Source organism: Ulvibacterium marinum, from assembly GCF_003626755.1.
Lineage (GTDB): Bacteria > Bacteroidota > Bacteroidia > Flavobacteriales > Flavobacteriaceae > Ulvibacterium > Ulvibacterium marinum.
Genome location: NZ_RBCJ01000003.1, coordinates 1153432 through 1211102, shown reverse-complemented (window position 1 = coordinate 1211102; position 57671 = coordinate 1153432). Strand labels below are relative to the sequence as shown.

Genomic DNA, 57671 nt, shown 5'->3' with positions numbered 1-57671 from the left:
AGTGCCTTTCGATACTTTATTTTCTTATTTGGAACGTCCCAAATCTCCATGACCGGGTTATCTACAGCATGACCCTTTTGCTCCGCGTATGCATTGAGGGCCGGATAAACCCTTCGGATCCCGATGATTACCGAAGGCATCCCCTTAAATGGAAATTCTACCACAATGTATTTGTCCTTGGGATATTCCATTATTTCAAAATCCTTTTTTAAGCCTTCCATCTTATCAAAATCAGATTCCAAAATACATCCTATATCCGCTCTCAACTTATCTTTTTCAGTAACCTTTGGATTGTCATAGTAGATACCAAATCCCTTTGTAGTACCTATTTGATAATCTTCCAATAACTTTTGATAAACCCTATCGGAAGTAGCAGAGCTTTGACTGTAATCCCCAGTTATTTTTTCATAGACCAAGGTTTCGCCACCAACTTCCTTAATCTCAGGGGAGATAGTGACAAAACCACCGTAGTACGTATATGCCGAAGCTATTACCACAACCAGCACCACGATAATCCATAATACGATTTGGACAGCTTTCATATGCTCGACCCTTTTTGTTTTTGCTTTTGGGAATTGACCTAGATTTTTATGCAATAAGCATACCCCCATCCACTACATAGGTGCAGCCCGTACAATACTTGCTCTCGTCCGAAGCTAAAAACAGGGCCGTGTCCGCTATTTCCCGGGGTTCGGCATATCGCCCAAAGAGAACGGAAGATTCAAAGCTCTCTAAGGCCTCACTAGGATTTTCAGGTGATATATCCTTTTCAATACGCCGCATCATATCCGTGTTCACGGGACCTGGGTGAATTGTATTCACTCGGATTTTTTTATCCGCAAATTCGAGGGCGGCCACCCTCATAATTCCGATGACCCCATGTTTGCTGGCCACATAGGCCCCGAGGCCGGAAAAACCCTTTAACCCTGCCACGGAGGAAGTAATCATAACGCTACCACCTTCAGACATTTTAGGAATAACATATTGGCAACCCAGCCATACGCCTTTGAGGTTTACCGCAATGACTTTATCGAAAACCGTTTCAGGATACTCCGAAATGGGTCTTGAAATTCCTTCAATGCCTGCATTATTGAAAAACACATCGATCTTGCCATGTACATCCAATGTACGTTTCACATAGTTTTGAGTATCCTCTGTTTTCGAAACATCGGCAACGCAGTAGGAAAGGTTAGGATGGTCCAGCTGGTCAATGACTTTTTCCAATGCTTCCTTGTTCATATCCACAATGACCACCTTGGCCCCCTCTGCCAAAAACAATTCTGCCGTTGCTTGTCCAATACCCCCGGCACCTCCCGTAATAAGGGCAACCTTATTTTCTAATCGGTTCATAATTTTCAAATTATAGATTCATCCTACGTATTTCCCAACGGTTATTGTCGCCTTTTACGGCAAGAAGATCTTTGGAAACCAAGCTTGCGCGCAGTTCGGGTATTTCGTAACGTCTTTTGGTCATTAAAATGCTATCCCTATCCCGAATGGGCCAGACCATCTCCCCTTTTGTATTTACTACCACTTCGGTAAAAGTGTATTCGTAAATATTCAGTTGAAAATTGTTCTTGCCCCTAAAAGTTCGCTTGCAATAGATACCTACCGTCTTATCCTCATCGAAATGGGCGATATTAAGGTATTCTGGTTGGATAGCTATCTGCCCTTGCGTATCCATAAAGCCATAAAAAGGAATTCCTTCTTCCTCTACTTTTTGTATGGGGCAAAGCCCGTTCTTAAATTGGGGGTAGCGGATACCCCTTATATCTTTTCGGGCAGCATCGCTGTTTTCGTCCCAAACCAGATCATTTCTAAAATCGATGACCAATTTTCCTGTTTGGTCAATAAATCCCCATTGATTCCCTTTTCTTACCGCAGCGAAACCTTCGCTGAACGGTGCAACTTCATCGAGTCCTGAGATTGTAGGTTCATTAATCTCTTCCATCGTTTGGGTTATCCCCAGAAAGGGCAATGTCATTAGTACGGCAAAAAGTATATATGTATGTTTCATATCCATTAGTTTTGGTTTCTTCAAATGTACATGTACCTGTTTTTTTTTGAAATGATTTGAATCAGTCGCACCTATCGAAACGATATGAAAATGATGCTCTTAAAATGATCCAGATCATTGTGTCACTGTTCATGGTTTCTAATTTTGACTATAACCCTTAAAAATTTGGAGCAATGAAAAAGTGGGTATTCTTACTTGGATTTTTTGTTGTAGTGGCATGTTCCACAACGCGATTTGTAGATAGCTGGAAGAACAAAGAAGTTAGTGCCTTCCAACCCGAAAAACTGTTGATTATCGGTATGACCGAAAACCTTACCGCCAGAAAGATTTTTGAGGAGGAACTAAAAAAACGGTTTGTAAAGTATGGTATCAATGCCCATGAAAGCGGTGTGGTATTGGATAGGTTTTTTACCAATTCACAACGGAGCGAGGAAGAAATCGATGCCATGGAAGAAAAACTGATAGCCAATGGCTTTGATGCGGTTGTTATTACGGCCATTATCGGGGTGGACGATAAAAGAAGCTATAATTCCGGATACTATACTTTTGGTTATCACTGGTATCGTTTTGGACCCTACTATTACCGTTTTCAAGATTTGTACTATACCCCTGATTACTATAGCGATTATCAAGTATACCATGTGGAGACTTCCATTTACAACATTAAGGAGGATATGGACAAATCATTGGTCTGGGTAGGCACCTTTGATATTGTAGACCCTGTAAATATAACCTCTACCGTTGATGACTATGTAGAGCGAATTATTATACAGTTGGAACGGGAAGGTGTCATTGAAAAAGCAAATAGTCTTCAGTAGGCAGTAAAAAACATTCCTTCTGACTTTTGAAGACTACATGCTGGTTGCCGATTTTCAGAACATTATATTTGAATAGATCATACTCTTTAAATTCTTGGGAAGACCATCCCTGATATCCTCCATCTCACCGAGGGAAACATACTTTCGCAGATACATAAAGGTAAGATCAATATATTTTTCGGCAAGATCATTTTCATAGCCGTAATCATTTATGGCTGCGGCCCCGTCAAATTCCTTCACCAGTTCTACAAACTCCTCCATGTGTTTAATTTTCGGTTTCTTTTTCTTAATTGTCCAACCGTTTACATAAGCGGCCTTTAGGAACATGGGTAGTTGAGCAATAAACTGTAGGGACTCCTCTACCGGAATAATTTCCCGTAACCCATGTAATATAGAGGTTACTATCCTACCGGCTTTTTCGGTATCCTTTCCTAGGCCCAAGTGCTTAGTATATCCTTTTAGAAATGTGTTTCCCTCGGTCGCATATTGATTAAAATTAAGTGCCATGATATCTTGTTTAAAGTGAAACCTAAAATTGATGGTTTCGCTTCATATTGCCAATGACCCTCGTCATTTTAAAAGGAATTTCGCTCAATTATCTTTGGTTATACAAAAATGATGGCAAATGAAGAACATATTGATACCTACGGACTTTTCCCCAAATGCATGGAACGCCATACGGTACGCCTTGCAGTTCTTTAAGGAGGAAACCGTTACTTTCTATCTTCTCCACACCTATACCCCAGCTTTTTATCGTATGGACTATATGCTGGGCGGTCCTGCCTTTAGTGCCATTCCGGATGTAGGTGTGAATATCTCCCTGGCCGGACTGGAAAGGACCCTCAATGATATTCAGAAACAATTTTCAAACCCAAAACACAGTTTTGAAACCGTATCCGCCTTTAACCTGCTAACGGATGAAATTAACGAGTTGGCCCAACAAAAAGGGATAGAAATGGTGGTTATGGGTACCAAAGGGGCAACAGGAGCTAAACAATTTTTCTTGGGCTCAAATACCATATTCGTAATCCGCAAGGCCAAGATTCCGGTATTGGCTATACCGGAAAAAAGCAAGTACCGAAAAGTCAGCAATATTCTTTTCCCTACCGGGTATTGGTCCAGATATAAAATAGCGGAATTACAATCGCTTTTGGAAATGGCAAAAACAAACAAAGCAAAAATTACGGTATTCCATGTAAAGGAGGAGTATGACCTCACCGAGCAGCAGGAAAACCATAAGATGCACTTAAAAAAGTGTTTGAAGAAAGTACCGTATCAATTTACCGAGATACAGGAAAAATTAATGCCAAATGCCATATTGGATCATATAGAGGGAAATGATTTCCAGCTTTTGGTCATGATGAACCGGGGCCATTCGTTTTTTGAACGGTTGCTAATTAAACAAAATATAGACCAGATCGGTTTTCATGTGCAAATACCATTTTTGGTACTTCCAGACACCTCAAAGGTCATCCATTAAGTCAAGAGCTATGAAACATATACTTTTACCCACCGATTTTTCCGACAACGCCTGGAACGCCCTCTTTACGGCACTAAAACTCTATGCTGATGTGCCATGCCATTTTTATCTTTTGAACGCCCATGAACCAAGTTTTGCCAACCTCCTAGGGGATAAGGGTAAACAGCGATTGGCCGTTATTTACGATTCCATGGAGGAGTATTCAAACCAAGAATTGAACAAGGTATTGGACTACTTAAAAGAGAACCATAGCAACACTAAACATAAGTTCGAGAAGGTTTCCAGAACGGATGATTTGGTTTCTGCCATCCAAGAAATCCTCTTGAAAAAGGATATGGACCTTATCATTATGGGTACCAAAGGAGCAACCGGTGCCAAAGAGGTTTTTATGGGCAGTAACGCGGTAAAAGTTATTAAAGCCATTCGCAACCGTCCCGTGATGGTTATACCGGAAAGCTATGATTTCCAAGTATTGGAAAAAATAATCTTTCCCACGGATTTTACACAGTTTTTTGAGCCTTTTGAACTAAGCCCCCTCATAGAACTAACACTACTTTGGAAGGCCCACATTGCCGTCTTCCAAGTTGCCCTTGAATTTCAACCAAGCGATTCCCAAAAAGTGAACAAAACCTTACTGGACAAGCGGTTGGCCGATACAAACCATAGCTTCCATGAGGTAACAATGAAAGAGGATATAACAAAGGGTATACATGATTTTGCAAAGGAAAACGAAGCAGGCATGATAGCCCTCGTCCATTATCGGCATACTTTCTTAGAGAAGTTAACACGGGAACCCGTCGTAAAAAAGGTAGCCTTCCACAGCAAGATACCCTTGCTGGTACTACCTGAATTATCATAGATCGTTTCCTATTTAAAAGATAGAAATGAAAAAAATTCTATTACCTACCGATTTCTCTAAAAATTCCAAAAGGGCCATGGATTTTGCCGCTTCCCTTTTTTCAAAAGAGGATTGCCTCTTTTATGTGCTCCATGCCCACCAGGCAATAACATCTAAGGAAACGGGAGAGTCAGGAGTGGAACAAAAATTAGAAAAATTGATTTCAGAGCTAAATGGAATGGAAAACCGAAATCATCGGTTTGAGACCGTTCTTGTGCAGGAAATCCCGCTTAATGCCATCAATGTCTCGATCATAGACAAAGATGTAGATTTTATGGTCATGGGTACGAAAGGCACAACGGCCTTGGCCAAAATCTTTATGGGCAGTACCGCGGTAAGCGTCCTCCGTCATATCAATAATTGCCCTATTATTGTAGTTCCCGAAAACTATGATGAACGCCCGATTAAAGAAATTGTTTTTGTCAACAACTTCAAACACCTTTTCCGAATGGAAGAACTGAATCCGTTAAAGTACCTCATCAAAATCCGGAAGGCAATGTTGATTATCGTACGTTTTAGTACTTCGGAGGCATTGAAAGACCAGCAAAAATTAAATCGGGAGCTTTTGAAAAACAATTTAGCGGAAGTACCACATCAATTTAAAACTGTGCCTTTGGAAACATCCGTATCATCTAGTATCAAGAAATTATTGGAACAGCATAAAGGTGTAGGTATCGTTGCCTTGTTAAAAAGCAAACATAGTTTTTTGGAAAAATTGTTATGGGAGCCCGTAATCCGGAACGTGGCCTTCACCACCAGGGTGCCCCTGCTTGTACTCCCGAACTTTGAATAATGTCCTTTTCGTATCGGCCTTTTGTCCTGCCCTTGTTTAATTTGCAGGATTGTATTGGAAATCCTATACGTAGTAATTCCTTTTTCGCCTTTTGAAAGGTAATGGGGCGTGCATAGAGAAAGTGTAGCATGTTGTTTTCTATATCGATATCGATAATACGTAAATCCATTATCCTGCTTAAGTTTCTAAGAATTACCTTCTTGTCCTCATCACACTTTAGATCTTGTAGGTTGGCCATAGCTTTCATAATCCTCGTTTTTAATTCTTCAATATAGGTCAAGGTCTGCTGTTTCAAAATGATGCAGGTCATTTAGCGGATTTTTGTTGGTTCTTCTTATGTATTGGTTCGCCCTTTTAGGGTGTATTAAAAAAGTAGGACAAAAAGTACCACTAGCAATGGATATATAAAATACTGTCCTTTAGCTTAGGATTCAAGGAGTATGCAATCAAACCATGAACACCGATGCCCAATACTCTAAACTTGTCGCTGAAACCGCCAATCAAAAAACCCCTATATCCGTGACTCCGGCATATCACATTTTTTTGCTATTGTATACGTTATAATGCAGCACTAAAATAGAAGAGTTGGTGGTTGCCTTCGCGAAAACTCATTAGCGGTACCTTCCCATAGGACTCCATTCTTTTGACAAGATCACGATGGAACCATTTTTTAAGCAACCCTCTTTTTTCCCTTTCCAACATAACCATAAGTTCTGCTCCCACATCTTCAAGATACATCCTGAGCGCTTCAAAAATGTCATCTGAAAACAACAATTTGAATTCTATTTTTTCATAGTTCACCTTATTTTGCAGCATCTCCTTGAACCATTCCATTTGGGTCTCTCCCTCATATTCCTTTTCGGTAATGATATGTATCACTTTTATTTCAGTCTGGAAGACATCTACCATTTCGGTCAATTTCCGAATGGCGTAAACATCTTCTTCTTCAAAATCGGTCGCATAAACTATGGTCCTTAAAGGCATGTAATTTGTATTCTCCGGGATTGCCAAAACTGGGCAGGGGGCCTTCTCTATAAGGGCCTTTGTAGTACTTCCCATAATAATTTCCTGTAATCTGCCCTCCCCTTTCATACCAACAAATATGAGGTAAGCATGCCATTCCGTAGCTTTGGAAATAATACCCCGGATTACGGACATATGTTCTACTGGTTCAAAATGTAGTTTCATTTTATCCGATACTTTCCCCAAATGCTTTTTAAAAAATCCTTGTAGTTTTTCGCGTTCATGTCTTCTGGCATCCTTTGATAAACTGGGAAAGGGTTCCGTCAATTGAGTGCCCAATACTGTGGGAACGTCGTAAACATGGGTCAGGACCAAACGGGTCTTTAGGTGCTTGCAAAGAGCATAGGCATATTTTAAAGCGGCCTCGGAATTTTCGGAATAGTCGGTAGCGTAGAGTATAGTTTTCATCCCTTCGATTTTTAACAATTTAAAGTTAGTATCCCTTATTTTAACTTAAAATGACAATAGTCATTCCCAGTCATCTCTTTCAAAATAAAAGGAAGGTATTCGGGTTACCTTGCCAATCGGCTGCAACTATCTTTCCTACTTTACCATTTTGGTCTTATGGCCTTCGTATCAGTTCAAATTTTTTTGATCGTATGTATTTTATGTGTTCTTAATTTCTTCTTCCCTTGCTTTTACGTGAAGTAGTTCTGTTACTCCTGCCCCTATTGGAGTCGTGTCGGTCATGGTAGCGCCGAATGTTGTCGTCATTATAATTCCGAATCCGTTGGTATCTGGATCTTCTTAAATTGATATGGGCATACCGAGGAGGCAGTACACTGCGACGCACCCATATACCCCCATCAAGATATAGATAGGTCCGTTGGGATAAATCATAATAAATGCTAAACTCCGGAAAATACACATAACGAACCACTTCCAACCTACTAGGGTAAAACCAGGGCGGTGGCGGATTATTAGGCCTTGATGAAATGACCACAGGGCCACAACTTGTGGTAAAAATACTCAGTACAACTGCAACCAATAGACATTCCCGAATACGCATTATCATTTGTTTTTGAACAACAAAGTAAAGTAGCGGAACAACTATTGGAAATGACGTATATCATTTTAAGACCGATATATTTCAAATAGTTTTGAAGAAAGCATGAAGTGTAATGTAGCAGTAATTCACTTTTCCAAAGATGGAGCAGCCACCCAAAAAGAACAAATCCGATTCCCCAGATGAACAGAAGCAAAAACCGCCTTACGGGGGATATGGGATTTCTTGGTTCTACCTGATGCTCTTCGGTTTTCTGATTCTGTTTTCCATCCTTTCCAATCCCACTTCCAGCACCAAAGAAATAAGCTGGTCCGTTCTGGAAGACTCTCTCCTGGCGGAACGTGCGATAGAAAAAATTGTGGTCATCAATAAAGAAATTGCTGAAATCTATATCAAAAAAGACCATCTGAAAGACGCAAAAAATGGAGAGGGAACCGAAAGGTTGTTCTCTACTGTCCAAGGGCCACAATACCGAATGAATATAGGATCTGTTGAAACTTTTGAGAATAAGCTCTACAGAGCACAACAAGATTTTCCCCAAGGGGAAAAAATCAGTGTAGCTTACGAGAGCCGGACCAGTTGGACCAGTATTCTATCTTGGTTACTGCCTTTCGCAATTATTATTCTATTCTGGATGTTCCTGCTCCGTAGAATGGGTCGTGGTTCTACTGGCGGGAATCCACTTTTCAACTTTGGAAAATCCACGGCCCAATTAACGGAAAAAGGAACTAAAAGTTCCGTAACCTTTGAGGATGTTGCCGGTCTAAAAGAGGCTAAAACAGAGGTTATGGAAGTGGTAGACTTCCTTAAAAATCCTGAGACCTATACCAAGCTTGGTGCTAAAATTCCAAAAGGGGTGATGCTGGTAGGGCCTCCTGGGACCGGAAAAACCTTGATGGCAAAGGCTGTTGCCGGTGAGGCACAAGTGCCTTTTTTCTCGATGTCCGGTTCGGAATTCGTAGAAATGTTCGTAGGGGTCGGGGCATCGCGGGTACGCGACCTTTTTAAAAGGGCCAAGGAAAAATCACCCAGTATTATTTTTATCGATGAAATTGATGCCGTAGGTCGTTCCCGTGGTAAGATCAACGCTTTCCAGGCCAATGATGAACGGGAAAGCACTTTGAACCAATTGCTTACTGAATTGGATGGTTTTGGTCCCAATACAGGTGTCATTGTATTGGCCGCCACCAATCGGCCGGATGTATTGGACAAAGCCCTTTTGCGTCCAGGTAGATTTGACCGTCACATCTATTTAGAGCTACCTACCAAAGAAGAGCGTACCGAAATTTTTAAGGTGCATCTGCGCCCCTTGAAACTCTCAAAAAAAATAAACGTTGGGTTATTGGCCAAATTAAGTCCCGGTTTTTCCGGTGCGGATATTGCCAATATTTGCAATGAAGCAGCGCTCATTGCGGCAAGAAAGAAAAAGGAAGTTGTGGAGCTGGAAGATTTTATGGAAGCACGCGACCGTGTTATTGGAGGCCTGGAACGTAAGAGCAAGATAATCTCGCCCAAGGAAAAGGAAATTGTGGCCTATCATGAAGCAGGACATGCGGTGGTCAGTTGGTATCTTAAGCATGTGGATTCCTTGGTAAAGGTATCCATTATACCCCGGGGGAAATCGTTGGGTTCTGCCTGGTACCTTCCCGAAGAACGCCAGATTGTGACCAAATCGCAGTTTTTAGATCAGTTATGCGCTTCCTTGGGCGGACGTGCTGCCGAGGAAATCATTTTTAACGAGGCTTCGTCAGGTGCTTTGGACGATCTTGAAAAAGTGACCAAACAAGCCTACACCATGGTCGCCTATTATGGGTTGGACGAGGAAATAGGTCCCATTAGTTTTTACGATTCCACAGGGCAAAATGAACGCATGCTGGGAAAACCTTATAGTGAAAACATGGCGCAATTAATTGATAAGGAAGTCCAAAACCTGGTAACCATGGCCTATGAACGTACCAAGAAATTGCTTATACAACATAAGGACGAACTTCAAAAACTGGCAAAGCTCCTTCTAAAAAAAGAAGTTGTCGAAAAAGAAGATCTGGAGGAAGTCTTGGGGAAAAGAGGAGTTGAGGTTTTGGAAGGAAGCACAGAAAAAATAGGATAGGAACGAGAGCAAATAACGTGTTGATTTCTTCAAATCCGAAGAAATAGATTCAATAACCTTAAATACATGACGTCATGGAAAAAATGGAAAAGGCAAATCAAGTACTGTTCAATGAGGACCTACATTTTGAACACCTACAATGGCGTTCAGAACTTGCTTTTTGGGAAGATGAATTAAAATCCTTTAAAAACCGGTTGGAGGAACTGGTAAATCGTTTAACGGACAAAAAAGTGCTTGTCCGATTGGAACACTACCAAAATGAATTTACGTTACATAACGGAATCATTGATAATCTGCTGGAAGACATTGAAATACATGAAACCCGAATAGCGGCCCAAACAAAAACAGGAAGGGACATGTTGGATACTATGTTGACAAAAAAGCACTTGGAGTTTAGGCACCGAATGGAAACCCAAAGACAAATCTATGCCGACCTCAAAAAGGAATTCTTCAGGTTTCTGACAAAGTATTATGTGATATAAAACATAGTTAAGACAAAATGAGCATATGAAAATAGGCTTGGTACTTTCGGGAGGCGGTATGCGTGGCGTGGCCCACATTGGTGCGATCAGGGCATTGGAAGAAATGGATATTTATCCCACTCATATTGCCGGCACCAGTTCAGGAGCCATTGTAGGTGCCTTATATGCTGCAGGTATTGGTTGGGAGAATATTCTCCATTTTTTTAAGACTGTACAGATTTTTAGTATTGACAAATATGCTAAAAGCAAGCCAGGTTTTGTAGATACCGAAAAGTTCTATGACCATTTGAAGAAATATCTGCCTGAAGATACCTTTGAATCCCTGGAGAAACCGTTCTATGTAACCGCTACCAATATTTTGGACGGTACGTTGCGGGTCTTTCATTGTGGAGAACTCATTCGGCCCATTCTGGCATCAGCTGCATTTCCGGGTGTTTTCGCTCCCATTAAGATCAAAGAAGGTTATTATTCCGATGGTGGAATTTTGAACAATTTTCCCACTGATCTTATCAAGAGGTACTGTGACAAGGTGGTGGGGGTCTATGTAAATCCTTTTGAGACAATAAGCATCAAAGACTTAAAACATTCGTATACGGTGATGGAAAGGGCCTATAAAATTAGAATGGCCAAGGAATCCCTGGATAAATTTGAAGATTGCGACCTTATTATTTCCCCTAAGGGCCTGGCCAACTATAATACCTTTTCCATGAAAGCTATAGATACCATTTTTAATGTCGGGTATGATGCCGCAATGAAATCCTTGATCAACACCAATTCGCTCAAACTGACTACCGTTTCTCCAGATAAATTTGGAGTGTAAAAGGGTTCCCTAAACGGGGGTAAAAATCACACGTAATGCAGTTGTGATTACAAATTAACCTCAAACTCATCCTGAGTCAGAACCGGTCATCTGTTTGTTCGGAATGGCCGAACGGGTTCCACGAAATAGCAGTGACAGTTTTTTTATCGCTAAGGTAAGCAGTATCTTTTTTAGGGTACCACTAAGCCCCCCTACCAACTGGGTGGGGTAAAAGTTACTCTTCACTTGATTAAAACGCAGCTTGATACTTTCTCTATCGATTTCCCGTTGTAGGCTTAAAATTCGTAGGTGATAGTCTATTTCTGAAAAAGAACTGTATTGTTTTGCCATCGTTCAATCAAAATAATGTTTAGAGAATTTTCGTAATATAGGGCCGTTGAGCCTATCCCGAAGTAAATAGCAAATGATGGCAATGAACACATAGGCTGTTCCTACGATAACAAATCCGTAATAGGAACTATCCAATGCCTCTCCAATAACAAAGGAGGCCGCAAGGGACAATATCAACAAGGCCAAAAGGGCTATAGCCCCAACCAAAATAATCTGTGCCCCCGATGTAATCATGCCCATCAATACCTTAAACACCTTGAGTTTGAGATACTCTTCGCTATTTTCAAGATAGGACCTAACGTCGGCATCCGTCTCCGTTAGATCCCTCTTCAATTCTTCAAAGGCCATGGGCATTTACTTCTGTAGTTGGGCGTTCTTCTTTTTGAGTTCTTCCAATTTGCGTTCGAGCGTAGCAATAATATCATCGGCCTTATAGCTCATATTGCTAATGGTATCCTCTAGTTTTTGCTCAAATGCATCCTTCTTTTCCTTGGCGGTTTTGGTCAGTTCCTCCTTGGCATGCGAAAGACGTTCCGTAAGGTCATGGCTAGTATCCTCTACTTTGCGCTTAATTTTTCTTCGGGTTTCCTTACCCTCATCAGGGGCGTACAAAACTCCGATTCCCGCTCCTATGGCGGCTCCGGTTAAAAGGGCCAATAAAATGCTCCCACTATTGTCTGTCATGATTTCTAAGGTTTTAATTGAATAAATAATCTATTTGGTCAAATTTAGACCAGGTAAATCTCCAATGGAATGACCTAGATCATTCTCGTGATATTTTTGACTAGCATCGCATGCACTAGACAAATGAAGGATAAAACTGTACTCTAAGCTCATTTTTAACCTGCAAAACACCGGGAGCGCGGAAAGCGGCTTTTTCGGCCTCGTCTTTTTCTTTTATAGAAGTTACCGTACCACTTAACTTTACTGTATGCCCTTCTGCCTTTACTTCAATATGGCTCGCATTGATGCTAGCGGAACGCTCAAACGCCTTGGTAATCCGGTCCTTCACTTCCACAGGTTTCACTTTTTGCTCTATGCCTATATTGTTGATTACGCCCTTTACACCCAATAGGTTTTGAACGGTACGTTTGGCCGCTTTTTTCTGATACGCCCAAGGTAGCTCTCCGGACAAATGAACATAACCATCATCGACCCTTACCATAACTTTTTCCTTGGGTACGGAAGCGTTCCATTCCAAGGCATTGACAACGGCCTTGGCAATTTCCTTATCCGTTTTTTTATATTCGTCGCCATATTTTACTTCGATATCCTCGGCTACGGCCTTTACCCCTGCTACATTTTTTGCCGCTTTTTCCGCAGCAATTTTTTTACCATACCGGTTTACCACGCCACTTAGTGTAACAACACCATCTTCGACAATGACCCCCATTTGGGTTTCATCTATATCGGGCTGCCACGCCAATTCGTCCAGCACATCCTGTTTGATTTCTGCATCTGTTTTCATGATATGTAATTTTAGGTTAAACATTCAAATGATCTCACCTAAAGGTATTACGGCATTATGATCATCAAAATGACGTACGTCAGAGGCAGGACATTTTAAGCGTTAAATCTTTCTGTACATCCAACATATATCTCATTTTTTTATATTCGGCTCATTAACATGACCAAAATCATTTATTGGAATATGCTACAGGCCTACTTTTACAAAAAATAAACATGGCAAGTCTGTTGGACAAAGAATCATGGCTGGCCTATATCATAGTTCCGACCATTGCCATAGGATTGGGACTCCTCATAAGTTGGTTAGGTTTTGCTATTTTACGGTTGTACCACAAAAGGCAGCCCTCGGTATTTAAGGAACAACTGTTACAACGGCTTAAAAGGCCTATACATTTTTTTATTCCCCTGGTTTTTCTTGTCCCTGTAATGGCCTATTTTGACCCGGGCATTTTATGGGAAAAACTTTTAGAAGCCATTGTCATTATTTGTCTGGCATGGATACTGGTGGCCCTGTTGTATTCCTCGGAAGAAGTGGTGAAACAAAAATTCGCTCTAAAAGACCATAAAATTGCCAGCGAAAGAAAAATATTGACCCAGCTTCATTTTTTAAAAAGTATTGCAGTGGCAATAATTATTACAATTGCAATTGCTTCCATTTTATGGAACATCCCTAGTGCAAGGCAATTGGGCAATACTATTTTGACCTCGGCAGGGGTAGCAGGTATCATCATTGGCGTAGCGGCACAAAAATCCATATCGAACCTAATTGTTGGTTTTCAATTGGCCTTTACGCAGGCTTTGAAAATTGATGATGAAGTAGTCATCGAGGGTGAGTTTGGTACCGTGGAGGATATTACCCTCACGTATGTAGTTATAAAAACATGGGATTGGAGACGTTTGGTTCTGCCACTGAACTATTTTAATGATAAACCTTTTGTTAACTGGACGTTCAATTCAAGACCCTTGATCGCCACAGTTTATTTTCACTTGGACTATACCTTTCCGGTAGATGAGCTAAGAATAAAATTGATGGAATTATTAAAGGGTAGTTCTCTATGGGATAAAAACAAGGCAGAGTTGTTCTTGACTGAAATCGACAACCGTACCATGGAAGTAAGAGCGGATTTCAGTGTTAAAAATGCTACGGATGCTTGGAATCTGCGCTGTAAGGTAAGAGAGGACCTGATGGTATTCATACAGAACAATTATCCAGAGGCACTGCCCAAATTGAGAGGGGTGGATGTAGCCAAAAAAGTATAGTCTTATAGAAAGGCTAAGTTCTATCCACATATCCCAAAATATAACCTGCACAGTTGTGGGAAGTGTGGGAAACACCAGATTGATAGTAATAAAAAAGGCTTATGGCAAATACCGTAACCGATAAAGCACTCTTCCAGGCCGTTTTTAAATCCTCTTTGGCAGGTTTCTTCATAGTGGATGTGGATGGTTATATCCTGAAGGTGAATCCCGAAGGAGAAAAAATGTTCGGTTATAAAAAAGGGGAATTGATACAAAAAAATATAGGGAGCCTCTTTTCCGATGGTTTTAAGGAAACATATAAAACTCGGATAAAATCAACCCATCCCAGACCGTTTCAACTTTTGGCCTTGGATAAGGCAGGTAGAATGTTTCCCTTGGATGTGCGTATTGCCCCGACCGTCATTAAGGGTCGTACAATTGCATCGGTCTATTGCAAACCGTCCAACGAAGCCCTTTTTGAAAGCGATAGAAAGCTGCGCACATTAATTGCCAATGTATCAGGAATAGTTTACCGCTGTAAGATAGATAAGCCATGGACCATGGAATTTATCAGCGATGCCTGTTATAGTATCTGCGGGTATTCCCCTGAGCAATTTTATGATAATACAACGGTACATTGGGAAGCATTGATTCATCCGGAGGATAAAGCGAAGGTATGGAAAGAAATCCATGAATCAATTTCTAAAAAAGAATCCTATCAGGTTACCTATAGAATACTAACCGCTGAAAACAAGACAAAATGGATATGGGAAAGAGGTTCGGGAGTAACCGATAAAACTGGCAAAATATACAGGTTGGAAGGTTTTATGGAAGATATTTCCGAACTCAAGGAAACTGAAATTGTCCTGGCCAAGGAGAAACAACGCTTACACCAATATCTAGATACTGCAGGCTCTATTTTCTTGGTTATCAATACTGAGGGTAGAATAGATCTGGTCAATCGCAAGGGATCTGAAGTATTGGGACTATCAATAGATACTATAGTTGGCAAAAATTGGTTCGATAGTTTTATTCCAAAACGGAATAAAAAGGAAATCCTTTCATTATTCAACAAGGTCATGCAAGGTGAGGTCACTCCTCCGGATTTTTATGAAAACTGGGTAGTAACCGCAAGTGGGAAAGAAAGGCTTATACGTTGGCGCAATGCCGTTTTAGAAGAAGAGGCAGGCAAGATTGCAGGGATAATCAGCTCGGGGGTAGACGTTACGGAGGCAAAAATGGTGCAAAATGTATTGAATATTAGAAATAGGGCACTGGAGGCAGCGGGCAATGGCATCATCATTGTGAATGCCACTGATGCCAATCTACCTATTATTTACAGCAACAATGCCTTTTCAAAAATTACGGGGTACGACAAAGAAGAGGTACTTGGAAGAAACTGTCGTTTTTTACAGAACGGTGACCGCGAACAAAAAGGAATAGATGTTATTCGAAAAGCGATCAAGGCACAAAAGCCCACTCAGGCCATAATCCGAAACTACCGAAAAGACGGCACCCTGTTTTGGAACGAGCTGACCATTACCCCCGTTCATAATGAAAAAGGACAGCTTGTGAATTTTATAGGTGTGCAAAATGATGTGACCGAACGCAAAAAAGGCGAACTGCTTAAAGATCAAATTCGGCAGATTCTAGAAATGATAGCCGAGCATAAGTCCCTTAAGGACATTGGTATGGCCATAGTAGAAGCTATTGAGGGATATTTGAAAGGTTACATGGCTTCGATTATGCTATTGAACAAAAAGAAGGGTACTTTAAACAAATTGGCAGCACCTAACCTACCCAAACCTATAATCACTCTTTTGAATGGAATATCCGTAAATGCGGATAGTTGTTCTTGCACCAGTGCAGCAAGGTATAAAAAAGAAGTTGTCACAAAAGATGTCGCCAAAGACCCCTTATGGGGTGATTACCGAGAGTCGGCGATGCAAAATGGTCTTCGATCCTGTTGGTCATTTCCTATCCTATCCTCTAGGAAAGAGGTATTGGGCACCTTTGCCATTTACCATAAAAAGCCAAAAAAGCCATTAAAACTGCATAAAGAAGTTGTCACTGATCTCGCCCAGCTTATGGCCATGGCCATAGAACAGAACCTCATTCGAAAAGAATTGGAAAAAAGTAGATGGCTATTGGAATCCTATGCACGGGAACTTGAACAAAAGGTCGCGGAACGTACCAATGAGCTCAAGGCCACCGTACAAAAACTGGTAGAGACGAATCTAAGTCTGGAAGATCAGGTATTGGAAACAAAGGCCGCAGAAAACAGGGCATTGACAAGCCAAGCTATGTTCGCCGCCATATCCCGAAATTTTCCCAAAGGCGTTATTATCGTATTCAATGCCAATTTTGAGATTGTATACATAGATGGGGGCGAATTGCGCCGTTTGGGCTTTGTAAAAAGTCAATTTGAAGGACTTCATGTGGAAGATGTCGAAGTTTTTTCAAAAGAACGAATAGCACGTATCAAAAATGATATAAAAAAGACATTGGCGGGGGAACACCTTTCTTTTGAAATGCGGTTTAGAAATAAAAACTATACGGTAAATACATCTCCCCTGAACAATGGTAATAACGAGGTAAAGTGGACGCTCTTTGTCTATAACGACATTACAAAACAGAAAAAAGCCGAACAGGACATTCGCAATGCACTGTTACAGGAGCAGGAGCTCAATGAGTTAAAATCACGTTTCATTTCCATGGCTTCCCATGAGTTTAGAACCCCTTTAAGCGCCATATTGTCCTCGGCCATATTAATCGAAAAACAGAACGAGCCCGGTAGGGAAAAAAAACGCGAAAAATATATAGAACAGATAAAATCAAATGTCAGGAATTTGGTGGGCATCTTGAACGATTTTCTATCCTTGAGCAAATTGGAGGAAGGTAAAGTTGCCTCAAAACCGGTTCGTTTTGATCTTGTACAATTTTCAAGATCCGTATTGGAGGAAATCAGGCCTACTAAAAAACGGGGTCAAAAAATCAATATGGAAACTAATGCAGACCCTATAATGGTCTATTTGGATCCCAAATTGATGCACCATGTCCTCGTTAATTTAATATCTAATGCCATCAAATACTCACAAGAAGACCAAGAGGTCTCCCTGAGTTTAAAAGCCAAAAAGGCATTAGTTTCCGTAGAAGTCAAAGATAAGGGTATCGGCATCCCTGAAGCAGAACAGGATAATCTCTTTCAGCGCTTTTTCCGTGCGGATAACAGTACCAATATACAAGGAACAGGACTTGGTCTGCACATCGTAAAGCAATATACCGACCTAATGGGCGGTACGGTAGGGTTTGAAAGTGAGGTGGACAAAGGGTCAATTTTTAAAGTTGAATTTCCAACAGTCCAATCTCCAAAAATGGAGTAACCCGGTAAATGGAGCACGAAATGGAACAAGTACACAAAATACGTATCTCTAGATATCGGACAAAAAATGTTGCTTCGGGCATTCAGGATTAAGATTCCACACTCCGATACGGACAAATGGATACTTGACTACGTACGGAAAGACGGTAAAAAATAATTGTAAAATACAAACTGCTCAACACTATAAAAATGAAAAAAGTACTATTGATAGAAGACAACAAGGATGTGCGTGAAAACACGGCAGATATTCTTGAGCTTTCGAACTATATTGTGACCACAGCCGAAAATGGAAAAATAGGTATTGAAAAGGCCAAGACTTTTCATCCGGATATCATACTCTGTGATATCATGATGCCGGTAATGGATGGTTACCAGGTTTTGGACACATTGGGCGAAAAGCCTGATACGGCGAGTATTCCCTTTATTTTTTTGACCGCCAAATCCGAAAAGGCCGATTTGAGAAAAGGTATGAACCTAGGTGCGGATGACTACCTGACCAAGCCCTTTGAAGAACATGAGCTTTTAGATGCGATTGCCTGTCGTTTAAAAAAGAATGATTTTCTACGCAAGGAATTCTCCAAAAATATACAGGGAATCCATGAGTTCTTTCAAGATGCTTCGCATTATTTGAATTTGGAATATATAACCAAAGAGTATCGTCCCAAACCCTATAAAAAAAGAGATTTTGTCTTTAGGGAAGGGGATCATGCGCATGCCCTTTACTTTGTGGAGAGCGGCACAGTAAAAACCTATAAATCTACTGAGTCGGGCAAGGAATTCGTGACCGGCATTAATAAATCAGGTGATTTTATGGGGCAACTTTCCCTTTTAGGCCACCATGGTACATATTTGGAATCCGCCATGGTCTTACATAATGCTGAGTTATATTCCATCCCCAAAACGGATTTTATACACCTTCTCTATGACAACAAAGAAGTCTCGCGTAAGTTTATGGACATTATTTCCAGCAATCTGATCGAAGTACAGGAACAACTGCTAAATATGGCCTATACCTCCGTTCGTCAACGCGTGGCCATGGCCTTACTAAACCTATACAAGAAGGGCATCATCAAAGACGCACCTCATGAGGGCATCGATATTCCCCGTGAAGATTTTGCGGGCATGATAGGTACGGCTACGGAAACGGCTATCCGGACGCTTTCCGAATTTAGGGAAGAAGGTCTAATTGCCATGGGGCGTGCTAGAAGGATCATACTCTTGAACAAGGAAAAATTACAGCATATCGTAGACTTCAGTTAAACCTTCTGCGATTCTAATTCCCACTGTGGGGCATTTCAAAACTACCGGACAACCGCTTTATCACCTGTGCCAATAGCAAAGAACCCAAAGCGAACAAAATGGTGACGCCCAAGAGTCCTAAAGGGAAGTGTTCCAAAGAAAGGGCTTTGGCCGCTAGAGGTATACTATAAACCACCATTGTAATTATTAGGGATACCACAAGTGCTGCCCAGATCCAAGGATTTTTGGTCACCTCATTGATGAAAAACGCCTGCTTTTGTTTCGGCATATTGAAGACATTGAGCAATTGGGCCAATATCAAAGTATAGAACGCCATGTTGTTAATGATCTCTGGAGACAATTTTAGGACAAAATTGGCATAAATAACAATACCCAGTACAGAAAGGCTTATACAGAGACCGTATATTGCGGTCATATACCAATCCTTTCTATGCATGATAGGGTCTTTGGGATTTTTAGGAGGTTGCTCCATACTGTCCGCCTCACCTTTTCCCAAACCCAAGGCCAATGCCGGGAAGACATCGGTCACCAAGTTTAGGAACAAAATCTGTAAGGGCAACAATGGTGAAGGGAGATTTAACAAAGCGGCCAGGCCTACTGAAACAATCTCTGCCAGATTACATGATAACAAATACACCACAAATTGGCGGATATTCTGAAAGACCACCCTGCCTTGGTGAATGGCAAGTTCTATAGCTGTAAACTTATCATTCCTTAAAATAACATCCGCTACCTCACGCGCAGCCTCGGTACCTCGAATGCCCATGGCAATACCAATATCCGCCTTTTTTAGCGCAGGCACATCATTGATGCCATCCCCGATCATGCCTACCACATGGCCATTCTTTTGGTATAGCGTTATCAAATCCAATTTTTGTTTGGGAGTTACCCGGGCAAAAACAGCAGCTTCCAATAACCTTGAGAAATTTTCTTGACCACCATTTTCCAAGTTTTCAAGGTCTTTCCCCAATACTATTTTGTTCCGGGGTACACTGCTTTCCAATAGACCTACTTCTTGTGCTATTTTTTGTGAAGTCCCTGGATGGTCACCCGTAATCATCAATACCCGAATACCCGCTTTTTTATAAATTTTTAAGGTGGCCTTTACATCTTTGCGAGCAGGATCTATGAAGCCCATAACACCCAGAAAAGTTAGGTTTTGAAATAAAGTTTCTTTCTTTGGTATGCCTTTGGTTTCTTTATAGGCAAAAGCCAATGTCCTTAAACCCTGCAATGCCAAAGTGTTCACCTTTTTATCCCAATCCGCTACATTGTTAAATGATTTCCGCTTTCCATCTTCAATGACAGTGTCGCAAGAATCTACCAAACTTTCAAACGCCCCTTTTACAAAAACCTGAAAGCTTTCTTTGCTTTGATTAACGGTTGCCATAAGCTTACGTGTAGCATCAAAGGGCAGTTCCAGTTGTTCAGGATATTCTTTTCTGATGGTAACCGGATCATAACCCCAATGAATCGCAAAATCCATTAACGCCAATTCTATGGAATCGGCTTGACCGTCATCCAGATTTGGAGTTGCGTTATTGCAAAGAATTGAAGCCTTAATTATCGTTTCGAAAATCGGATGATCTGCTATAAAATCGCTACGTTCCAATTTCCGGAGGTGTCCCACGGTTACGGATTCTTCTTCAAAAAGCACGGTATGTACGTTCATCCGATCTTCGGTAAGTGTTCCGGTCTTGTCTGTACAGATTATATCTGTGGCCCCCAAAGTCTGTACAGCTTCAAGTTTTTTAATAATAACCTCTTTTCTTGACAATCGTAACATGCCTTGCGCCAAGGCAATGGTTGCCACAATGGGAAGTCCTTCAGGGATGGCCGCCACGGCCAATGCCACCCCTGTTTCAATCATCAGTAAGAGGTCTTTTCCCCGAAAGTACCCGGCAACAACGATCAACAGGGCAAAACACAATGTCAGTACGATAAGCCATTTGCTCAACTGGTTCAATTTCTTTTCCAAAGGGGTATCCATCTTTTCAGTGTCCATCCCCATTTGTTGTATTATTCCCAATTGGGTATGCGCGCCGGTCGCGGTCACAATGGCCCTACCGGATCCGGTCAGTACCATTGTACCCCTGAAAACCATATTCGCTTGATCGGTAATCGGTGTTTTATCCGGAAGTGTTCCCGTACTTTTATTGATCGGGATACTCTCTCCTGTTAGGGCAGACTCCTTAAGGGATAGATTTTCAACTTCTATGAGACGAGCATCGGCCGGTACTATATCCCCGGTTACCAAAAGGACAATATCTCCTGGGACTAATTCCGATGCCTTTACCTTGATTTTTTTACCCGATCGTAGGACATATGTCCTTGCTTGGCCTATTTTCCGTAATGCTTCCAAGGAACGTATTGCTTGAAGCTCCATAAAAAATCCGATCCCTACCGAAATCAAAATGACAACTATAATAGCCATGCCCTCCAAAGCATCACTGAAAAGAAAGGCAAGGATGGCCGCCACGGTCAAAATGTAAATGATGGGATCCATTAATTGACCGGCAAGTATTCGATATCTTGGTTTAGGTCCTTGAGTGGGTATTTCATTCAAACCATATTTTTCCAATCTTGCTTCGACTTCCTCTTTTGATAATCCTTGTATGCGGCTACTGGCAAATTCGGCAATAGTATCTTCTACAGAAAGAGCGAAAAGGGTTTTGAGCATGTATTTGAACTTCAACGGGGAATGCCCCCGAACCAAACTTATTTACATGGACGAATTTCAGTTTGGGCAAGAGGGCATTCCTAGTGAGAAAAATCTTTAGTCTATTTTCACTACTTTGGGTGGTCTTTTCTTAGCCTCTTCCTTTTTTGCAAGATCAAAGCTTAAAATACCATCATGATAATGTGCCTTAATTTCTTCTTCCTTTACATTCTCTGGGAGTTGTAAGGATCTTTCAAAAGAGTTATAACTAAATTCCCTTCGGGTATAGTTTTCTTCCTTTTCCTCTTCTTCCATCGATTTTTCTGCCGAAATGTTGAGACAACCATCGTCAATGGTTACGTTAAAGTCCTTTTTGGAAAAACCGGGTGCTGCCAATTCAATTTCAAATTTGTCCTCACTTTCCTTAATGTTTAAAGCTGGTTCAACAGTCTTGCCGTTCCAAAAACGAGATGGCAGCATATCACGAACCCATCCACGATTGTCAAAAAAATCGTCCATATCAAAGAAATCATTGGTCATAAGACCTCCAAAAGGCCTTCTTCTAAACTTTACTAGTGACATAACTTTATATTTTTAGATTAAACAATTAATTCATCTTTTCGAAAGTACAATCGGCAAAAAAAATTCAAAATGACCTGCATCAGTGGTTTGACGATTTACATTCAAAAAAATGAATCGTTACGAGATGTTATGGGAAGTCTTTGTTTATAGTTTTACGCCAAAGGCCAGATCTCCTGCATCACCGAGTCCTGGGATAATATAGCCCTTGGAGGTTAATTCCCGGTCAATGGCCGCAATCCATAAATGCGTGTTTTGTGGAAAGACACTTTTTACATATTCAATGCCATCCGTTGAGCCAATAACGGATATAATATGGATCTGATCGGGATTCCCATGCGATTTTAAGGCCTTAAATACATTCTCTAATGTACGCCCGGTGGCCAACATGGGATCGGTAAGGACCAAAGTTTTGCCCTTCAACGAGGGAGCCGCAAAATACTTTACAATGACCTCAAAGGCATCCTCTCCTCCAGGATGATGACGATAGGCCGAAATAAAAGCATTTTCAGCGCCATCAAAATAGCTTAACAGGCCTTGGTGCAAGGGCAATCCGGCACGGAGCACGGAACAAAGTACCAATTTATCCTTTGACAATGACATTTCCTTAGAACCAAAAGGGGTCGTAATGGTTTCCTTTTGGTAATTCAAAGCTTTACTCAACTCATAGCTCAATACTTCACCGATACGTTCAATATTTCTTCGAAAACGCAAGGAATCCTTTTGAATGCTAACATCCCTGATTTCAGCAATGAATTGATTTAAGAGCGAATTTTCTTCGCCAAAATAGTGCACTGTCATGCCAAGTATTGTTTAGCCTAAAAATACGGTTTTTAAACTTGGTAACATGTTTTTCTCTACCTATTCCTGGACACCGAACCGTGATAGGAAATCCTCCCATTTAGTAAGTGCCAACTGTAATAAGTTTGCACTAACAAAGGCAGTAAATCATAGTCAATTATATACACTTTAATAATTGAAATGAAACCAATTCAATCCAAATGAGTTCGAAAACGCAAAATCCCTTACTTGGTCTTATATAGTTTTTCGTAAAAATCAGAGGACGATTTAATGTACTTGGGTTGAGCCGTAATCTCTCTCCATCGCTTACTAATCGAATCACTTAATTGCAGACGGGCATCAATTTTTTTAAATGTTGGATTTTCATACCACATAGGGTGCGAATCCCAATGACAGTTAATATAGTGTACCGCTTTTACCACATCAGGATTATCATCAATAGTTTTAAAAAACGGAATAAACCACTTTTGCCAGGCTTCTTCTGCCTGCCTAGGATTGTCCAATTGTGTTTCTATGGTATTTCCAGTGGTCTTTGCATCAACATCTGAAATTGTTGGCGAGGCTTCCGCTATAAAAACGGGTTTTCCTTTTTTTCTAGCGAAAGGGATCATTTTTTGGTCCGCCCATCGGTTGAAAAATGAAAAACCTAACCAGTCCACATAATCATCCCCTGGATACCAAGACTCCAAATCACCGTCATTTGGAGACATAAATCCTGTGGATTGCCACACGTAAGCTGTATTGGTTACTCCCTTTGCCCTGCACATATCAACAATTCTTTTGTAGGCCATTATGGTACTTTCTTTATCATAATGGTTCCATGGTTCACCATCGAACTCATAGGCTATACGCAAAAAAACAGGGCGCTTCCCAAGGGATAAAAGAAAATCGGCCAATCGATTAATGTAATTATCATGCGTGCCATCGGCAACCTTTTCTTCATGATTTACAAACTGCAACCCAATGGCCAGGGCCATATTTGCATAATCGGGGTCGTTTAATTGGAGCGTAGCATTGTAATCATTATCACCCCAATCATGGGTCTCATACAGGCCATCCAAACCTTCCATAATACGGCCAAAAGAATTCTCCCCTGGGTTGATATTGGTATATGTGGTCCAACCGGCTGGAGTTTCAAAATGGTCTAAATAGCCATCATTATATTTATCCAGTCCGCCAACAGCTTCAAGTTCTTGACCAACAAAGAGCAGTACCTCACCATCCTTGGGCTCGAATTTAGCACGTTTGCGAACCTGCTCCTTTTCACTTTCCAGGGGTGCGGAATCCGTCTTCTTTTGCTGCTTTTCACCACATAATAGTAGTAGGGCCAAGCAGCATATAATTCCTAATTTCATTATTTTAAGTTTATTTCTTTATACTCGAACCACTCAAAATCGGCATGATGGGAATTCATAGCAAGGTCTTGGCAACAAATACCGGCAAAGCTTCCCGTAAAGGCAGGGCGATATCTACCACTACCGTCCCTTACATAGTCGTCAGATAAAATGCCAGCATCAAGTTCAGTGCCCAATTTTTCGAATTTGTCTTCTCCTAGACCAAAATAAAACTGAAGTTTATCCCGATTCATTTCACCTCGTAGAACAATCGATTTTTCACTCGTAACATCCACTAATTTTTCTTGAAAGCTCATTTTAAAATTATCTGAGGAAATAACACCCAGATACTTTTGGGTTCCTGTATCATTAGAAGTGATATAGGCATAATGATAATGACCGGTATTGTAGTAAAATACCAGACCGGCCATATGTAAGATATTCTCCGGTCGAAAATCAATGGAGGTTGTCACTTGGACATGAAAATCCTGGATTCTTCGTGCTAGTAAACTTTGATGGTGCAAAGAGTTCAAGGATTCCCTACCATACAATCTTAAAAACCCTTTTCTGGCCGAAAGGCTACACCAATCTTCCGTAATCGGTATTCGTAAGGATTGAAAATCCAGGGGGATTTCTTTTTGATCAAAATTGACCTTGGCAGAAGGAACTTCGTGTAGGAACTGGGGCAAATCGGGGGCAGGAATTTCCAAACGGGGTACGCGCCCCCCTCCCTTTAAATAAGGCCAATCCTCTTTCCAGATAACTTCCTCTAGGGCCGTTTCCCGTCCCAAAGTACAATTGCCATGGGTTGTCAAAGGCCGCCCTACTAAAAAAACAACATACCAATCACCATTTTGGGTCTGGACCAAATCACCATGCCCAGACTTCTGTAGAGCGTGGTTCTTTTTAGCCGCTGCAGATATAAAAGGGTTTTCAGGGTGAAATTCATAAGGGCCAAAAATTGCTCTACTACGTCCAATGCTCATGGCATGACCATACTCCGTACCCCCTTCTGCAAGTACCAGATAATAGTGTCCATTTTCTCTGTACAGGTGGGGGCCCTCGGAAAGACCTAACGACGTACCCTCGGTAAGGTAATGTACTTTACCTACCAACTTTTGGTCGGCCGTGTCATATTCCTGTATTTCTATACCTCCAAAAAATTTACCATTACGATGATCGACCAACATGTTGAGAAACCATTTCTTTCCATCGGCATCATGAAAGAGCGAGCCGTCAAAACCCCGTGAAGACAAATAAATTGGTTCGCTCCAGCTACCTCTAACATCTTTTGTGGTTACCAAATAGTTGGGGGTATCTTTCCAGACACCATCAAAAGACCGTACATTGGTGTACACCAAATAAAAAGTACCCTTATCATAGGAGAGGCATGGCGCCCATACACCACAGGAATCCGGATTACCCCTCATATCCAACTGAGAAAGACGATTCAACGGTCGGGCGATCAGCTTCCAATTTTTAAGGTCTCTGGAATGGTGGATCTGTACTCCCGGAAACCATTCAAAGGTTGATGTAGCAATGTAGTAATTCTCCCCGACCCTACAAATGGATGGATCGGGATTGAATCCACGCAATATCGGATTTTGTATATGGCTCATCGTCCAATTAATTCCTTTTCCAACTGTTCCAAAGACTTTCCCTTGGTTTCAGGCAATATTCTAAACAGGACGAAAAATCCGATTACCGCGATTATTCCAAAAATAAAAAAGCTCATGGCATTGCCTAAATTGGATAGTTCCCAAGGAAACACTTGCTGTACCAACCAACTGGCAAAACTATTTACGAAACCGATGACACCAATGGCCAATCCTCGATACTTGTTAGGATACATTTCCGATAACAGAACCCACATTACTGGGCCTAGGGAAAAAGCGAAACAGGCGATAAAACCCAAAATCCCGATTAAAATCAGGGTAGCATTCATTTCGGTAGCCGCCTCGATTAAGGTCCCTTCATTTTTTGCATATACTTGGGTTCCCAAAGCTGATTTCATAGCATTTTTGAAATCAACATCATTATCGAATTTCTTATTCGCAAATTGAGCCAAAGCATCTTTGTCCAAATTTTCCAACTGTTCGATTTCTGCAGACTTAAGTTCGTAGGTGGCATTGTTGAATCCGTAAGCACACAAGAGCATGCTGATCGCGATACCCACCATACCAAAAAGAAGCAAAGGCCGTCTTCCGAGTTTATCGATCAGAAACATGGCCACAATGGTAAAAACTACGGTCGTAAAACTCAGAAAAACTCCTGAGGTAAAGGCTGCATCCGTGCCGATGCCCGTTTGCTTAAAAATCGATGTGGCATAAAAGTATATGGCATTTATACCTGTGATTTGTTGAAGAATTCCTATAGCCAGGCCAACCATAAAAATAAATCGCAGGGCAGGCTTCACCAATTCACCTATTGATACTTTGGTGGTATCCTTTTGCTCACGAATGTTTTTTTCGATCGAGGCAATCTCTTCCTTTGCATTGTCATGACCGTGTAACTGCTTTAAAACTTGATTGGCATCTACAACCTTACCTCTCATATATAACCAACGAGGACTCCTAGGAACGAAAAACATAAACAAAAAATAGAGCAGGGCAGGCACCAACTCAACACCCAACATCCATCGCCAAACGGTATCCTCTGTAAGAAATGAATCCCCTGAGCTATATATCTTATTGAAGTAATAATTGCTTAAGAATGCTGCAAAAAAGCCTAGTACAATATTAAGTTGTTGAATGGAAACCAATTTTCCGCGATTCTCAGCATTGGAAATCTCGGCAATATAAGTAGGTGCCAATATGAGCGCCGCCCCAAATGCCAAGCCACCTACCATACGGGCAATATAGAGCATTTCGTAGGATGTTGCATAGGCAGAAAAAAGTGCCGAAACAGCATATAAAAATGCAACAATAATCAATATTTTTTTCCGTCCGACTATGTCACTCAATCTGCCGGAAATCAGCATCGCAATCATTGCGGAAAAAGAAGGTGAACTTACGGCCCAACCGGTCTGGGCATCATTCAAATCAAATTCGGGACCGGCATAGGACATTACCCCAGAGATAATGCCTGCGTCAAAACCAAACAGAAATCCTCCAAGGGAGACTACAAAGGCTATAAATAATGTTCTTTTGGTCATATTTTAGAATGTTTCAGGATAAATCCAATTGCTTTAGTGAGGATTTAAAATACATACTTTTAAGCTATTCAGCTCATATTTTCAGAATTGCGTATCGTGCTTAACAGGAAACTGATCCGGAATTTTTTCATTGGGCTCTCCAAGGTTCTGACGGAGGTCAATTTCAATACCTCTAGCGATAGTCGAAATGGGAACATCGTTTGCGGTTCCTTCGAAGGGGTTTTCGCCAGTTCTCCCAATTCTTTCCATCGTATGGAATATCCAAGCTACAATAATGTAAAAAGGGATGGACAACCAAGCGAACAAATCGCCCATAAGGGGATGGGATTCCGAAAATCCTTTTCCGATTTCGATGAATTGGGGTATTAGTGCCATGGGGAGCAACAGAATAAAAATCCACATGAAAAAATGATTGAGGGTAGCAAATTGCCTTGGGTATGGAAAATTTTTGATTCGTTCACTTTTCCCTTGAAGTGTAAATAATTCCTGAAGTATGGCCTCTAGCTCCAAAAAGGAAAATTCCCAAATTATACCTTGCTCCTTAAGTTTTTGTAGATGATGGGACTGTAAGTATAACAAAGCGGTTTGTTTGTTGTTCTTACCTAATACGTAGGCCAGATCATTTTCTGTGATATACGATTTTAAATCGTCCTCCAAGCTGGAATCCAACTCTGGTGGGCGCAAATCCCATTCTTGATTGGTTCTGTGACTTGCACTTGTTTCCCAGGGTCTGGGCATGCGCATAGCGTGTCGCAATGCTGTCATCCAAGCGATATGGCGATACGTTAGGGTTTTGATCTCCTTGTGGATTTGTGGCTCGGTCAAGGGCGATTCAGCATATTCATTGGTCAACATATCCTGCACGAACATACCAAAGGTCCTGGAGGTGTTTACAATACCTCCCCATATCTTTCGAGCCTCCCAAATTCTTCCATAAGCCGAATTATTTTGAAATCCGATGACAAAGGCTACGGCGGTACCGATCAATGCCAATGGGGTCCAAGGAATTTTTAACCAGCCTAAATCGAAAAAATAATAGATGGCCACCCAAAGCACTATAATTAAAAGGAAAAGAAGAGTTTCAAATCGGGTCCACAACGCCATTTCGAAGGCGGTATATTTCTTTTTAATATGCATGACTCATATTTTAGAATTTCATAACTTAATTTTTTCGGTCGGTTATTGCAATGTATAAATATTTGAGGGTATCCAAGTAAATTAAAGTCGCTCAAATGAAAAAAACTGAAAATGGCAAGGTCTTGGCAAACCCAACTTTGATATGGTTCAGGTCGATTTTAAATAGTGAGAAAGGCATCGCTAAAATCCCTTTAAAAAAGCTAAAATTTGAACTGTCCTCTGTTCCAGGATGAATAAAAACTGGAATATTTCGTATCTTAGCTTTATTTGGATTTGGGACCTACGATTCTGTGTTAAAAAAATTTCAAATGCACAAAATCGTTTTTTTATTCATAACATTAGGGGTTGACGCGGATTAAGTTTTTGAATTAATGTACATGAACGATCAATGGCTGAACAAGGTAGAAGGACTATTCAAGAAGCAATATCAAGCGCTCTGTTTGATTGCCTATAGCTATGTTACCGACCTTGATGCATCCGAGGATATTGTACAGGATGTTTTTATTTCTTTACTAAAACGCCAAGATCATAACATACTGAATATGGAAGGGTATGTGAAAAGATCGGTGAAAAATGCCAGCCTCAATAAAATCAGGGAATCAAAAAAATTAGAGCCCATTTCGGAAAAAGTACTCAAACTCCCCCAGTATGAAAATCCGCAACGGATTGACCATGATGAGGAAATCAAAAGCGCTATAGAGAATCTGCCTATACAATGCAAGAAAGTATTTGAGCTTTGTGCCTTGGAAGGTCAAAAGTATAGTACCGCCGCCGAAACCCTGAATATCTCTGTCAATACGGTGAAATCGCATATGAAAAAAGCCTACAAGATTCTTCGCGTGGAGCTACAGGACACTCAACTATTTCTGCTTTTGTTGCTAATTTCACATTTAAAGTAGTTCTTTTTTATTTTTTTTCAATTTTAACATCACCCTTTTTATGGTATTCCGTGTCTTAATAGTATAGGCCATGAAAACCAACTATGGAAATAACCAAACTTATTATAAAAAAACTGACCTCCAAGCTTTCGGGAGCCGAAGAAAAAGAATTTGATTCATGGTTGCACTCGTCCCATGAAAATAGGGAAATCTTCGATAGGATAACCCTGATCCAGAAATCAGGAAAGGATATTAGGGAATTGGAAACCCTGGACGAAATCACCGCATGGAATAAAATACTTCAGAAAGTAGATACAAATAAGGCCTCCCGAAAAAGAACACTTTGGACAAGACCCATTTTTAGGTATGCAGCCATCTTTTTAGGGCTTTTAGGTTTCACTTTCTGGTATTTGTTTAGCCCTTTACAAACGCAGGAAAAGATAATGCCGCCTGATAAAAATGCGATTACCTTACAATTGGAAAACGGGGAGGTAAAAGTGTTGTCCGAAGATGGATCTTCACAAATTAAAGACAAGGAGGGAAACTTGGTGGTCACCAAAAAAGGGTCCAACTTGGCGTATTCGGACTCGGCTTCAGTAGAAAAACTAGTCTATAATACATTAACGGTCCCGTATGCCAAACGATTTGGCATACAGCTTTCCGATGGGACAAAAATACATCTCAACTCAGGTTCTTCCATAAAGTATCCGGTCAAATTCATTAAAGGAGCAAATAGAGAGGTTTTTTTGAGCGGCGAGGCCTTTTTTGAGGTAGCCGAGGACGCTGAACGTCCTTTTATGGTTAGCAGTGATGATTTGGTCGTAAAAGTGTTGGGCACCACTTTCAATGTAAAAGCCTATCCAGAGGATCAAGAAATCAATACGGTCCTGGTCTCAGGTTCCGTTGGTCTTTCCAATAAGGACAACCAGACTACCGACTCTACACTGTTGGAGCCAGGGCATATGGCTTCTTGGGACAAAACTAGTAACACCATGGCCATGGAAGCCGTGGACACAGATCTTCACACTTCTTGGATCTATGGAAGATTGATACTAAAGAGAACACCCTTTGAACAGATTGTTCCCAAACTTCAACGACACTATAACATATCCATCACAAACAATTACCCCATCCTAAATGATCAGGTATTTACGGCCAGCTATGACATTGAGACCATTGAGGAAGTAATGGGATCGCTCAGCGAAATCATACCCTTTTATTTTGAAGTTGATGGAAATGAAATCACAATAAACAAGCCCAAAAATTAAACTAACATAAAATGCAATAGCCAATGAAATAGATACCAAAAAATCAACAAAAAAAATCGGGAAATGCTGGTACCATTCCCCGATAGATTAGTAATCAACTGATACGAGTTAACTAAAATCCTTTAAAAATATGGAAAAATTAAAAGGAATTCGACTTTTTACGTTCAATTCCATAAAAATAAGTCTAGCGTTGAAGCTTACGCTCTTTCTTTTACTAGCCTCAATCCTGTCCGTGCATGCCAATGCCTATTCGCAGCGGACCAAGGTAAGCCTAAGCTTTGAGAACGCTACCATGCAGAAAGTACTTGAGGAAATAGAGGCCATTACAGACTTTAAATTTGTATATACGAACAATGAAATTGATGCGGATCAACGGGTTTCGGTCACCGCAGAGAACGAAAAATTGTCCAGTGTTTTAAAAAGGTTGTTTCAACAAACGGACATCTCTTATAAACTGAGACGAAAATTGATCATCCTACGTTCACTACCCTTACCGAAATCCGCTAAGGTAGTTCCCCTACCCGATAAAACCGAGGAAGACCAACAACTTCAAGTATCCGGTACGGTAACCGATGCCAATGGAGATCCCCTTCCGGGTGCCAATGTTGTTGAAAAGGACACGCAAAATGGTGTTGTCACTGATTTTGATGGAAATTTTACGATTTCCCTCCAAAACGCTGATGCCACGTTACTGGTTTCCTATATCGGTTTTATTACCAAAGAGGTTAGTGCAACTCCCGGTGATGAAATGTCCATTCAGCTCACCACCGATACCGCACAACTTGAAGAAGTAGTACTAGTGGGTTATGGGGTACAGCGAAAATCCGATGTCACCGGATCGGTCTCCAGTGTAGCGGGAGAAGACCTGCTAAGGCGACCCGTGGCCAACGCCATACAAGGCCTACAGGGCCGGGTGGCCGGTGCCAATGTATATCTGAATTCCGGAAGTCCCACGGCCGCACCCCGAATCATAATTCGCGGATTGGGTACCATTAACTCCAGTTCCAACCCCCTATTTGTGGTAGACGGGGTGGTTATGGAAGATTTTCAGTTTCTCAATCCAAACGATATAGCAAGTATGGAGGTGCTCAAGGATGCCTCCTCCACGGCCATTTATGGGGCACGTGGGGCCAACGGGGTCATATTGGTGACCACCAAACGTGGGGCAAAGACGGATGGGATAACGGTTTCCTATGATAGCTTTATGAGTGCGGGCACCTTACGCAAAAAGATAGACCTGCTCAATGCAGAGGAGTTTCTTGAAGTAGTGGAGACCGGTTTTGCCAACACACCAAAGTATCGTGACGATGTAACCGTTGCCCCCATTTTGACCAGAAGCGATCCCAGGCTTTTTGATGCTCAGGGCAATCCTTTGTACGACACGGATTGGCAAGAGGAAGCTACCCGTACGGCCATTACACACAATCATCAGCTCTCTATTCAGCAAAGAAACGGGAACTCTTCCATAGGGGCCTTTTTGAACTTTGCGGATATTGAGGGCATCATGCTCAACAATGACCTGGAACGCTGGAACGGAAAATTGACCTACGATACCAAAATAAAGGATTGGCTGTCGTTCGGTGCCAATCTGTTAGTGAATTATACCAAGGAAAACTCATTTCAAGAAGGTGGGGGAAATCAGATGCCGAGACGGACCATGATCGAGATGCCCCCCATATTCCCGGTACGTTTCCCGGACGGGAGCTGGTCCAATAGCCGTACCATAACCGACAATTTCAATTTGGAGGCCATGGCCAACCCGGTACATGTCCTCGAGACCGAAGTACGGCGTAGATTGCGAAACCAAATATTCGGGAATGTCTTCCTTGAGTTCCAAATTGCCGAAGGACTTACCTTTAAGACCCAATTCGGGATAGATAAACAGGACCGTACGTTTCAAAATTTTCAACCGAACGATTTGCTTAATATTTCGGCACCCTTGGGCAGCGCTGAGGTTATAGAACAAAAAGTGACCTTTTGGCAACAGGAAAATTTCCTTACCTACAACAAATCCTTTGAAAACTCACGGATCAACGCAGTCCTTGGAGCCAGTTGGCAAGAACGTGAATTCTTTGAATTCAGTGCCAGGTCAGAAGGGTTTCCGGACAATTCCTTGTCCTTTTATCGCCTTGAATCGGGTAGTATCTTTGGGGAACCCCGATCCGAATACAACGACTGGTCCATCAATTCCTATTTTGCACGGATTGGATATACCTATAAGGATAGATATTTGATAACCTTGACCGGACGTGCCGATGGATCTTCCCGCTTTGGTGAAAATAACAAATACGGATTCTTTCCCTCCATTGGTTTGGGTTGGGTACTGTCCGAAGAGGAGTTCCTTTCGGAATCCTCCTTCCTAAACCGATTAAAACTACGGACCAGTTATGGGGTAACGGGGAATACGGAAATAGATCCCTACTCTACCCTAGCGACCATAAATTCGGGTACGGCCCTAATCAATGGGCAACGGGTTAACGATAGTTTTGTAAACCGTATCCCCAATCCGGATGTGGGCTGGGAAACCACTACACAATTTGACGTGGGTCTGGAGGTAAGTACCAAGACGAATCCGCAGATTAATCTCGAATTGGATTACTATTACAAACTTACAGAAGATTTATTGCTTAATAGACCAATACCCCGTTCTACCGGTTTTTCGTCCATTCGCGACAATATTGGATCCATTTCCAACAGAGGGGCTGATATTTCAATAAGCTCCCAGTATACAAAGGAAAATTTCTATTGGGAATCGGTCTTGAACATGAACTACAACGTAAACCGCATAGAAAAGTTAGGTGCCAATGACGAGGACATCTTTCCTGGTCCCGGTTTCGTTTCCGGTAGTAATACCATTCTCCGTGTAGGTGAACCCGTGGCCTCTTTTTGGGGACTGGAACGCTTTGGCATTTGGGGAACGGACGAAGCTGCGGAAGCAGCGGCGGTCGGTGCCTTACCCGGGGAGGCCAAACGTTCTACCGAACGTACCATTATAGGAAATGGCCTGCCTGCATGGACCGGAAGTTTTATCAACAACTTCCGTATAGGTAGGTTTGACATTACAGCAGACCTTCAGTTTGTTTTTGATGTGGATATCCTCCAGCAAGCCCATCATTCAACAGAGGATCGATCAGGTATTGCCAATGGTTTGCGTACCATCCTTACCGAAGGCTGGACGCCCCAAAACCAGAATACACAAGTACAGGAAATCCGCAATCAGGGGACTTCGGGTCAGAATAGTCAGGTAGATAGCCGTTGGGTAGCCGATGGTTCCTATCTGCGTGGCAACCTGTTCACACTAGGGTATACCTTCCCGGATAACTTCGTAAACTCCATAGGCCTTAATATGCTACGAATCTATGGAAGCGTGGACAATGCTTTTGTGCTTCAGTCGGATAGTTTTCAAGGGTTTGACCCCGAAGGGTCTTCCCACGACTCCAGTCTTGATTCTGGTCAATTTGGACAGAACATTTTCTTTTTTCAATATCCAAGGCCCAGGACCTTTACCCTAGGCTTTAATCTTAAATTTTAATGGCTATGAAATATCTAAAAATAACAGGTTTTTTAAGTCTCATGCTATTCATGGTGTCCTGTTCCGACTTTTTGGAAGAGGAACCACGGGACCAGCAAAGCGTTGATCAATTTTTTGCGGAGCCTGGCCAAGCCGAAAGTGCCGTAAACTTTCTCTATCAAAACGGAGCTCCGGACATGTATATCAGTCAAGGTGTATTTAGAGGTTCTGACGCCATGTATCTTCAGTATCTCTCCGGTTTTTTTGACAATGAGTTTAGCGGTCAGGAACGTCAGGTAGATCTTGCCCAACAATTGGCCATCTCACCTACCGAGATAGATGCCACATTGAACCGTATATGGGAAAATCTTTACCAAAGTATTTCGGGGGCCAACCTCGCCATTGCCAACATTCCGGATACACCTGGCCTTTCCGAAGCTGAAGGTAACAACCTCATCGCACAAGCGAGTTACTTCCGTGCCTTTGCATATTTCTATTTGGTACGGATGTTCGGTGATGTTCCTTTGATTACTGAACCCGTTGGTGGTTTGGAAGAGGTCTTTGTACCCCGCGCCCCGGTTTCCGAGGTGTATGACCTTATCATTTCCGATCTGAACGTGGCCACGGCAGCAGGCAGTTTACCCGATGGTAATATGGTGAATAACGGTTTTCGTATCACCAGGGAAACCGCCCTAATGCTCTTGGCCGATGTTTACTTGACCATGAGCGGAGCGCCCCTATCAGATAACCGCTATGCCAATGCCGCCGATGCGGTACGAGCGGTAATCAACAGTGGGGCTTTCTCGCTTATACCACATGATACGGACGGGGAAGGAAACGTTATATTGGAAAACAGTGCCTATAACAAAATGCGTAAGGCAAAGACCTTGGCCGAAGATTATATCTATCAGATTGAATATGAAGTCGGTATCCGTTCATTTCCCTACCCGCAATGGTCATTTCCGGCTTCCACAAGCGGTAGTGTGGGATCAGCCTATGCCAACATCAATAATGCTTATGGGCCAAGGCCCGAACTCTATGCACAGTATGACCAGGCACTAGACCTTAGGGCACAGGAAAAGCAGTATTTTCATACCACCTTTACCACTACGGGAGGTGACGAGATCACCTTTCCGGTGACCCCTTATATCTGGCTGGATGAAGATGTCTTTTTTACGACAGCACAGTCCTCCAAGAATTTACGAGTGTATAGTTATCCTGAGGCCTTATTGGTCGCTGCGGAAGCCATTGCGCAATCGGAAGGGGTTACCGCCGAGGCTGTCGACTATCTTACCCAAATACGGGCGAGGGCGTATTGGACCACGGATCCCGAAACCATACGGGCAGAACTTGCCGGACTTTCGGTAGGCGATTTTGTGGAAGAGGTCTGGAAGGAAAGAAATCGGGAGCTGATATTCGACTCTAAACTTTGGTTCGATATGGTACGGACACGTAAATATCCTGCCGGTGCCAATGGTGATGTTACTTTCGTTGATTTGGTAGGCAGGCAGAACACCTTCGGCCAAACCTTTGAGGAAAAGCATTTGTTATTGCCCATATCGGATTCCGAGATACAAACAAATCCCGAGTTGGTTCAAAACCCTGGGTATTAAAATTAAAAAAAGAGGGGGTGTATACATGTCCCACAAACAGAATCAAAACACAAATTGTTTTGTTGTAGTTAGTTTAGTTTGAGTTAGTTTGGAAAACCGGTGTACGTTTCGTCACCGGTTTTTTTATTACTATGTTGTAATTAGGCCGTTCCAAAGCAACTAAGTAATTGGATCGGAAAGAGAAGCTCTTTTCTAAGCCGGTCATTGCTCTAGCTGGCAAGTGCCACACGTACCTTTTTTTGGTTCCTAAAAAATGAAACTTCATGCATTACTTTGGAAATAGAACTATCCAGTTGTTCTGTACTTAAGGGTTTCTTTATGAAATCGATTGCTCCATGCGAATAGGCCTGAAGTTCAAATATGGGCCTGGTAGAGTTCATAATCACCTCCACTGGTTTCTTGAACATCTTTTTGAGAGAGAATCCGTCTATTTCGGGCATTTCTACATCCAGAAGTACAATATCCACTTCCATGGTATGTATCGCCTTCAACCCCAAGAAAGGATTGGTAAAAGCACCTAAGAGTTTTAATCGTTTATTTTGTTGTATCAACTTGGAGGATATCAAAAGTTGCATAGGGGAATCATCGATTACTATGATATTCAATTGCATGGCAAGTAGGTTTTAAGTCAGTTAGGGATAGTGAGAACAGTAAAGTACATTGGAATCTTACAAAAATTGGATGTACGGTCAACTATATCGATAAAATAACGATTCTTTTTATATCCCATTGTTATCTATGGAGATAGTGACTCAAAAGCATTACCTTAGGAATATTCAAGATTGTCCATGAAAAGAATTATCCGCCTTTTATTCCTGCTTGCTTCCCTATCCTCATTGTACCAGTGTCATGGCCAGGACACCAAACCCAACGAAAGCTACACTTTTGAGAAAGGAGACCGCAATGGCATAGGCAAATGGTATATGGGGCGTGAAATTGCCCATGTTATGGGTTTCCAAGGTATGGGATGGCTGAATCGTACAGAGCGCGAATCAGAGGAACACACTACCAAGCTTTTAGAGAATATGGATATCCAAATTGGTGATACCATAGCCGATATTGGTGCCGGATCAGGTTACCATGTGTTTAAGATGGCGGCCATGGCCAAGAAAGGTCATATCTATGCCGTTGATATTCAGGACGAAATGTTGGCCGAGATGCAAAGGAAAAAAGAAAAAGGCAGGGTCAAAAACGTTTCTCTTGTAAAAGGAAGCGAAAAAAGTGTGAATCTCCCGAAAAATTCGGTAGACAAGGCACTCCTTGTAGATGTCTATCATGAGTTTAATTATCCCATTGAAATGATAGCTTCCCTAAAAAAAGCGCTTCGGCCCAATGGAAAACTTTTCCTTATCGAATACCGTGGTGAAGATGATGGGGTACCCATTAAAAAGTTACATAAAATGACCCAGGTGCAGGCCGTTAAGGAAATGGAGGCAGCGGGTTTAAAACTAGAACGGAATATCGGTAACCTCCCTTGGCAACATTGTATGGTCTTTGTTAAGGAACAGCCTTAAGGATAAGGATTTGTTAATCGTGTTAAAAACTAATTCCTGAAGATAAACAAGGTCATCTATATTATTATCTAAACTTAGGGCCTTTTTTTGTTTTCAGGAACATTCTCGTCAATCCATTTTTGAGCCTCTCGGGTATACCACCAGGGTGAAAAGTTTTCTGCCTCCACAATGTTCTTATAATATTCCAAACTTTTTTCCGGTATTTCTTTTATTTGAAAAAAGTTGGCCATATAGAAATTGGCATAGGGATTATTTTCATCTGCTTCCAAAAGTATTTCTCCTATCTCCCTGAATTGATTATCGAAATCGGTGAATTCTTCTCTATCCCGTATATCGTCCATGAATTTTAGCATAAATAAATTTCGTACCAGAACCAAATCTCCATAATCCTGGTAATCGGGAAAATGTTTAAAAAGCTGATCTAGTATTTGCTTACTTAAATCACCCTCAATATCGCTATATCTGCTCATGAAAGTTGCTGCCAAGGATTGGGCCATCAATTTCTTCCTGATAAATTCACTTCTATTTTTGGTCAATCTATCTTCTAACGATTTCAGTGTAGCCTGGTCCTCAAAAAGAGGTTCTTCCTCCAAATCAAGGACAAAATTCTTTAAAAAACTAAGTGCGAATAATGAGTAGGATACATCACCGGCTATTAACCTGGCCGGGTCGCTCATCAGGTTATTGTTTGCCGCTATGATAAAGGTCAGATCTCGTTTTGGCGCTTTTAAAAACAAGCTCGAATAACAATCGTACTGACCATAGCCCCATACCAGTTTTTCATCTAGGAATTCCTGGGTAAAAACTCCAAGACCATAAGGCAGGTCGGGACCAAATGGGTTGAACATCTTATCTTTGAAGGTATTCGTAATCAGCATGTTTTTATCCAATGCCCTGCTCAATTTGAACAAATCGCGGACCGTAGATGAAATTCCAGCTGCTGTAGAATATCCATAGTCGATGAATCCTGGATTTGATTCTTTGACCATATACCCGTCTTGGAGCTCCCCACCCAAAAAATAAGGTTGGGCTACCTTTCTTTTTTCCGTTACAAGCTGCAGGGAATCTCGCAACAAATAGGTGTTTTTAAGTTGTAAGGGGTTGATGATCCTTTCATAGATATTTGTTTTAAAATCCTTTCCGCTTGCTTTTTCAATGACATCTCCCAAAAGCATAAAACGACCGTTGTTGTAATAAAACCGTTGTCCTGGGATGCCTTGAGAGGTGTGGGACAAGGCGTGTTTGACCTTTATGGAGTCTCCTATATTTGAGTTTTCAGAATAAATTCGTAGAGACTCATTCAAAGATAATTTTCCCTCATCCACCAATTGCCCAAGGACTATGGCCGAAAACATCTTGGTCAGAGACGCCATGGGAAGGGTCGTAATTGAATCCATGGGAACCTGTTGTTCGATATCGGCCAGTCCCATATAATCTTCGTAGATGATGAGATCTCCCTTACCGACCAAAACGCTAAGTCCTGGTATCTGAAAATATTCCTTGAGCGCTGAAAGTTCTTCTGAAAATTTTGCTTTTTGGGTGGACGGAATATTTTCGGAATTGGAACACCCTAAAACAAATAAGGTAACCATCAAAACGCTAAAAAATCGGTTCATGAATTCTTTTTTTGAGTAAGCTATTAAATTACATTTAACGGAGTATAACCAATTCCATTTGTTACGGTCACTTGGAACTACAAAAGTTAGGAAAAACAATGATGAAAAAAAGCCGTTTTCAGAATACTAAGAAAAAACATCCTATCTTCATAGCTAGGATAAGTTGTACCTATGACCACCAAAAAGACCTCTCGCCTGCTCTCCTTGGATGCCCTACGCGGTTTTGATATGTTATTTATCTCCGGTGGAGGTACTTTTCTGGTACTTTTAAAGGGAAAGACAGAACTGCCTTGGGTAGATACCCTGGCCGATCAGTTAAATCATGTACCTTGGAACGGCTTTGTTTTTTACGACTTCATTTTTCCGCTCTTCCTCTTTATTGCAGGGGTCTCACTCTCCTACTCCTTGAACAAAGGGCTTGCCCTGGGTCTTACCAAGTCTAATTTGTACAAAAAGGTTTTCATACGGATGTTGATCCTAATCGGGTTGGGGATTCTCTACAAGAACAGTCCGTTTCCTTTCTTTGAGCCATCCGAAATACGCCTTGGTAGCGTTTTGGGCCGTATCGGATTTGCTTGTTTTATCAGTACCCTATTATACCTCAATTTCTCAAAGCTCCGAAGAGTCTATTGGATCACGGGCATTCTTATCGCTTATTATGCCGCCCTTTTCCTTATACCCGTACCTGGCTATGGGGCTGGAGATCTATCTTTTGAGGGTAATTTGGTGGGATGGTTCGACCGTACTTTTTTACCGGGACGTCTTAAGCAGGGAGACTATGATGAGTTAGGGCTGCTGACCCAATTCCCGGCACTCTGTATCACCATTTTTGGAAGCCTGGCGGGGGATATGCTTCGGAGTAATGCCACAGAAAACAAAAAAACGCTTACCCTAGTTCTAATTGGAGTAGTGGCGGTTATCATCGGACTTATCTGGAACATGCATTTTCCCATCAACAAGAGATTGTGGAGCAGTTCGTTCATTATGCTTACCAGCGGCCTTTCTTTTTTGATATTGGCCCTTTTCTACTACATCATTGATGTAAAAGGGTTCAAAAAATGGGCCTTCTTTTTTAAGGTCATCGGGCTTAATTCCCTTACCGTTTATTTGGCCTATCGCTTTATTGACTTTTCATATACTTCTTCCACACTGTTCGGAGGGCTTTTTGACATCTTTCCCGAGAAATGGCATGAGGTATTTATCGCTTTTGGGGCCACTGCCCTGGTATGGCTCTTCCTCTATATTTTGTATAAAAAGCGGATCTTTATAAAAATTTAGCCCTTTCTCAGATTAAGGACCCATTACACAATCTAAACTATGGGCCTATTTGGAAGAAAAACCGAGAACATTTGTTCAATTGTGTTCGGATGAATGTATTCATACGAGTTATGGCCCCTGTTCTGCCCGTGAATCTCCTTCCCTGTATTATTTTAATCCCAAACCATAATTATGAAAGGGCTATACCAATTCTCACTCATTCTATGTTTTACAGTCAGTTCTTGTCAATTTGATTCTTCCAGTAAGACGGCCGGTAAGAAGACCCCAAGTCTATTCCGTTTAACAACTGATTTGGGTGACCAATACAGTCCAAAATTCTCAAACAATGGTAGGTATCTTGCCTATATCTCCACAGAACACAAACGTGAGGATATTTTTATCTATGATTTTCTTGAGAAGAAAAAAATAAAAGTGACCGATTCTATCCACAACAATGAGGATATAGAATGGTCTCCTGATGACCAATTCCTTTCCTTTACCTCCTATTTGGATGGCATCCCGACCGTGCGAGTTTTTAGATTGTCCGATGCTACCGTTAAAAGTATTACTAAGGAAGAACAAAAGGCCTCTGATGCTAAATGGTCCCCGGATGGTCGTACGCTTGTTATGGATTTTAAACAAAAAGGGAAAGACCTATGGTCATTGGATATAACTTCCTCAGAATTTACACAACTCACTAAAATGGAAGGTGATGAAATCAATTTTGGCTTTTCACATGACGGGAATTACGTGGGATTCAATTCCAGAGGGACTCCATTTCCACACCTCCAGGCCCTAAATTTGAGAACCAGGGAAATTATCCCTTTGGTCAACGACGCATCTGGATTTGAATGGCATCCCAGATGGTCACGCAAGAAATTTGAAGTAATCTTTTATAGCACATGGAATAACGAAATGACGGATATTTGGGTTACCGATGGATCTAAAGAAGGATTAGAAAGGGTCACGAACCGTGAAATAGAGGAATTTGGCCCTGCGACAAATCATGATGAAACCCTGATTGCCTACTTCTCCTGGGACAAATCCAACGAAATAATGGTATACGACCGAAGAACGAAATTGGAAAAAAGTCTCTTGCTAAAAAAGGAAATCATAGTAGAATGGAACCCTATGAGCTGGTCGCCCCTTGATAACCGATTGGCGTTTGTGGGCAGACATGAAAAAGATCGTTTGTACTCCTTTTCCTTTAAGGATAGCTTAATTACATTGGTTATGCCCAATGGTCCCAACAATTATGAAACTGATGCCAATATAAATGATAGCGGAGCGTACCTCTTGTTCAATGATCAAAATAACATAGTAATCAGGAATATGCGAACAAGCAAGGATGTCATCATCGCCCCAGCGGAGGATCATCAGCTTGATATTAATCCTATGTGGGTTCCAAGTTCAAACGATCAAATTTCCTTTATCCATATTTCCGGTGGAGCATCCGACACCAACGACATATGGATTATGGAAAAGGATGGCAGCAATAAAAAACAACTAACCGACATTGGAGGAATAAAAAATTATCAATGGATCGACCGCGATAATCTTGTTTTTTCCTATGATTCTGATACAAGTTATGGCAATTATGATATCTGGACGTTTAATTTGCTATCCAATACCTACCGACCGTTGGTACAAGATGAAAACGCTACGCTTTATGCATCCAGCGTTTCCAGGGACGGTAAAGAACTACTTTTCTCAGGGGATTTTGATGGTGCCGAAAGAATCTACAAATTGGATTTGGATAGACCCGATAACTACAAGAAAGTTGTAAATACCTTGGATGGCGGTAGCTCCCCCATTTTCTCACATTCCGGAAAAGCGATTGCTTTTGTATCCAACAATAATGAGGAGCAATATTATGATATCTATGTCATGGCCAAATACGGAGGCACGGTAACCCGAATCACTAATTCCCCGGAGCGCGAACATGGGATTGAATGGATGCCGGATGACCAAAGCCTATTGTTTTCTGCCAATAAGGGTAATAAGGATATTTATCTGGTTGATGTTGATAAAAGAATGGAAGAGGCAAATTAGTCTTGCTTGTAAAATTTAAGACTTGGAAATACACCATTTCCTAGGGCCTCCATGCATATCCAATCTTAAAGAATAAGGTCCGGTCCATACGTTCCAGCTCAAATTGTTGGTTTGAGAAGGTATTTTCAAAACCGGACAAATTATCCACGTAACCTAAAAATAGTACAGATCTAGGATTCAGTCTATAGGAGAGTATTAATTGCGCAAAAAAGGAACGGTCAACGGCATTGACCTCATCCATATAGAGTTCCGGATTTCGCAAAGTATGACGGTATTGTGCCACTGTTTTAAAAACAAGTTTGGTGCTAAAATTATAGGCTGCCAACAATTGGGACAGATTGGCGGTAAAAATTGTATTGCCCATAAGGTGGAGTCTTTGGTATTGATGATTTAAGGTCATTTCTATACGATTTCCGATTCGGATATCGGACTCAATCCGAAATTGCAGGTTATCGGCCCTTCTAGTATTCACAAAGTCTACCGCCGGGCCTAGGTTCACCCAGCCATTAATACCCAAATTACCTGTAGGCTGTATGTCAAAACCTGTCCAAAATCTTGGTAATTTGAATGTTGTCGAATTAAATCTTTGCCAAACCAAATCAGGATTTACCCATAAATTCAATTGAAGAGGTCCATTAAAATAGGCACTTGTCCATATACCTTCAAAATCCAAGACTCCTAAAGTGGATTCTCTTCGAAAACCTCCGGCGTTCCACCCTATGTTTTGGTACCAAGTCACTTCTTTTGGCCAGAACTTCCTTTCAACATACAGTCTGTACCTTCTATAGTCCACTTGGGGAACAAAACCGGCATCCGCCCTAAAACCACTGGTGCGGTTTTCAAAAATTAAGGCACCCTCCCAATTTCGGGTTTCATAGTTTAGGTTTAAGTTATACGAATTACCAGTAACATCTGAATCGGAAATTCCATTTTCTTCTGTCACCGAATCGGAATAGCTACTTTTTGAATGTAAATATTGTGCTCTGATAACCAAGGGTTTATAGGGTCGAAGAAAAAAGTCAAATCCGCCTAGGTGATTGTAATAATTTTCAGTATCTCTTAAGGTATACAAAAACCCAATGTTATAGTTTTCACCTATGTCCCTTCTGTATCTCCCTATGAAGTTCGAAACATTTTCGTCCACCGATATGTTCTTGGATTCCTGAAATCCAGGAAGTATAAGATTATTGATCCGGTCTTTGGCATATATCAAACCAAATGCGTTTTTCCCTATTTTCCCGGTAATCTTTGATCCAATGGAAGGATCTGCAATAGTTCTTGAAAAAAAAGCATTCAATAGCGTGCTGAAAAAGTCGTTGCCCTCTAAGAAAAAAGGTCTCTTTTCCGGAAACTGCAACGCAAATCGGTTATTTACATCCAATTGGGCATCATCTGCCTCCACCTGTGAAAAATCAGGATTAATGGCCAGATCAAAAATAACATTGGTGGCAATACCCCAACGGGCATTCAGTCCCAAATTTGTTTCAACATCCCCTTTCTGTAGAGACCCACTGGGAAAATCTAGATTTTCATCAAATCTATTCAGTGTCAAAGTAGGGGTAAATTCCAAATTCTGTCCGGAATTGATCTCCGTAAATCCCGATAATAAATCGGCCTGACACAAAAGACAATTGTTGTCTTGGTCTATAGGTATTGTACGAAATTCCTTTTCCAAACTTCGCGGGTAGGCCCTGAATCCAAAAAACCGCCATGACATACTTTCTCCCGTATTTGGGAACCTCAATGATTTAAAAGGAATTGCACCTTCAACGCTATATCCCGTTTCAGTGAGTTTGCCCTTGGAGGTCCAAATGGCATCCCAAGTGAGATCGGAATTTCCACTCTGCTCATCATAAAATCCATCCTCTTGAGCTCCGTAAGGGTTGATCGAAAAGAAAAATGCCCTTCTAGAATCGTTAAAGGGATCCAAGAAAATGGAAACATAATCGTTGTCATCCAGCCTATCCCTGTCCGTTATAATCGCCCTTATTTTATCAGGGTCATCATCATTTGCTTCAAATGAAAAATAGAAATTTTCATTATCATATGCCATCCGTAATATGGTCTTTGCCTCTGCCTTTATATTGTTCCCAGGATTGGTTTCATAATCTAATAGAACGGGGCTGGCTTGCCTCCAAATCGCTTCATCCAGTTCGCCGTCAATTGTAACAAGGTTTTCTTCTATTTTTTCAATCCGATAGGTCTTGTTTTCCAATTCCTGCCCAAAAACGTAAAACGGAAAGACAAATAGAACCAGCTTGCGTAAGACCATGGCCATATGATTTAAATAAATTGCTCAAAACAATGTATTTGAAAAAAAACCACAATACGATGGAAACGGCCTTACTTCCGTAGTAATTCCCCTAAGTGCACAAATCTATTTATACGACTACATTAGTAATTGAATAGGTACATAACTATTGAATCAATGAGGAGTATCGTTAGAATCAAGATAGTCGACTTTAAATGAACTACTATTTATTTGAAAAGTCGAAAAACCTATGAAGATGAGCTGACACCCATTTAAAACAATTTGGGTTTAGACATGGATCTGGGCACTACGTAATTTAGTTCATTTACTTCTATTTGTACATATTGGCATTTAGATGCAATACGCTATTGGGAACTTTAAAATAAATTGTTGATGAATAAACAGGCACTGGGTAATCCTTAAGTAATCTTACCCTGTTAGTACCGCTCTCTCAATTTGGATTTGTTGATGATACTTGTGGATAAAATGCTTTGGTTCTTACCACCCCATAAAATTAGGGTGATTTCAATCCAAATATTTTCTCCCATTGATTCCAAAATTTCCACTTCTCTCAGAAAGAAATGGATGATAGCGTCCTTTCTTAGTCTCGTCGCTTTAGGGGGATATCCCCAAGATTCGACGAATGATAATCAAGCACTTGGGAGCAAACCGGTCAAAAAACGAACCTTATCCCCTTTACGGCTTAGCAATGTTCCGGCTCAATGGAGTGCTTATTGGTCTCCCGACAATAACCATATTACCTATACCGATTGGACCACCACCCAAGAAAATGGAAAGAACAGGGAGTGGAACTGGGATATTTACGTCATGGAAAGTGATGGAACCGATGTTGTAAATCTTACTAACCATCCATCAGTGGATATTGATTCGCATTGGGCGCCCAATGGCAAACAACTTTGCTTTAGCAGCAATAGGGATGGTGATTTTGACATTTACACAATGGACAGCACAGGATCTGGACTTACCAATATCACCAATACTTCTGTAGATGAGTTTTATCCGAGATGGTCTCCCGATGGCCATAAGATTGCCTTCCTTTCCCCCCAAAATGAAAAAATGGACATCTATATTTTGGACTTAAGGACAAGATCTTCCATTAATCTCACTAATCATTCTGCCAACGATTCAGATCCATCCTGGTCCCCCTCAAGCGACAAATTGGTTTTTACTTCAGATAGGGACGGTAATCAGGAAATATATGAAATCATGATTGATGGGACTGGTTTAAAAAGATTGACATATACCACTGCCGATGAATCGGCCGCAGCTTATTCCCATGATGAAAGATATATCGCTTTTAACTCCGATAGGGACGGCCTGGGACCAAAGCGCTACGGCTATGTTCAGAATTATGTAATGAAAAGTGATGGTACCGAATCAAAAAGAATTTCTCTAGTGCCCACGGGAGGTAATGCACAATTAAATTGGTCCAGAAATGACGATAGATTATTGTTTTCCTCTTGGCGGGGAGGAGATAGGGGTATTTATACGATTAACGTGGACGGTACTAATGAACAACGGATTTCGCCCACCACCATTTGCGATTTTATGCAGATAACGCTTGAACAAGATGCTACAACGAGTATCGCACTGTATAATAAAGCAAGGCTAAAGGACCCTAATGCACTTTTCTTTACGGGAGGCATACTGGAACGCTTGGCATTTGAACTTATGGATAAAAAGAGAATTGATGAAGCCATTCAAATCTTGGAACTCTATCAGGCAGAAGACCCTGATAGTGAGTCGCCACAAAATGCGTTATTGGTCGCCTATAAATTAAAAGGTGTTGATGCCCCTCCCTACCCTAAAGAAATCGTAAACATGATCCTTCGCAATTTTAACGAGGGCATGGTTTCTTTAAGGACATTAATGGATAGATACCCAAAATGGTATTTGGTGAATGCCAACGAACTGCTGGAACTTTCCAAATTCCTGAGCGAAGAAGGCAAGTTGGGCAATACATTGATCCTGCTAGAATTTACATTAGAGAAATATCCCGAAAACACCAAGGTAATGGATGCTCTTTCAGATACCCATCAGAAACTTGGAAATTGGCCAAAGGCCCGCTACTATTTGGAAAAAATATTAAAAATTGAACCTGAAAATAAAAAGGTTACACAACGTATTGAGGTCTTAAAATCTACTAATTAAGGATAGTAAAAAGACATACAAAGGATTTATTCGCAAATACATTTCCTAGTATTTCAATCAAAAATGCGCTCAAAACCAGAATACAAGAAGATGCTTAAAATGAAAGTGTTCATCGCCTTATTTTGCTTTATTGCTTCTATTTTATGTAAAGCCCAAACACCAGAAAAGGAGTATCTGGTACAATTCGGAGAACTCATTACCATAAAATCTTCAATACTTAAAGAAACACGGGATATTTGGGTCTACCTCCCACCAAATTACCATGACACTTACCACCAGCCAGCTCGATATCCTGTTCTGTATATTTTAGATGGCGATATTCATTTTCACTCCTTGAGCGGTTTGGTTCAAATTTTAGGAGCTGGTCTTAATGGAACCTATGTGATTCCTGAAATGATTGTAATCGCCATACCGAATACAAATCGAACTAGGGATTTGGCACCAACTATTCTTGACAATAATGACAGTTCTACGAATTCTTATTCCTATAAAAACAAAAAGGGATTAAACTTTCTCAAATTTATTCGGGATGAATTGATTCCAAAAGTCGATTCCAGTTATCGCACCGCAAATTATAGAACTTTCATAGGACAATCATTGGGCGGATTAACAGTGATAAACGCGCTACAAACCATTCCCGAAACTTTTAATGCATATGTGGCAATTGAGCCAAGCTTATGGTGGGATGACAAAGTTTTATTGAAGCGAGTAAAGGACTATTTCAATCGATCTGACCTTAAAGGGAAAACCTTTTTCTTGGCACAGGCCAATACATTGAACAAAAAAGACTCGGTAAACCTCCATTTCGAATCCATAAAAGAGATGCTAACAATTCTTGAAACTCGTAACCGATCAAATCTAAAATGGAAGTATAGGTTCTATGAAAGTGATAACCACGCCTCCGTGGCCTTGGCAGGGGAATATGATGCGCTACGATTCATATTTGAAAAGTTCCATGCGAGCCTCGACAACATTTTTGGCCCTAAAAATTTGGAAGCCCACTACATAAGACTATCAGAAGAATTGAAAACCAATATAGCCCCACCGGAAAGAGTTGTGCAGCGATTTGGGCAAGTAGCTCTATCCAATCAAAAGTATGATCTGGCACAAGAGTACTTTCAAATGAACATCCAATACTACCCGAACAGTGCCAGCGCTTTTGGTGATATGGGAAACTTGATGCATACAAAGGGTCTAAATACAAAAGCTTTGGAATATTATAAAAATGCCTTGAGTTTTGATTTGGACAATAAATACCTAGCCGATAAAATTAAAAGCTTAAAGAAAGAATAGTCAACCTCAGGGATTACAATCCTGGATAAAACTAACAATTTGATAAACATACCCATGAAAAACAATAATCTAGTAGTCTTTCTATATTTTTTGTGCACGGTAGGTTGCACGTTTTGCAACGCACAGGACCCAGATGATAAAAGTCTAATTGAAACAATCATTACCGAATGTTACCTAGAACCCTTATATCTCAATGGCAATCTTGATAAAATCAAGGAAGGGTTCCATAAAGAATTCACCATGTACGTATTGTATAAGGGTGAATTTTATGCAACGTCCAGAGCGAAGTGGATTGAAAACATCAAGGCGACCCGGTCAAGAAACCTCCCTCAAAAAAACTATAGTTGGCAATTTAAAATCATCGATCATGAAGGGCAAACCGCTGTGGTTAAACTGTGTATAAATGAGGAGGGAAACCTAAAATACATAGACTATCTTACCTTATATAAATTTCAAGATGGCTGGAAGGTAATTACCAAACAATTTTCCATGTTCTAAGTTTAGTACATTTCTCCATTACGGACCGATCCATTCAGCCTTCCAGTCGGTTTTGTCCAAAAGTCCGACGGACCAATGTTGAATTGGGCTCCAATCACTTAAATCTCCATTACTGTCCCATACCCTTACTTTCCAATAATACGATTGTTGTGATTGCAATTCGTTTCCTTTAAAAACAATCTCATCGGTTTTATTTGATTTAACCCTGCCTGAATCCCAAATATCGGGTAGATTACGGGAGAGTGCTGCTGAATCACTGGCTACCAGTATCTGATATGCAATTTGGTCTTGACCTTTTTCTTTGGATTTTAGCTCCCAACTTAAATGGGGTTGCGACATTTCAATTCCTGACGGATTTATCAAGTATTCGCATCTCAAATTGCCGATGGCAATGGAAGTGGAAATGTCCGATACACAAGCTTTCATGGCAATAACCGTAATTAAAAAACCCATTGCCATGGATCCGATCAAGTGTTTTATTTCCATAGAATTTTTCTGTTCTTTCTAGCTCGGTATTCAGTCTATCCATGAACAACTGAACTCAACAAATCTATGTTTTTAATCTATGAAAAAACAAGTATTTGTAGTTTTTTTTCTACATTTTATTGTTTTGTTGTATTTTTTTCTACAATACATGCCCTATACCCCAGCGTAGCTCTAATTTGCGGTTGATTTTTGCCATGAAAAGAATTCATACGAATTTCCCATTAAGGTAAAAGTCGTATTTTATGTATATCGCCGGTGGATAGTTCCAACGTATAGAGGCCATTGGAAGTTTCATCGTGCCATTCAAAAATCAATTTATCCCCATCAGGATGCCATTTGGCATGAAGTTCTTGGCCCGGCAAATTCGTGATCCTTTCCACTCCTGTCCCATCGGTATTCATTAGGTAGAGGTTATAATTTCCGGAATCGCTCAATTTGGGGTCATCCCTATTGGAGTGAAAGACTATCTTATCCATAGCGGGTGAAACTTCGGGAAACCAATTGATACCTTCCAGGAATGTCAATTGCCTAAGGTCCGATCCATCGGAATCCATTTCAAAAATATTATAGGTGCCTCCTTGTTTAAAATCTGAAGTAAAAAGTATTTTATCGCCTATGATTTTTCGGGGATACCAGTTTTCACCATCAGGATTGTAAAGCTCCCTTATTCGTGAGCCATCCTTGTCCATGATACGTATTTTTGTTTTGCCATGCTCAAGGACGGAATTGAAAATGATTTCATAGCCAGTAGATGACCAGGTAGGTTCTACATTATATCCAGGCAATTGTGTAAGTTGTTTCAGGTTTTCACCATTAGCGCTCATGGTAAAGATTTGTGCTCCGTCTCCAATATCTGCATGAAAAAGTATACATTCACCATCCGGTGACCAAACTGGGCCCTTTTTGATTCGAGCTTCCGGAAAAGTAGTTAGCCGTCTAGCATTTTTACCAGCAATACTTGCAGAATATATTTCCCAAACATCTTTTGATGCGTCTTTGGCGTGAATAAATGCAATCTTTGTTCCATCTGGCGAAATATCCGGTCTTCCAATATGGCCTTCCAACTCTTGTTCTTCCGATTTACAGTTTAAAAGAAGTAAAATGGGTAAGACAAGGAACGAAAGCTTTTTCATAGTTTCATATATATTCTATTCGTAGTAGTAATATTCAATATTTGGCCGCCCCATAAAACCTTATTCTTCCCCAACCACATAGCCCTCATTGGGATGCCACTTATCATATTCCATATATTTGGCCGTTTCCAGTGCAACATCTTTAGAAATTAATCTTTCCACTACATGTAAGGCACCATCAATACCCGCTGATACGCCGGCTGTTGTCACAATCTTTCCATTGTCTACAAAACGGACATTTTGCAAAACCTCGGTATCTGTAAAAGTTTCTTTTAAACGTTCAATACTACCATACCAAGTCGTTGCCTTTTGGTCTTTGAGCAGACCGGCATCACCTAATAAAAATGCACCGGTACAGACTGACAAAAAGACTTCGGTCGTTTCCGAACTATTTCTGATCCAATCGATGACTTCCGGGGTTTTTCTGGATTCACTGGTAGCTCCTCCAGGAATTACTATAATATCAGGCATAGGACAGTTTTCAATAGAGTAATTAGGTATGATTTCCACAAAACCCTGACTTTTAATATGATCTGTACCATAAGTAACTGTGTATACATTAAATAAAGAAGTCCATTGGTCCTCCTTGGTTTTAATGGAAGTAGCTGCAAAAACCTCAGCAGGGCCGCTAAAATCCAACAGCTCCACTCCCTCATATAGAAATATGGCCACATTTCGTCTTTCTATATCCTTACTTTTCTGTGCATTTCCATCAGCCAAGAAAAAAACAAGCCACAACAGGCCAAAGATCTGGATGTGTTTCATGATTGGTTTTTGTCAAAGTAAGGGTCAAAACGGTTTGTGATCATCAAATAACGGTTAGGTTTTGTGTGTATAGAACCAGATGGACAAAAAAGCAAGCTAGACCGGAAACGGTGAAAGTAAAGCAATGTATAAACGGTTGGACGCGATCCATCATTCTACATGGAACCTAGTTGATTTAAGAAAATGTTATTAAAAAAAACTTAGCTGGTTTAAAAGCTTTATTTATTTTAGGACATACCTAGCCAAGATTATGAAGCTTACATTGTTCAAAATACTTTGCCTAGTTACGCTGTTCGGCGTTTTCCCATCAACTTTATTAGCACAGCAGGAGAGTAAATCTATTCAAGATAAAAGATACGTTTGCCCCCCTTGTGGCTGTGCCAATGACCATAAAGTATTTGAGAAACCGGGAGCCTGTAAGGTTTGTGGAATGCCGTTGATAGAGGAACCGCTGGGGATAAAAGGGCGTATTTCCAATACGATCGAAGTTACCTATACCAACTCTACCTTCAACCAAATCTATCCTAAGCTAATCTATCCCGCTTTTTTTATTGGCCTTGCCCTTGGACTATTATCCCTCCTATCCCTCGGTTTAGGCCGAAAAAAATTCTTGAATCCTTTTTTGGCCGCGATAGTCCTGGTCTTGGCCTTGTATGGATTGAAAAATCAACTTTTTGGTGTTCCCTATGGTATGACCGATTCCTTTCAATCCCTTTTTGCACCTATTTCATTTATTGTAATTCTAGGGCCCCTGCTCTATTTCTACAATAAAAGTGTCCTGAGTACCAACTTCAGGTTTAAGAGGTCTTACTGGCTGCATTTCGTTCCAGGATTAATCATATTTACGTGGTATTTTAGTACCAGCTTAACCGAGGAATCCGCAAAGAGGGAACTGATGCATTCCCCTTTTGAGGTTGCCATAAGCCATTATGAGCAAAGTATCGCGGTCCTTTTCGGATTTATCTATTTCACAGTCTCTTTTGTTGCGTTTAAAAAGTGGAAATCAAATCATGCTCTTAGAAGCCATACATTACCCGATTGGTTGCAAAAATTCAATCTTGTTTTTCTTGGTATACTAATAATTTGGGGCCTACTGATCTTTGTCAACTACTGGATCTATAGTTTTGGTATCGCCACTTTGCTTTATCAAGTTTTATGGGTGTCCTTTGGTCTTTTTATTTATTGGATTTGTTTCGAAATAATGAACAACCCCAAATTCTTTTTGTTGAACAAAACCAATAATGGTGTAAATGGCCTGGTATCCATCACCAAAGGCGAGCTAAATAGCATAACAGATCGATTGGAGTCCTTAATGCGCGTGGAAAAAATCTATTTAAACGAAAAACTCAGTCTTAACGATGTGGCGCAAAATCTGGAGGTAAACCCGAAGTACCTCAGCATGATCCTCAATAATTCAATCGGGAAAAGCTTCTACGAATATGTAAATACATTTAGGATAGAGGAGGTAAAAAATCTAATGATCGATCCGGTCAACAGCAATATCACCATTGAGGCCATTGCAAATAAGGCAGGATTCAATTCGAAATCAAGTTTTAATACCATGTTCAAAAAGGTCACCGGAATGACCCCAAAAGAGTTTATGAAATCCGGCTCCTCAACGTAATCAAAGTAAATCATTACCAATGGGATCGGTCCCGAGTTTTTGCAAAAGGAACAATCCATGAACTATCCATTGCTTTACTGTTATAAAGAACGTATTTTGCAACCAATGCTAATAGGACGGAAATAAATGGCATCAGGTTTTTTTGCAATACTGGACGATATCGCCACCCTTATGGACGATGTTGCCTCGATGAGTAAAATTGCGACCAAGAAAACAGCGGGCATATTGGGCGACGATCTGGCCGTAAACGCGGAAAAAGCTTCAGGATTTGTTTCTTCTCGAGAAATTCCGGTACTATGGGCCATAACCAAAGGATCCTTTTTAAACAAGCTTATTATTCTACCTGCCGCATTCTTGTTAAGTACTTTTCTTCCCTGGGCCATTACTGTTATTTTAGTTTTAGGGGCCATCTACTTGGCCTATGAAGGTGGTGAAAAGATTTACGAATATTTCTTTCCGCATCAAAAATCCCATGAAAAAATCCACGTAAAAGAAAGGACGGAAAATGAAATCCTTGCACTGGAAAAAAAGCGTGTCAAGGAGGCCATAGTAACCGATTTCATTTTGTCCGTGGAAATTGTGATTATTGCCCTGGGCACCGTTTTGAAGGAACCTCTGGTCACCCGGATTATTGTAGTTTCCGTTGTCGCGATTATCGCAACCGTAGGGGTATATGGTATTGTGGCCCTACTCGTGCGTATGGATGATTTTGGAAACCGACTGATCGCACTTAACACTAAAAGCCACAGTTTTTCGGATATTGTGGGAAAGTTTTTGGTTCGTGCCTTGCCCAAAGTAATCAAGGGGCTGTCCATTATCGGCACAATCGCTTTGCTTTTGGTCGCTGGGGGAATCTTTGTCCATAACATAGACTTCTTACATCATTTTCTGCCCGGTCTTCCTTCGTTGCTGCAAGAATTTATCATAGGTCTGGTAATTGGACTGATTGCACTACTGGTGGTAAAGGGTTTTCAAAAGATGTTTAAGCGATCTTAAAGTGAGCCCATAGGCAAGTCGGATAATTTCACTAATTTGACATTTGAATACAAAACAACACATGATGCCCAAGGATTCCGAAAAAATGTCCCGAAGAACATTTATTACTAGCGGTACTACGGCCGCCTTGGGATTTACGGCAATACATTCTTTTTCAAATTCAAAAAATGAACCTTTGTTGGAAACAAAACCAGTAAAAATCAAAATTGAGGAAGTAGACTCCAACTTTGAACGGGAACCGCTTATCAAACCCTATCGATTCAAGGGAAGTGGAGTTTCTGAAATCTGGCAAACGGTCTGCTATCTTAAAAGCGATGCCGGACGTACTGCAATCGGTCTAGGTACACAAGGGGTATTGTGGTCGGATTCCAAAGTGTTTTTTGGTCACTCCGAAAATGGAGGAAATGCCATTATGTACGCCATGAGCGAAAGGGCCATCCAAATGTTGAAAGGTATTTCCTTTACCAGCCCTGTAGAGGTTCTGGACGAACTGCTCCCTGAAATTTTGGCTTATGGAAAGAAAATTTCCGGAAATCCGAACATGCGCAAAACATTTGCCCTCAATTCCCTGGTATGTGTAGATAACGCCCTGTGGAAGCTCTATTTTGACCATAATGGATTTGCGGATTTTGATGCCATGATTCCCAAGGAATATCGACCAGGATTGTCCCATAGGCATACCAAAGTAGCCAGTATCCCCTCCTTTAGCGTCGGTACTCCGGTTTCGGAAATTAAGGCCGCGGCTGATAAAGGCTATTTCATTATGAAATTGAAGACGGGATCTTCCGGAACGCAACAGGAAATGATCAAAAAAGATATGGATTTCCTTACGGATTTGCACAAGGCGATTGGGGACTATGAAACCCCCTACACCAAAAATGGCAAAATCCCTTATTACTTTGATGCCAATGGAAGATACGAACACAAGGATACGTTAAAGCGTTTTCTAGATCATGCCGACAAAATAAAAGCTTTCGATCAGATTGCTGTTTTGGAAGAACCCTTTGACGAGTTCAATGATGCTTTTGTTGGGAATCTAGGTGTACGCATTGCAGCGGATGAAAGTGCCCATACGGCGGAGGATGCCGCCAAACGCATAGAACAAGGGTATAAATCCATAGCAGTTAAGGCCATAGCCAAAACCTTGAGTATGACTATGAAAATAACCCAATTGGCCTTTGAACAAAATATTCCTTGTTTCTGTGCGGATTTGACCGTGAACCCTATACTAGTGGATTGGAATAAATCCATCGCGGCGAGACTTCCCCCATTTCCTGAAATGGATCTGGGTCTACAGGAGACCAATGGCCATCAGTACTATAAAAACTGGGATACCATGATGGGGAACCATCCCATGGCACAGGCCAGTTGGACACAGACCCGGAACGGTATCTATCCCATCGAAAAAGAATTCTATGAGGAAAGTGCCGGGATTTTTAAACCCTCGGATCATTATGTCGAAATGTTCCAAAGAATACGGAGATAGTTTTGGTATAATTCCAAAACTATTTTAAACCACAATAAAGCATATATGAAGCGGTAATCATACAAATTCAAACTTACCTTTCAGTACGAGTGTACATTGACGAATTTGTTTAGATTAAAAAAACATAGTCCGGTACTTTCCGAACGTCAGATTGGCGATTACTGTCAAATCAAAAATTATGGGTTTACAGTCTTTATTTTTAACCACTGATACAACTCTAAATCCTATTCAAAATAGCACTTTAGAAGTAAGCTAATTGTCTAGCTTAATTTCACTATACCACCGTAGCCAATAATCGTTTAAAGCAATGGTAATATTGAGCTGTTTACCTTGGATAGCACATCTTCTCCTTTATAAATAAACGAACCCGTGCAGAACTAGTTTTTGTTTAATTTTTTCGTTAATTAAGAAAAATATAACATTTGGTGTGATTCTTGAGGTGGCATATTCAGTAGTTTTAAATCAATCAAAACCAGACCAAAATGAATCGAAAAAGGCTTCTTCAGATAGGAATTCCTCTTTTACTCCTATTCTTTGCTTATATGTTTTTTAAAACAGATGTCGAAGAAGATATTTCTATTACAGCAGAAGTTGTGAAGGGTGAATTCCTAAATGAGGTCATTATTTCTGGAGAAGCACAGTCTACAAGTCTAAAGAATATTGATGGCCCGGCCAATTTGCGAAAATTTCGATTGAACAATATCAAAATTCAGGATTTAGTTCCAGAAGGCACCTTGGTCAAGGCAGGTGATTATGTAGGAAGACTAGACCCTTCTGCCGTTAATGAGCAAATCATCGACGCCCGTTTAAGTTTGGAGAGTGCAGAATCCAAATATACTCAAGAACAGTTGGATACCACGCTCACCCTAAAGCAGGAAAGAACGGCCATAAAAGATATTCAGTTTAACATTCAGGAAGATAAGCTGGAACTAGAACAATCGATTTACGAATCACCGGTGACCATAAAACAATTGGAGATAAAAATAGAAAGGGCGGAGCGCGACTTAAAGGAAAAGAAGGAGGATTATCAAATTAAAAAGCGAAAGGCTGTTGCAAAAATGGTTGAAGTTGGTACAGAGGTATCCAAAATAAGAACAAAGCTCGATGACCTCATTGCACTTCAAGCTTCATTCACCATACGTTCAAACGCAAATGGAATGGTAACTTATGCCAAAAATTGGAACGGTACTAAAAAGAAAGTAGGTTCGGACATCAATGCTTGGGATCTTACCATTGCCACATTGCCGGATCTTACAAAAATGGAATCAAAAACCTATTCCAACGAAGTTGACATACGCAAGATAAAAAAGGATCAAAAAGTATCTGTTGGTTTTGATGCCTTTCCCGATATTATCATAGATGGGGAGGTTACCAGTGTTGCTAACGTCGGAGAGAACAAAAGAGGTTCCGATATTAAACTTTTTCAAGTTTTGATAAAATTAAAGGAATCCAATTCCAATATTCGGCCTGGCATGACAACATCCAACCGTATCTTGATTCAAAAAGAGGAAAATGTGCTTATGATTCCATTGGAGGCGGTTTTTTCTAAGGATTCCATAAGTTATGCCTATGTTGATTCAGGCTTTTCCATTGACAAAAAACAAATAGAATTAGGCGACTCCAATGAAGACGTCGTCATCATAAAAAAAGGTTTGAAAGAAAAGGATGTGGTGTACCTTAGCAAACCTGATGGCCTGGAGGACAAAAGCATTGCACAATTAAGATAAATATCTTCCATGTTCAGTAAAATTCCACTGGAAACCCTGAAATCCAATCTTGCCGAGGCCATCCGGGTTATAATGGCCAATAAGATACGTACGTTTTTAACAGCCTTGGGCATAATTTTTGGAGTCGCGGCAGTAATCACCATGTTGGCCATTGGAAAAGGTGCAGAACAGGAAATTTTATCTCAATTGGAATTGGTAGGTGTCAACAACATTGTAGTTACACCTATTCCTGACGAGGAGGATGACGGTGGAACTGGAGAAGAGGAAGAAGGTGGAGCAGCAGAAACGATTCGTTTTTCCAAGGGATTAGATCTATTGGATGTTGCCAGCATCAAGGCTACCGTTCCTACGGTAAAGGAGGTTAGCCCTGAGATTATTTTGGAAACCTATATGATCAACAAGGGCAGGCAAAGCCCGGTTAAGCTCATCGGGGTTACCAATTCCTTTTTTAGCACATCCAACGTTCATATTGGCCGTGGAGAAAATTTCACGGATGTTCAGAGTATCAATGCCCTGCCTGTATGTATCATTGGCGAAAAAGTGGAGAAAAAGCTATTCACAGGAGAAAGTGCCATTGGTAAACACGTAAAAGTAAAGGATGTTTGGCTAAAGGTAATCGGTATCATAGAAGAAAAACTGATATCAAAAACCGCTCAGGAAAACTTGGGTATTAGAGATTTAAATCAAGACATTTATATTCCTATAAAGACCTTTTTAGTACGCTACAAAGACCGTAAAATCATAA

At 40.9% G+C, this 57671-nt stretch carries 50 protein-coding genes (2 of these 50 only partly in view); 26 read left to right on the top strand and 24 right to left on the bottom strand.

The window, feature by feature from the left end; genetic code table 11:
• The 3 genes in view from D7Z94_RS18420 to D7Z94_RS18410 are tightly spaced (at most 46 nt apart) and all read right to left on the bottom strand, a layout consistent with a single transcriptional unit that may run on beyond the window.
• Positions 1–542, bottom strand: partial view of a GyrI-like domain-containing protein gene (locus D7Z94_RS18420; RefSeq protein WP_158594682.1) — the 5' portion only. The gene continues 22 nt to the left of window position 1, outside the view; 542 of the gene's 564 nt are visible here — the first part of the coding sequence; it begins with the start codon at positions 540–542; its stop codon lies beyond the left edge, outside the window.
• Between the two features lie 46 nt (positions 543–588).
• Positions 589–1350 (bottom strand): SDR family NAD(P)-dependent oxidoreductase, encoded by a 762-nt coding sequence (locus tag D7Z94_RS18415; protein WP_120713015.1) that lies wholly within the window; start codon positions 1348–1350, stop codon positions 589–591.
• Positions 1351–1360: 10 nt separating this feature from the next.
• A complete protein-coding gene (locus D7Z94_RS18410) occupies positions 1361–2017 on the bottom strand; it encodes a WG repeat-containing protein (protein ID WP_120713215.1) in 657 nt (218 codons plus the stop codon).
• Between the two features lie 173 nt (positions 2018–2190).
• On the opposite strand from D7Z94_RS18410, the gene D7Z94_RS18405 reads away from it, so the two are divergent.
• Positions 2191–2835 carry a hypothetical protein gene (locus tag D7Z94_RS18405; protein ID WP_120713014.1) on the top strand — a complete coding sequence of 215 codons (645 nt, stop codon included), beginning with the start codon at positions 2191–2193 and terminating at the stop codon, positions 2833–2835.
• Positions 2836–2889: 54 nt separating this feature from the next.
• Here the strand turns inward: D7Z94_RS18405 and D7Z94_RS18400 are convergent, their stop codons facing one another.
• Entirely contained in the window at positions 2890–3342 is a 453-nt protein-coding gene (locus tag D7Z94_RS18400) for a DUF2267 domain-containing protein (protein ID WP_120713013.1), read from the bottom strand.
• A 118-nt stretch (positions 3343–3460) separates the two neighbouring features.
• Between D7Z94_RS18400 and D7Z94_RS18395 the strand changes: the two genes are divergently transcribed.
• The 3 genes from D7Z94_RS18395 to D7Z94_RS18385 are packed head-to-tail and all read left to right on the top strand — an operon-like array spanning position 3461 to position 6006.
• The gene (locus D7Z94_RS18395) at positions 3461–4315 is read left to right on the top strand and encodes a universal stress protein (protein ID WP_120713012.1); all 855 of its coding nucleotides are present in this window, start codon (positions 3461–3463) and stop codon (positions 4313–4315) included.
• 10 nt (positions 4316–4325) lie between these two features.
• Positions 4326–5174 carry a universal stress protein gene (locus D7Z94_RS18390; protein ID WP_120713011.1) on the top strand — a complete coding sequence of 283 codons (849 nt, stop codon included), beginning with the start codon at positions 4326–4328 and terminating at the stop codon, positions 5172–5174.
• A 25-nt stretch (positions 5175–5199) separates the two neighbouring features.
• On the top strand, positions 5200–6006 hold the full coding sequence (locus tag D7Z94_RS18385) for a universal stress protein (RefSeq protein WP_120713010.1): 807 nt from the start codon (positions 5200–5202) through the stop codon (positions 6004–6006).
• Here D7Z94_RS18385 and D7Z94_RS18380 read toward each other — a convergent pair.
• The 3 genes from D7Z94_RS18380 to D7Z94_RS18370 all read right to left on the bottom strand — a co-directional run bounded on the left by D7Z94_RS18380 (position 5963) and on the right by D7Z94_RS18370 (position 8038).
• On the bottom strand, positions 5963–6316 hold the full coding sequence (locus tag D7Z94_RS18380) for a hypothetical protein (protein WP_147415929.1): 354 nt from the start codon (positions 6314–6316) through the stop codon (positions 5963–5965). The two genes, D7Z94_RS18385 and D7Z94_RS18380, sit on opposite strands and share 44 nt — an antisense overlap.
• Positions 6317–6564: 248 nt before the next feature.
• Complete coding sequence (locus D7Z94_RS18375) at positions 6565–7437, bottom strand: universal stress protein (protein WP_120713008.1); 873 nt, start codon at positions 7435–7437, stop codon at positions 6565–6567.
• Between the two features lie 208 nt (positions 7438–7645).
• On the bottom strand, positions 7646–8038 hold the full coding sequence (locus tag D7Z94_RS18370) for a hypothetical protein (protein ID WP_245967241.1): 393 nt from the start codon (positions 8036–8038) through the stop codon (positions 7646–7648).
• A 139-nt stretch (positions 8039–8177) separates the two neighbouring features.
• On the opposite strand from D7Z94_RS18370, the gene ftsH reads away from it, so the two are divergent.
• The 3 genes from ftsH to D7Z94_RS18355 all read left to right on the top strand — a co-directional run bounded on the left by ftsH (position 8178) and on the right by D7Z94_RS18355 (position 11444).
• Positions 8178–10142, top strand: coding sequence for an ATP-dependent zinc metalloprotease FtsH (ftsH, locus tag D7Z94_RS18365; RefSeq protein ID WP_120713006.1), 1965 nt, complete (start codon positions 8178–8180; stop codon positions 10140–10142).
• A gap of 74 nt (positions 10143–10216) precedes the next feature.
• Entirely contained in the window at positions 10217–10624 is a 408-nt protein-coding gene (locus tag D7Z94_RS18360; RefSeq protein WP_245967240.1) for a hypothetical protein, read from the top strand.
• 25 nt (positions 10625–10649) lie between these two features.
• The gene (locus tag D7Z94_RS18355; protein WP_120713005.1) at positions 10650–11444 is read left to right on the top strand and encodes a patatin-like phospholipase family protein; all 795 of its coding nucleotides are present in this window, start codon (positions 10650–10652) and stop codon (positions 11442–11444) included.
• Between the two features lie 66 nt (positions 11445–11510).
• On the opposite strand, the gene D7Z94_RS18350 is transcribed toward D7Z94_RS18355, so the two are convergent.
• From D7Z94_RS18350 to D7Z94_RS18335, 4 genes are all read right to left on the bottom strand, one after another.
• Positions 11511–11774: a DUF6327 family protein gene (locus D7Z94_RS18350; protein ID WP_211341804.1), complete on the bottom strand. Its 264-nt coding sequence runs from the start codon at positions 11772–11774 to the stop codon at positions 11511–11513.
• A gap of 3 nt (positions 11775–11777) precedes the next feature.
• Entirely contained in the window at positions 11778–12122 is a 345-nt protein-coding gene (locus D7Z94_RS18345) for a hypothetical protein (RefSeq protein WP_120713213.1), read from the bottom strand.
• Between the two features lie 6 nt (positions 12123–12128).
• A complete protein-coding gene (locus D7Z94_RS18340; RefSeq protein WP_120713004.1) occupies positions 12129–12458 on the bottom strand; it encodes a YtxH domain-containing protein in 330 nt (109 codons plus the stop codon).
• 115 nt (positions 12459–12573) lie between these two features.
• Positions 12574–13242: a BON domain-containing protein gene (locus tag D7Z94_RS18335; protein WP_120713003.1), complete on the bottom strand. Its 669-nt coding sequence runs from the start codon at positions 13240–13242 to the stop codon at positions 12574–12576.
• Positions 13243–13457: 215 nt separating this feature from the next.
• Here D7Z94_RS18335 and D7Z94_RS18330 point away from each other — a divergent pair, with 215 nt between their 5' ends.
• The 3 genes from D7Z94_RS18330 to D7Z94_RS18320 all read left to right on the top strand — a co-directional run bounded on the left by D7Z94_RS18330 (position 13458) and on the right by D7Z94_RS18320 (position 19122).
• A complete protein-coding gene (locus D7Z94_RS18330; RefSeq protein WP_147415928.1) occupies positions 13458–14501 on the top strand; it encodes a mechanosensitive ion channel family protein in 1044 nt (347 codons plus the stop codon).
• A gap of 101 nt (positions 14502–14602) precedes the next feature.
• On the top strand, positions 14603–17863 hold the full coding sequence (locus tag D7Z94_RS18325; RefSeq protein ID WP_120713001.1) for a PAS domain S-box protein: 3261 nt from the start codon (positions 14603–14605) through the stop codon (positions 17861–17863).
• Between the two features lie 188 nt (positions 17864–18051).
• Positions 18052–19122, top strand: coding sequence for a response regulator (locus tag D7Z94_RS18320; RefSeq protein ID WP_120713000.1), 1071 nt, complete (start codon positions 18052–18054; stop codon positions 19120–19122).
• 13 nt (positions 19123–19135) lie between these two features.
• Here D7Z94_RS18320 and D7Z94_RS18315 read toward each other — a convergent pair whose 3' ends face one another.
• The 7 genes from D7Z94_RS18315 to D7Z94_RS18285 form a co-directional block, all read right to left on the bottom strand.
• Positions 19136–21802, bottom strand: a complete 2667-nt coding sequence (locus D7Z94_RS18315; RefSeq protein WP_120712999.1) for a cation-translocating P-type ATPase — start codon at positions 21800–21802, stop codon at positions 19136–19138.
• A gap of 96 nt (positions 21803–21898) precedes the next feature.
• Positions 21899–22363: an Hsp20/alpha crystallin family protein gene (locus tag D7Z94_RS18310; RefSeq protein WP_120712998.1), complete on the bottom strand. Its 465-nt coding sequence runs from the start codon at positions 22361–22363 to the stop codon at positions 21899–21901.
• Between the two features lie 144 nt (positions 22364–22507).
• The gene (gene upp, locus D7Z94_RS18305) at positions 22508–23161 is read right to left on the bottom strand and encodes a uracil phosphoribosyltransferase (protein WP_120712997.1); all 654 of its coding nucleotides are present in this window, start codon (positions 23159–23161) and stop codon (positions 22508–22510) included.
• Positions 23162–23385: 224 nt separating this feature from the next.
• Complete coding sequence (locus tag D7Z94_RS18300) at positions 23386–24516, bottom strand: glycoside hydrolase family 26 protein (protein WP_120712996.1); 1131 nt, start codon at positions 24514–24516, stop codon at positions 23386–23388.
• Positions 24516–26114, bottom strand: a complete 1599-nt coding sequence (locus tag D7Z94_RS18295; protein WP_120712995.1) for a glycoside hydrolase family 43 protein — start codon at positions 26112–26114, stop codon at positions 24516–24518. The genes D7Z94_RS18300 and D7Z94_RS18295 overlap by 1 nt, the downstream gene beginning before the upstream one ends.
• On the bottom strand, positions 26111–27649 hold the full coding sequence (locus tag D7Z94_RS18290; protein ID WP_120712994.1) for a sugar porter family MFS transporter: 1539 nt from the start codon (positions 27647–27649) through the stop codon (positions 26111–26113). Before D7Z94_RS18290 ends, D7Z94_RS18295 begins: the two co-directional genes overlap by 4 nt.
• Before the next feature lie 81 nt (positions 27650–27730).
• Positions 27731–28786: a bestrophin family protein gene (locus D7Z94_RS18285; RefSeq protein ID WP_120712993.1), complete on the bottom strand. Its 1056-nt coding sequence runs from the start codon at positions 28784–28786 to the stop codon at positions 27731–27733.
• A 95-nt stretch (positions 28787–28881) separates the two neighbouring features.
• Here D7Z94_RS18285 and D7Z94_RS25865 point away from each other — a divergent pair, with 95 nt between their 5' ends.
• From D7Z94_RS25865 to D7Z94_RS18265, 5 genes are all read left to right on the top strand, one after another.
• The gene (locus D7Z94_RS25865) at positions 28882–29019 is read left to right on the top strand and encodes a hypothetical protein (protein WP_211341803.1); all 138 of its coding nucleotides are present in this window, start codon (positions 28882–28884) and stop codon (positions 29017–29019) included.
• 144 nt (positions 29020–29163) lie between these two features.
• The gene (locus D7Z94_RS18280; RefSeq protein ID WP_158594681.1) at positions 29164–29685 is read left to right on the top strand and encodes a sigma-70 family RNA polymerase sigma factor; all 522 of its coding nucleotides are present in this window, start codon (positions 29164–29166) and stop codon (positions 29683–29685) included.
• Between the two features lie 83 nt (positions 29686–29768).
• On the top strand, positions 29769–30932 hold the full coding sequence (locus D7Z94_RS18275; RefSeq protein ID WP_120712991.1) for a FecR family protein: 1164 nt from the start codon (positions 29769–29771) through the stop codon (positions 30930–30932).
• Between the two features lie 130 nt (positions 30933–31062).
• Positions 31063–34464, top strand: a complete 3402-nt coding sequence (locus D7Z94_RS18270; protein ID WP_120712990.1) for a TonB-dependent receptor — start codon at positions 31063–31065, stop codon at positions 34462–34464.
• Positions 34465–34469: 5 nt separating this feature from the next.
• Positions 34470–36056: a RagB/SusD family nutrient uptake outer membrane protein gene (locus D7Z94_RS18265; RefSeq protein WP_120713212.1), complete on the top strand. Its 1587-nt coding sequence runs from the start codon at positions 34470–34472 to the stop codon at positions 36054–36056.
• Between the two features lie 209 nt (positions 36057–36265).
• Here D7Z94_RS18265 and D7Z94_RS18260 read toward each other — a convergent pair whose 3' ends face one another.
• Complete coding sequence (locus D7Z94_RS18260) at positions 36266–36667, bottom strand: LytR/AlgR family response regulator transcription factor (protein WP_120712989.1); 402 nt, start codon at positions 36665–36667, stop codon at positions 36266–36268.
• Positions 36668–36844: 177 nt separating this feature from the next.
• On the opposite strand from D7Z94_RS18260, the gene D7Z94_RS18255 reads away from it, so the two are divergent.
• Positions 36845–37570: a class I SAM-dependent methyltransferase gene (locus D7Z94_RS18255; RefSeq protein ID WP_120712988.1), complete on the top strand. Its 726-nt coding sequence runs from the start codon at positions 36845–36847 to the stop codon at positions 37568–37570.
• A 74-nt stretch (positions 37571–37644) separates the two neighbouring features.
• Here the strand turns inward: D7Z94_RS18255 and D7Z94_RS18250 are convergent, their stop codons facing one another.
• On the bottom strand, positions 37645–39186 hold the full coding sequence (locus D7Z94_RS18250) for a serine hydrolase domain-containing protein (RefSeq protein WP_120712987.1): 1542 nt from the start codon (positions 39184–39186) through the stop codon (positions 37645–37647).
• Between the two features lie 171 nt (positions 39187–39357).
• Between D7Z94_RS18250 and D7Z94_RS18245 the strand changes: the two genes are divergently transcribed.
• Positions 39358–40464 (top strand): acyltransferase family protein, encoded by a 1107-nt coding sequence (locus tag D7Z94_RS18245; protein WP_120712986.1) that lies wholly within the window; start codon positions 39358–39360, stop codon positions 40462–40464.
• Between the two features lie 171 nt (positions 40465–40635).
• Entirely contained in the window at positions 40636–42495 is a 1860-nt protein-coding gene (locus D7Z94_RS18240; RefSeq protein ID WP_120712985.1) for a TolB family protein, read from the top strand.
• Positions 42496–42535: 40 nt separating this feature from the next.
• Here the strand turns inward: D7Z94_RS18240 and D7Z94_RS18235 are convergent, their stop codons facing one another.
• Entirely contained in the window at positions 42536–44767 is a 2232-nt protein-coding gene (locus D7Z94_RS18235) for a carbohydrate binding family 9 domain-containing protein (RefSeq protein WP_158594680.1), read from the bottom strand.
• Positions 44768–45331: 564 nt separating this feature from the next.
• Between D7Z94_RS18235 and D7Z94_RS18230 the strand changes: the two genes are divergently transcribed.
• From D7Z94_RS18230 to D7Z94_RS18220, 3 genes are all read left to right on the top strand, one after another.
• Positions 45332–46918 carry a PD40 domain-containing protein gene (locus D7Z94_RS18230; RefSeq protein WP_158594679.1) on the top strand — a complete coding sequence of 529 codons (1587 nt, stop codon included), beginning with the start codon at positions 45332–45334 and terminating at the stop codon, positions 46916–46918.
• A gap of 99 nt (positions 46919–47017) precedes the next feature.
• On the top strand, positions 47018–48211 hold the full coding sequence (locus D7Z94_RS18225; protein WP_158594678.1) for an alpha/beta hydrolase-fold protein: 1194 nt from the start codon (positions 47018–47020) through the stop codon (positions 48209–48211).
• Positions 48212–48265: 54 nt separating this feature from the next.
• Positions 48266–48709, top strand: a complete 444-nt coding sequence (locus D7Z94_RS18220) for a nuclear transport factor 2 family protein (protein WP_120712981.1) — start codon at positions 48266–48268, stop codon at positions 48707–48709.
• An 18-nt stretch (positions 48710–48727) separates the two neighbouring features.
• On the opposite strand, the gene D7Z94_RS18215 is transcribed toward D7Z94_RS18220, so the two are convergent.
• The 3 genes from D7Z94_RS18215 to D7Z94_RS18205 form a co-directional block, all read right to left on the bottom strand.
• Positions 48728–49195 (bottom strand): glycoside hydrolase family 78 protein, encoded by a 468-nt coding sequence (locus tag D7Z94_RS18215; RefSeq protein ID WP_120712980.1) that lies wholly within the window; start codon positions 49193–49195, stop codon positions 48728–48730.
• A 221-nt stretch (positions 49196–49416) separates the two neighbouring features.
• Positions 49417–50328 carry a PD40 domain-containing protein gene (locus D7Z94_RS18210; RefSeq protein WP_120712979.1) on the bottom strand — a complete coding sequence of 304 codons (912 nt, stop codon included), beginning with the start codon at positions 50326–50328 and terminating at the stop codon, positions 49417–49419.
• Between the two features lie 60 nt (positions 50329–50388).
• A complete protein-coding gene (locus tag D7Z94_RS18205; RefSeq protein WP_120712978.1) occupies positions 50389–51093 on the bottom strand; it encodes a DJ-1/PfpI family protein in 705 nt (234 codons plus the stop codon).
• A gap of 250 nt (positions 51094–51343) precedes the next feature.
• Here D7Z94_RS18205 and D7Z94_RS18200 point away from each other — a divergent pair, with 250 nt between their 5' ends.
• The 5 genes from D7Z94_RS18200 to D7Z94_RS18180 form a co-directional block, all read left to right on the top strand.
• Positions 51344–52717 (top strand): helix-turn-helix domain-containing protein, encoded by a 1374-nt coding sequence (locus D7Z94_RS18200; RefSeq protein WP_120712977.1) that lies wholly within the window; start codon positions 51344–51346, stop codon positions 52715–52717.
• A 126-nt stretch (positions 52718–52843) separates the two neighbouring features.
• The gene (locus D7Z94_RS18195) at positions 52844–53713 is read left to right on the top strand and encodes a DUF808 domain-containing protein (RefSeq protein WP_120712976.1); all 870 of its coding nucleotides are present in this window, start codon (positions 52844–52846) and stop codon (positions 53711–53713) included.
• 64 nt (positions 53714–53777) lie between these two features.
• Entirely contained in the window at positions 53778–55199 is a 1422-nt protein-coding gene (locus D7Z94_RS18190; RefSeq protein WP_211341802.1) for an enolase C-terminal domain-like protein, read from the top strand.
• A gap of 482 nt (positions 55200–55681) precedes the next feature.
• On the top strand, positions 55682–56926 hold the full coding sequence (locus D7Z94_RS18185) for an efflux RND transporter periplasmic adaptor subunit (RefSeq protein ID WP_120712974.1): 1245 nt from the start codon (positions 55682–55684) through the stop codon (positions 56924–56926).
• Between the two features lie 9 nt (positions 56927–56935).
• Positions 56936–57671, top strand: the 5' portion of a protein-coding gene (locus tag D7Z94_RS18180) for an ABC transporter permease (RefSeq protein ID WP_120712973.1). Its footprint extends 638 nt past the window's final position; only the first 736 of its 1374 coding nucleotides appear in the window; its start codon is at positions 56936–56938; its stop codon lies beyond the right edge, outside the window.

Coding starts and splice junctions, on each gene's coding strand:
- D7Z94_RS18415 (WP_120713015.1), bottom strand. CDS start 1,350: ATGAACCGATTAGAAAATAAGGTTGCCCTTATTACGGGAGGTGCCGGG.
- D7Z94_RS18410 (WP_120713215.1), bottom strand. CDS start 2,017: ATGAAACATACATATATACTTTTTGCCGTACTAATGACATTGCCCTTT.
- D7Z94_RS18405 (WP_120713014.1), top strand. CDS start 2,191: ATGAAAAAGTGGGTATTCTTACTTGGATTTTTTGTTGTAGTGGCATGT.
- D7Z94_RS18400 (WP_120713013.1), bottom strand. CDS start 3,342: ATGGCACTTAATTTTAATCAATATGCGACCGAGGGAAACACATTTCTA.
- D7Z94_RS18395 (WP_120713012.1), top strand. CDS start 3,461: ATGAAGAACATATTGATACCTACGGACTTTTCCCCAAATGCATGGAAC.
- D7Z94_RS18390 (WP_120713011.1), top strand. CDS start 4,326: ATGAAACATATACTTTTACCCACCGATTTTTCCGACAACGCCTGGAAC.
- D7Z94_RS18385 (WP_120713010.1), top strand. CDS start 5,200: ATGAAAAAAATTCTATTACCTACCGATTTCTCTAAAAATTCCAAAAGG.
- D7Z94_RS18380 (WP_147415929.1), bottom strand. CDS start 6,316: ATGACCTGCATCATTTTGAAACAGCAGACCTTGACCTATATTGAAGAA.
- D7Z94_RS18375 (WP_120713008.1), bottom strand. CDS start 7,437: ATGAAAACTATACTCTACGCTACCGACTATTCCGAAAATTCCGAGGCC.
- D7Z94_RS18370 (WP_245967241.1), bottom strand. CDS start 8,038: ATGCGTATTCGGGAATGTCTATTGGTTGCAGTTGTACTGAGTATTTTT.
- ftsH (WP_120713006.1), top strand. CDS start 8,178: ATGGAGCAGCCACCCAAAAAGAACAAATCCGATTCCCCAGATGAACAG.
- D7Z94_RS18360 (WP_245967240.1), top strand. CDS start 10,217: ATGGAAAAAATGGAAAAGGCAAATCAAGTACTGTTCAATGAGGACCTA.
- D7Z94_RS18355 (WP_120713005.1), top strand. CDS start 10,650: ATGAAAATAGGCTTGGTACTTTCGGGAGGCGGTATGCGTGGCGTGGCC.
- D7Z94_RS18350 (WP_211341804.1), bottom strand. CDS start 11,774: ATGGCAAAACAATACAGTTCTTTTTCAGAAATAGACTATCACCTACGA.
- D7Z94_RS18345 (WP_120713213.1), bottom strand. CDS start 12,122: ATGGCCTTTGAAGAATTGAAGAGGGATCTAACGGAGACGGATGCCGAC.
- D7Z94_RS18340 (WP_120713004.1), bottom strand. CDS start 12,458: ATGACAGACAATAGTGGGAGCATTTTATTGGCCCTTTTAACCGGAGCC.
- D7Z94_RS18335 (WP_120713003.1), bottom strand. CDS start 13,242: ATGAAAACAGATGCAGAAATCAAACAGGATGTGCTGGACGAATTGGCG.
- D7Z94_RS18330 (WP_147415928.1), top strand. CDS start 13,458: ATGGCAAGTCTGTTGGACAAAGAATCATGGCTGGCCTATATCATAGTT.
- D7Z94_RS18325 (WP_120713001.1), top strand. CDS start 14,603: ATGGCAAATACCGTAACCGATAAAGCACTCTTCCAGGCCGTTTTTAAA.
- D7Z94_RS18320 (WP_120713000.1), top strand. CDS start 18,052: ATGAAAAAAGTACTATTGATAGAAGACAACAAGGATGTGCGTGAAAAC.
- D7Z94_RS18315 (WP_120712999.1), bottom strand. CDS start 21,802: ATGCTCAAAACCCTTTTCGCTCTTTCTGTAGAAGATACTATTGCCGAA.
- D7Z94_RS18310 (WP_120712998.1), bottom strand. CDS start 22,363: ATGTCACTAGTAAAGTTTAGAAGAAGGCCTTTTGGAGGTCTTATGACC.
- upp (WP_120712997.1), bottom strand. CDS start 23,161: ATGACAGTGCACTATTTTGGCGAAGAAAATTCGCTCTTAAATCAATTC.
- D7Z94_RS18300 (WP_120712996.1), bottom strand. CDS start 24,516: ATGAAATTAGGAATTATATGCTGCTTGGCCCTACTACTATTATGTGGT.
- D7Z94_RS18295 (WP_120712995.1), bottom strand. CDS start 26,114: ATGAGCCATATACAAAATCCGATATTGCGTGGATTCAATCCCGATCCA.
- D7Z94_RS18290 (WP_120712994.1), bottom strand. CDS start 27,649: ATGACCAAAAGAACATTATTTATAGCCTTTGTAGTCTCCCTTGGAGGA.
- D7Z94_RS18285 (WP_120712993.1), bottom strand. CDS start 28,786: ATGCATATTAAAAAGAAATATACCGCCTTCGAAATGGCGTTGTGGACC.
- D7Z94_RS25865 (WP_211341803.1), top strand. CDS start 28,882: ATGAAAAAAACTGAAAATGGCAAGGTCTTGGCAAACCCAACTTTGATA.
- D7Z94_RS18280 (WP_158594681.1), top strand. CDS start 29,164: ATGAACGATCAATGGCTGAACAAGGTAGAAGGACTATTCAAGAAGCAA.
- D7Z94_RS18275 (WP_120712991.1), top strand. CDS start 29,769: ATGGAAATAACCAAACTTATTATAAAAAAACTGACCTCCAAGCTTTCG.
- D7Z94_RS18270 (WP_120712990.1), top strand. CDS start 31,063: ATGGAAAAATTAAAAGGAATTCGACTTTTTACGTTCAATTCCATAAAA.
- D7Z94_RS18265 (WP_120713212.1), top strand. CDS start 34,470: ATGAAATATCTAAAAATAACAGGTTTTTTAAGTCTCATGCTATTCATG.
- D7Z94_RS18260 (WP_120712989.1), bottom strand. CDS start 36,667: ATGCAATTGAATATCATAGTAATCGATGATTCCCCTATGCAACTTTTG.
- D7Z94_RS18255 (WP_120712988.1), top strand. CDS start 36,845: ATGAAAAGAATTATCCGCCTTTTATTCCTGCTTGCTTCCCTATCCTCA.
- D7Z94_RS18250 (WP_120712987.1), bottom strand. CDS start 39,186: ATGAACCGATTTTTTAGCGTTTTGATGGTTACCTTATTTGTTTTAGGG.
- D7Z94_RS18245 (WP_120712986.1), top strand. CDS start 39,358: ATGACCACCAAAAAGACCTCTCGCCTGCTCTCCTTGGATGCCCTACGC.
- D7Z94_RS18240 (WP_120712985.1), top strand. CDS start 40,636: ATGAAAGGGCTATACCAATTCTCACTCATTCTATGTTTTACAGTCAGT.
- D7Z94_RS18235 (WP_158594680.1), bottom strand. CDS start 44,767: ATGGTCTTACGCAAGCTGGTTCTATTTGTCTTTCCGTTTTACGTTTTT.
- D7Z94_RS18230 (WP_158594679.1), top strand. CDS start 45,332: ATGATAGCGTCCTTTCTTAGTCTCGTCGCTTTAGGGGGATATCCCCAA.
- D7Z94_RS18225 (WP_158594678.1), top strand. CDS start 47,018: ATGAAAGTGTTCATCGCCTTATTTTGCTTTATTGCTTCTATTTTATGT.
- D7Z94_RS18220 (WP_120712981.1), top strand. CDS start 48,266: ATGAAAAACAATAATCTAGTAGTCTTTCTATATTTTTTGTGCACGGTA.
- D7Z94_RS18215 (WP_120712980.1), bottom strand. CDS start 49,195: ATGGAAATAAAACACTTGATCGGATCCATGGCAATGGGTTTTTTAATT.
- D7Z94_RS18210 (WP_120712979.1), bottom strand. CDS start 50,328: ATGAAAAAGCTTTCGTTCCTTGTCTTACCCATTTTACTTCTTTTAAAC.
- D7Z94_RS18205 (WP_120712978.1), bottom strand. CDS start 51,093: ATGAAACACATCCAGATCTTTGGCCTGTTGTGGCTTGTTTTTTTCTTG.
- D7Z94_RS18200 (WP_120712977.1), top strand. CDS start 51,344: ATGAAGCTTACATTGTTCAAAATACTTTGCCTAGTTACGCTGTTCGGC.
- D7Z94_RS18195 (WP_120712976.1), top strand. CDS start 52,844: ATGGCATCAGGTTTTTTTGCAATACTGGACGATATCGCCACCCTTATG.
- D7Z94_RS18190 (WP_211341802.1), top strand. CDS start 53,778: ATGCCCAAGGATTCCGAAAAAATGTCCCGAAGAACATTTATTACTAGC.
- D7Z94_RS18185 (WP_120712974.1), top strand. CDS start 55,682: ATGAATCGAAAAAGGCTTCTTCAGATAGGAATTCCTCTTTTACTCCTA.